The following is a 56,709-nucleotide window of genomic DNA, read 5'->3' as shown; positions in this document are numbered from 1 at the left end:
CAGCGGGTCGAAATGGCTCTCGTTCGAGGCCAGGGCGGCCACGTCGGCACTGGCCGAGCGGCGGCCGGGGACGTAACCGGGCAGACCGCTGACGGCGGCGCGCAGCAGGGGGCGGGTCACTGCGCACCCCCACCGTTGCGTTCAGCCAGTTCCTTCAGCAGGGGCGGGGAGTCGAACATGTCCAGAACCACCTCCAGCAGCACCATCTCGTCGGTGGGCGCCTCGGCCAGGGCGACCTCGAGCTCACCGTTGGTCCATACCGTGCGCGTGCTCACCAGGCCATCGCCCAGCGCGAGCGCCAGCGCCGTCCAGTCCCAGGCGGCGATGTCGTTGTAGGCGGCTTTCGGGCTCTGCAGGGCCCGCTCGATCGTGTAGCCGTCGTTGTTGATCAGCACCACCACCGGGTTCAGACCGGCCCGGGCGATCGTGCTCAGCTCCTGCACGGTCATCTGGGCCGCGCCGTCGCCGACGAACAGCACCGGGCGGCGGCCCGGTTCGGCCAGACCCTGGCCGAGGGTGGCGGGCAGGGCGTACCCGATGGAGTTCCAGACCGGCTGGCCGACGTACACGGTGTCGTCGGGCAGGTTCATCCGGACCGAGCCGAAGTACGCGGTGCCGGTGTCGGCGAGCACGGCCGTGCCGGAGGGGAGCCAGGCCTCGATCGTCTGCCAGAGCGATTCCTGGGTGAGGGCGTCGTCCGGGTCGACCGCCACCGGGGTCCGGACCGGCCGGGCCGGGTACGGGCGGTCGGGGAACCGCACCGTGGCGCAGACCTCGGCCAGGACGCGCACGGCGTCGGTGAACAGGACCTCGTGCCCACCCGCGCGGGTGGCCGAGAAGTGGATGTCCCGAACGTCTTCCGCCCGGTGGGTGAAGAAGCCGGTGAGCACGTCACTGGCCACCGTACCCAGCTCGACGACCAGGTCCGCCTCCGCGACCAGAGCCGCCGTCGATGCGTCCACCATCGTGCCCGCGTAGTGGCCCCGGTGCAGCGGCTGCGAGGCATCGATCGCGCCCTTGGCGGCGAGCGAGGTGACCAGGGGGATGTTGGCGGCGCGGGCGGCCTCGAGCACGGCTGCGGAAAGATCGAAACGGGGGACGAGGTGACCGACGACGAACACGGGTTTCGTTGCGGCGGCGAGCCTTCGGGTCAGATCGGCGGTCAGGGCGCGCAGCGCGGCCGGGTCACTGGCGCTGCGCAGCGGGGTGTTCAGACGCTGAGCGTCGAGCGGGAGCGTGGCCAGGTCCATCGGGATGCTCAGGTAGGTGGGGCGCCGGTGCGTGGTCGCGGCGAGCAGTACCGCGTCGATCTGCTCGGCGGCGCGGTCGGCGGTCACCGTCTCCTGGTGCACCACCACCTGGGCGAACGCGGTGGAGAAGCGGTCGAAGACGCCGTCCGCCAGCGTGTGGTGGACCTTGCGGCCCTGGGCGACGGTCGCGGTGGAGGGGCTGCCGACGATGTGCACCACCGGCACGTCCTCGGCCGCGCTGCCGGCCACCGCGTTGAAGGCGCTGAGTTCGCCCACCCCGTAGGTGGTCACGAGCGCGGCCAGGCCGCGGGAGCGGGCGTAGGCGTCGGCCGCGTACCCGGCGTTGAGCTCGTTGGGTGAACCGGTCCACTGCAGGTCGGGCACCTTCGTCAGGTGGTCGAGCAGGGTCAGGTTGAAGTCGCCGGGCACACCGAAGAGGTGCCCGACGCCGGCCTGCCGCAGTCGGTGACCCAGGTACTCCGCCAGAGTGATCTGCTCCGTCATCCCAACAACATGAAGGCTGTGCCTCAGAATGCGCAATATGCTGGTTTGAGGTTGAGCATTCTGCTTCATTGGCCGTCGTCGAAAGGATTGGCATTGAGCAAGCTGACACCTGTGGATGCCACCGACGCGCGCATCCTGCTGGCCCTGGACCGCGACCCCCAGGCCACGGTCGTCGCGCTCGCGAACGATCTGCAGCTGGCCCGCAACACCGTGCAGGCCCGGTTGCGGCGGATGAGCGAGAACGGCGCCCTGAGCCGGATCAGCTGCCGGGTCGAGCCCGAGGCCGTGGGGTACCCGCTGCTGGCACTGGTGACGGTGTCGATCAGCCAGCGCATGCGGGGGGAAGCCACCCAGGCCCTGGACTCGCTGCCCGAGGTGGTCGAGCTGCTCGCCACCACCGGCGACGGCGACCTGCTGGCGCGGGTGGTGGCGAAGGACACCGGCGACCTCAACCGGATCACCGAGATGCTCGTCGACATGCCTGGTATCGAGCGCACCAGCACGGCGATCGTGCTGCGGCGGGTGCGGTCGCTGCGGATGGCCCCGCTGCTGGAGCGGCTGACCGGTTCTGCTGGTTCTGCTGGTTCTAGGGAGTGATCCGGGTCCGGTCCAGCGCCGAACCCAGGTCGCGCAGCAGGTCTTCGGTGTCTTCCAGGCCGACCGACAGGCGCAGGTGGCCGTAGCGCAGGAACGGCGGCGGGTAGTTCTCGCTGCCGCCCCGCGCGTCCGGCCCGACGTGCACGATCAGCGACTCGTCGTGGCCCAGGGAGACGGCCGACGTGATCACTCCCAGCTGTGCCACGAACCGGTTCTGGGTAGCGGAGTCACCGGCCAGCGCGAAGGCCATCATGCCCCCGAAACCCCGGCCGCCGAACTGTTCCCGCGCCAGGTCGTGCTGCGGGTGCGACGGCAGGCCGGGATAGGCGACGAACGCGATGCGGGGGTCGTCCGCGAGGAACCCGGCGATCCGTTCGGCCGAGGCCAGATGCTGTTTCAGCCGCAGCGGCAGGGTCACCGAGCCGCGCATGATCATCCACGCGTTGAACGGCGAGATCACGCCGCCCACATCGACCAGGGCGTCGTGGCGGAGGCGGCCGATGGTCTCCGCGTCACCGATCACCGCACCGCCCATGGCGTCGCCGTGGCCGTTGATGTACTTCGTCAGCGAGTGGACGACCAGGTCGGCGCCGTCGGTCAGCGCGCGGTAGAGCGGTGGTGGGGTGAAGGTGGCGTCCACGGTCAGCCGGGCGCCGGCGCTGTGGGCGATCTGCGCCAGCTGCCGGATGCCGGCCACCTTGGTGGTCGGGTTGGCGATGGTCTCGACATGGACGATGCGGGTGTTCGGGCGGATCGCGGCGCGCACGGCGTCCAGGTCGGCGACGTCGACGAAGGTCGCCTCGATGCCGTAGCGATCGGGCAGCAGCTGGGCGAACAGGCGCCACACGGCCTCGTAGGTCACGTCCGAGACCACCACGTGGTCACCGCTCTTCAGCAGTGTGAAGAACACCCCGTGCAGCGCGGCGACCCCGGTGGCGAACACTGCCGCCGCCTCACCACCCTCCATCGCCGCGAGCTTGCGCTCCAGACCGGCCTGGTTGGTGTTGCCGTTGCGCGTGTATAGCGGCCGGTCGGTGGCCGACCAGTTCATCGCCGCCGGGTCGTCGGGCAGCCGGTAGGAGTTCGCCATCACCAGGGGCGTGCGGATCGCCCCACTGCCCCCGTCCACACCGTTGCCGCCGTGCACCGCCCAGGTGCTGTCACCCACACTGGCCGGATCGTGCTTGTCGGGCCGACGTTCGTCGAGATTCTCCATCACCGCACCCTAATGATCACCCTGATGATCAGCGCATCACGTACCGCCGGGCCACCCGGTAGCCGCCCTGCCAGGGCACCGACGCGTCCCTGATCTGGAGTGCGTGGTGATAGTCCCAGCGGGTCGACCCGTCCCAGTGCGCGTCGGTGAGCTCGACGTTGAAGGCGGACGCACCGCTGAGGTCGGCCCCGCGCAGATCGGCGCCGGTCAGGCTCACCGACGAGAGCCGGGCGTCACGCAGGTCGGCGCCGGCCAGGTCGGCGCCCTCCAGGTTCACCGGGTCCTGCCGCGACGACAGGCCCATGGTGATGCCGCGCAGGCGGGCACCCTGCAGCCCGGCGCCGGACAGGTCGGCCCCCGCCAGCGTGGCGCCGCTCAGGTCGGCCTCGCCGAACCGGGCCGCGGTCATCCGGGTCTCGGTCAGGTGCGCGCCGTCCAGGTGGGCGTGCGCCAGGTCGGCGGTGGAGGCCTCGGCCTGTTTCAGATCGGCTCCCGACAGGCGGGCCCAGGTGAGCCGGGCTCCGCGCAGGTCGGTACCGCGCACGGCAGCGTCACCCAGATCGGCGTGGTCGAGGTCGGCATCGTGCAGGTCGGCGTTGCACAGGTCGGCCCCGTGCAGGTGCCCGTCGCGCAGATCGGCGGAGCCGAGCTGGGCGCCCTTGAGATTGGCCCAGGTCAGCACGGTGTGTTCCAGCCGGGCCCCGTGCAGGTCGACCCCGGCCAGGTTCGCTCCCTCGAGGTTCGCGCCGGTCAGGTTCGCACCGTGCAGGTCGGTGCCCCGCAGATCGGTACCCCGCAGGATGCACCGGCTCAGGTCGGCGCCGTCGAGCCGGTAGTCCCGCAGCCGGGTGTGGCGCAGGTCCCGCCCGGCCAGATGATCTTCGGCGTCGCTGTTAGCAACCATGCCAACAGGTTCTGCCTGTCCTGGGGGAGCGGCGACCCGATCAAGGGTGGACGCGCACGGCCCCTGTGCGGGGGCCCGACGGGTCCCTCGGAACGAACCGGGGCGAGCCGGACCACCCGCTCGGCGCAGCTACTCGGACCGGCCCGAGACCACCGGGGACGTGGGACGTGGGATATGGCGACCCCTCACCCCTTGTTCGTGATCATGCAAAACCTCCCCGGCGTTCTAGAACTCTGTGGTCGACAGTTCTAGAGGTCTGGGGAGATTTTGCATGATCACGAAGATAGGAAAGAGCAGGGGCGCCGGCCGTCAGAGGCGCTCGGCCAGCAGGGCCCTCACGACCTTCGGCAGCGGGCGCAGCATCCACCGGGCGAAACGCCACGCCATCTGGGTGAACAGGGTGCCCGCGGTGCCGACGACCAGCCCGGACACGAAGGTCTGCATGGCCACGCGTTCCATCGTGAAGCCGGGCTGCACGTCGGGCCACGACACGATGGTGACGTCGGTGATGAGCACCCGGGGGTAGGCGTCGCTGGACGAGCCGGTCACCAGCCGGGCGGTCAGCAGGTGGTCGCCGGCGCTGCCGTCGGCCAGCGCGATGTAGCGGCCGGAGGCGGGCACCGGGTAGCGCGTGAGGCTGATGAAGACCGGCACGGCGTCGAGCTCGATCAGGATCTGCTCGGTGCCGTCACCACCGTTCACCTCGATGTCGAAGGTGATCAGCCCGTCACCCGGCAGCAGACGCAACACCTTGGCAGACGCGGGAAACCGCCGGTTCAGGTGCAGCTCGACGTCGGTCACCCGGCTGTCGCGGTGCGGGACGGGCAGGGGCCGCTGGGCGCCCATCAGTTGTTGCAGGCCGGCCCGGCGCCCGAGCACCAGCGGCTTCTTGCGGCCCCGGGAATGGTAGTAGGAGGAGAGGTGGCTGACATCGGCGTCGTGCAGGGGCGACCAGCCGTACCCGACACCGCGCGCCGCCTCGCGCACCGAGAGCGCGTACCAGTCCACGGCGTACAGGTGCGCTTCGGAAACTGCCTCGAAGAACGTGGGTTTCAGGGCGAGACCGGCGTACAGGGAGACGTCGACGACGGCCGACATCCCGCCCTTGCGGTGGTAGGGACGCCCGAACACCGACGCGTACGAGTCCACGAACGGGCCCTTGTCGTCGCGGGTGGGGCGGATACGCGGCAGCACCACGTCGATCAGGTCGGCGGCGCCACTGAGCCGGCTGAGCCGGTTCTCCGGGGCGTCGAGCAGCGTCACCTGGCGCGGGGCGCGGCCCAGGGCGGCCGCGGCGTGCACGGCGACGGCGCTGCCGTGACTGTGACCGATGAGGTGGAGCTGGGCCTCGTCCTGATCGGGGTTCTTCAGCGACTGCTGCAGGGCCGCGGCCAGACGCCGGCCGTTGACCTGGGTGGCCTGGCGCGAGCGGTGGGCCATCATCAGGCCCACGTCGGTCGCGGACTCGTCGATCCACGAGTAGTGCAGCACGCAGTGGTCGGGGCCCAGCGCTTCCAGGGCCCCCAGCAGCTCCACGTGGTACGAGCTGAGGGTGCGCCCGACCGGATCGACCAGGCGCGGGTCCCAGGCCGGCAGGGCGGGCACCAGGTCGGTGATGGCGTGCAGCCGCTCCTGCAGCCGGAAGCCGGGCTGCCAGCCGTGCACGAACACGTGGACGTAGCGCTCGGTGATGCTCGACTCCTCGACAGGATGGAACATCACCCCGTCGAAACGGCTCAGCCGACGTAACGGAGTGTCCCACCCTGCTCGCGCAGCGGCACCGAATCCCAAGCGCACGGTCCTACTTTGGCAGTAGTCACGGGTGCCCCGGGGAGGCGGGGGAGCGGCGGCGGTTCACCCGGGCGACGATCTGGGTCACCACCAGCGCGATCACCAGCGCGGCGACCACTCCTTGCCAGGGCTCGGGGAAGATGCTGCCGCCCACGGTGCCCATCGCCCCGTAGACGATCGACCACAGCGCGCAGGCGGGCGCGTTCGCGACCAGGAAGGTGCGCCAGTCGAGCCCGAGGAACGCCGCCGCCAGCAGCACCGGGATGCGCCCGCCCGGTAGCAGTCGTGACACCAGCAGGGTCTGCAGGGGGTTGGCGTTCAGCCGGTCCTCCACCGCGCCCAGGTGCTCCTCGTCGCGCAGCCAGCGCAGCCGGCGGGCCATCGCCCGACCGCCCAGCCGGCAGATCGCGTAGGTGGCCAGGTCGCCCAGGTAGGCCCCGGCCGCCCCCAGCGCCAGCACGACGACCAGCACCCAGGGCTCGTTGTGCCAGGCGAACGCCGCCGAAGCGCTCACGGCGGCCCCGGTCGGCACCACCGGCACGATCGCGCCCAGCGTCACGGTCAGGAACAGGCCGGCCAGGGCGGCCGCGCCCAGACCCGAGGACAGGTCCACGGCATCGGCCGGAGTGACTGCGTGCACGCCCGTGAGGCTCCTGTCCATCCATCTGCATCTGTGCTCAGTTCGGGCCCGTCACCTCGACGTGCCGGGCGGGTCGGCCCAGGAGCATGCTGGCACGGTGTTGGACGAAATGGTTCCCCCGGCGGACGCGGACAGCCCTCTGATCTCCTGGCTGGGTCATTCGACCGTGGTGCTGGAGGCCGGGGGCGCCCGGATCCTGACCGACCCACTCCTGCTCAGACACAACGGGCCGCTGCGCCGTCGAGGCTCCCGACCGTCCTCAATTCTGTGGGAAGAACCCGACGCCGTGCTGCTCAGCCACCTGCACCACGACCACGCCGAACTGCGCTCGCTGCGGCTGGTGGCCCCGGCCCCGGTGCTGACGGCACCGGCGAACGCGGTCTGGCTGCGGGCCAGGGGACTGAACGGGACCGGTCTGGAACCGGAGCAGGCGCACGACGTGCCGGGCACCAAGGCCCAGGTGCGCCTGGTGCGCGCCGAGCACGGGCACCGGCCGATGCCGCACCGTCCCAACGCCGTGAACGGTCATCTGGTCACGGCGCCGGGCCTGTCGGTGTGGCTGGCGGGCGACACCAGCCTGTACGACGGGATGGAGCGTCTGCCCGAGCTGGCCGGCGGCCGGATCGACCTGGCCGTCGTGCCGATCGGGGGCTGGGGGCCGCGGCTGTCGGGCGGTCACATGGACCCCGAACAGGCGGCGCAGGCGTGTGCCCGGGTGGGTGCCCGGGCGGCGGTCCCGGTGCATTGGGGAACGCTGCGCGCACCGGTCGTGGGTCGGTTCCCGCGCGGGTGGATGGACGCGGGTGGGCCCGACTTCGTGCGGGCCCTGGAACGGGTGGCCCCGGACTGCCGCCCGATGGTGCTGGGGCTGGGCGAGCAGGCCGGGATTCCCGTGCTCTAGGGGCCTTGAAATCTCAGCCGGCGGCGCGGTAGGCCTTGCCGGCCTTCGTGGCGGTGCCGTTCGGACGGTACAGGCCGGTCTCGTCCTTGCCGTTGGTCGAGGTCGGGAAGGCGAACCAGGAGTAGTGCTCCACGTAGGAGAGCTTCTGGAGCATGGCCGTGGACTGCTTCACGAACGTCGCCTGGTTGGCGGCCGTCGGGAACTTGCTGCCCGCGCCGAAGTTGATCAGCGAGTACTCGGTGATCCAGATCTTCTTCTTCGGGTACTTCTTGTGCACCCCCTGGATGTACGACTTCAGCTGCTGCGTGGCGTTCTTGCTGTTGAAGTCGGAGCCGTACCAGTGCAGCGTGATGAAATCGACGCGGTAGCCGCGCTTCTTGGCGCCCTTCATGAACTTGTCGAGCCACTGGCCGTTCTGGTCGGCGCCCCAGGCCACGGCCGGGCTGCCCAGACGCATGTTCGTCTTCTCCAGCTTCGGCCACAGGTTCAGGGCCTTGGTCACGCTCATGTTCGACTGCTCGGCCAGGTCCGGCTCGTTGAAGCCCAGGAGGGTGTCGCCGTTCTTCTTCGCCGTGGCCAGATTGGCCGTGGTCACCGAGTCGGCGCCCCAGATCATCGGGACGAAGTCCACGCCCTTCGGTGCCTTCACCCCGTTCGGGGTGGGCGACCAGTTGTAGAACCAGGAGACACCCGAGTTCTTCAGGGACTTGGTGATGCCCTTCTGTTTCCAGAGGGCGGCGCCCTTCTTGACGCTGCCGATGGTGTCCTTCTTCGCTGCAGAGGCTTCGGTCACAGCGGTACCAGAGGACGAGGTGGTCACCTTCGCGGTGTCACCGGAGGACTTGTTCACGGCGGTGGCCGCGGTGGCGGACGCAGTCAGGGCCACGGCCGCGGTGGCCACGAGAGCGGTGGTGCGCTTGGTCAGGGACGGCATGGTGGTCGAGCCTAGGACCCCGCGGAGCCGACCGGAGTAGGACCAAGGTCCTGGTGCCGGTCGTGTGCGGAGATTTCACGCAGGCTTGGACTGGTCTTGAATGTCGGCGTCCGGAAACACTTCCTGGGAGGGTGCCCGGCGCGCACCGCAGCGTTCCAGCCAGCGGACGAGCTGCTGGTGCACGACGTCGGCGCCGTAGAGCAGTTCCTCCCCCTCGACCGAGCGGTCGAGCAGGTCCTCGTCGACGAACCAGCCGGCCGGGTGCACCAGCGCCGCCTGGTTCTGCCAGCCGCCCAGCCCGCCGTGGGAGCCGACGAGTTCCTCGAAGGCGTGCACCTCACCGGTGCGCGGGTGGATCGAGGAGTGCACGTACAGGTCGGGGCAGTTCTTCATGGTGGCCACCCGCAGCAGGTCCTTGACGGCGCGGGGCCCGAACGGGGCCAGGGGGTCCTCTCCCTCCACGTCGTTCTCGAGCAGCAGGCGCACCCCCTTCGGCCCGATCACCAGGGGCCCGCGCACACTGTCGGCCAGCACGAAGCCCACCCCGGGCTCGGTGACCAGACCGGGGATGAGCCCGGGGTGAATCTCGGTGAAGGTCTCCACGGTCACCCGCCCGGGCCGGCGCGGGAACCAGACCAGGCCGAGGTTGCCGGAACCGACGACGACCAGTTCCGGGCGTTCCTCCTCCTCGTCCTCACTGCGCTGGGGTCCGACGAGCACACCGGCCGGGCTGCGGCGGCCGGCCCACCGGGCCTTCGGGCGGGACGCGAGCACGTCACCGAGCAGGGCGTTGACCGGGCCCCAGCCCTCCACGTCACCGGTCTCCTCGACGCTGCGGCCCTGCGGGGCGCCGCAGTACGAGCGCACGGCGGCCTCCAGGGTGCGCCCGGTGAGCTGCCGGAACGTCGAGCCCTGGCTCTGGCCGTGGTCGGAGAGCACCACGAACCGGTAGTCGCGCGGGGCGGCGGCGGCGACCCGCTCCAGCGTGTGCAGCACCAGGTCCAGACCGGTCAGCGCGTCCATCGCCTCACTGCGGGAGACCCCGGCGTGGTGGGCGATCTCGTCGTAGTCGACGAAGTCCACGAAGATCGACGGGGCCCCGGCCATCATGTGCTCGGCGACCAGCGCGACGTTCAGGTCGCGCAGCACCACGTTGGTCAGCCCGCGCAGCGCGACGTACGAGCCCCGGCGGCGGATCCGTGGCTCGATGCCGCGCACCCGCTGCTGGCGGCCCTGGTAGAGCTCCTTGACGATCTCGGCGACCGTCAGCACCAGGGCCCGGGCGAGGACGAACGGGCTGAAGAAGAAGCGGATGTACGCGCTGCCGGGGCCCAGGTCTCCCCGGCGGGCGGCACGGCTCATCACCATCAGGGCGGTCGGGGCGTCACCGCTGAACATGTTGCTGACGCTGACCCCACCGTCGGCCAGCAGACCGCGCCCGTCGGAGAGCCGGGCCTCGATCAGCGCGGCGTCGGCCGGGCGGTTGGCCACGATCAGCCGCCCGGATTCCTTCTCGTACCAGCGGAAGGCCGGGATGCCGTCGTTGCTGCCGTGCAGCAGCGCGGCCTGGCTGGCCGGGGTGGTCGAGGGCACCCGGGCCCACCACGGCATCATCTCGTGACTGCCCGAACGCACCCAGCGCGACAGCGTGGGCAGCACGCCGGAGACGATGCCGTTCTGCAGCAGGGGATAGGGCAGGCCGTCGATCTGCACGATGACGACCCCGGCCGGGTCGTCGTAGCGGTGCTGCCGCCCGGCGCGGCGCCGACGGGACTCCCCGCGCCGGATCAGGTCGGCGACCAGGTAGGAACTGTCGTTGACCCCGACCAGCCACCGGGTGCACGCGGCCAGCAGGGCGGCCAGCAGCAGGGTCTGCGCGACCGCGTCGATCCCGGTGAACACCACCCCCGGCACCACCAGCAGCGCGGTCATGATCAGGACGAGCTGGGCGCTCAGGCCCAGGGCCAGGGCGGTGAAGGCCCCGGCCAGCCCGGCCACCAGGCGCAGGGCCGGTCGCACGAGCGCGTCGAACGCGGCGGTCACCGCGGCCACGGCGAACGCCCACCACCAGTGGTCGATCTCCAGGTCGGCGAGGATCCACGACGACACCAGGAGAGCGGCGGCGTTCGGCACGAGGCCGATCAGGGCGTCGCGCAGGTCCCGGCTGCTGATGTTCAGCCCTTGCGGCATCCGGGCAGGTTACGGGGTTCCCGCCGGGTGTCCGGCGTCACAGGAGGTCGATGAAATATTTGAACCTTCAACTACCTTGATGCTGGTGTGGCTGCCGAACGGGCGGCCCCCGGATCGCAAGGAGCACGACATGACGCACGTCAGCATCATCGGTAACGGCAACATGGGCCCCGTCATCGCCGACCTCGTCACCCGGGGTGACAACACGGTGGAGATCCTGGGCCGCGACGACCGGCCCCGGAGCTCTCCAGCACCCCCACCAGCTAGATTCCTCCCGTCAGACCTGGACGTTGGAGGAAGAAACCCGTGAGCATCCCCCTGGTGATCGACACCGATACCGCGCAGGACGACTGCGTCGCGATCCTGGCCGGCCTTCTCACCGAGGGAGCCGACCTGCGGGCGATCACCATGGTGGCCGGCAACGTCGGCTTCGACCGGCAGGTGCGCAACGCGTACCTGACCCTGAACGCCAGCGACCGACTCGGTGCCGTACCCATCTACCTGGGCTCGCGTCGTCCTCTGGTACGCCCCTGGGTCTCCGCCGAGAACGTGCACGGTGACGGCGCCGGCGGCCTCGACATGGACTTCACCGGTCTGGAGCCCGAGACCGAGCACGCCGTCGACGCTCTGCTGCGCCTGGCCGACGAGGCCGCCGGTGAACTCAGCATCGTGGCCATCGGGCCGCTGACCAACATCGCGCTCGCGGTCGTCAAGCGGCCCGAGTTTGCCCAGCAGGTCAAGCATCTCGTGGTGATGGGCGGCTCGAACAACGCCCGCGGCAACATCACCGCCGCGGCCGAGTTCAATTTCTACGTCGACCCCGAGGCCGCGAAGATCGTGTTCGACGCCGGGTTCCACGTCACCGTCGTGCCCTGGGCGCCTCTCACGTTGCAGCAGGCCGTCTTCGGACGCCCGGTGCTCGACCGCATCGCCGCGATCGGTACCCCGCTGTCGGAGTTCTTCACCCGGGTCTGCTCGTCCACCCTGGCGTTCGACGAGAGCGTCGGCATTCCCGGTACCACGCACCCGGACTCGCTGTCGGTGGCCGTGCTGCTGCGCCCGGACCTGGTGACGAGGTCGGCGCAGTACCACGTCGACATCGAGACCGGCTCCGAGCTGACCCGCGGCTACGCGGCCATGTCGTGGGGCGTGCACGGCCTGACCCCCAACGCCACGGTGGTCGAGGAGATCGACGCGCCCGGCTTCGAGAAGTTCCTCCTGGACATGCTGGCCACGCCGACCACCCCGCCGAGGCCCTTCACCGCCTAGACCCCCCGGATCACGAACGAAGAGCGTGCTTCAGCGCACCAGGGCCGAGCGCACCCCGGGCAGCTCGCGCAACCTCGTCGACAGTTGTGACCGGCTGCCCGGGTGCACGACCTCGTAGGTCTGGTGCCCGGCGCCGTCCTCACCGATGTACGAGGACGACGACTCGATGTCGCAGCCCAGGTCGGCCAGGGCCAGCACCACCCGGGCGACCATGCCCGGGGTGTTCTCGCAGACCAGGTCGATCATCGACATCTGCGAGCCGGCCCGGACCCAGGCCAGCCGGGCGTTGCGGGCCGGGTCCTTGGCCAGGTGGGCCAGGGCCTGGGGGCAGTCGGCGGCGTGCACCACGACGCCGCGCGTGCGCGAGAGCACACCCAGAAGACCCCGCCCGGGCACCGCGTGGCAGCAGCCCGGCCAGGTCAGGCTCACGCCGGTGAGGCCCGGGGCGGTGACGTGCAGGAGCGGCACGCCCGCCGGGGTGGGAGCCGGGCCGGGCGGCAGGTCGTCCTCGAACCCGGATGACCCGGAGGATCCGGCCGGCCGGGCCGGGGCCGGGAGCGTGGGCGGGCCCGGGGCGTGCGGGGTGGAGGTGGCGGCCGCGGTGAGGACCTGCGAGAGGGTCTCCATCTCGATCCGCCCGGCGCCGACCTCTTCGGCCAGGAGGTCGAGGGAGTTCAGGCCGGTGGCCCGCAGCAGCGCGGTCTCGGCCTGGGCCCGGGGCAGTCGCCGGCGCGACAGCAACTGCACCAGGGCGGCCTCACCCGTGGCGCGTTCACTGTCGCGGCGGTGGCGGGTGTGCCAGGCCCGCACGCGCTGGCGGGCGCGGGCGGTGACGGTCCACTCCAGCCAGTCCAGCGACGGGCCGGTGGTGCGGCGGGTGATGATCTCGACCGTGTTGCCACTGATCAGGCGGGTGCTCAGCGGTACCAGGGCGCCGTTGACACGGGCCCCGGAGGTGCGGTCACCGATCTCGGAGTGCACGGCGTAGGCGAAGTCGACGACGGAGGCGCCGGCCGGCAGCGAGATCACGTCACCGCGCGGGGTGAGCACCCAGATCTCCTCGGACGTCAGCTCCCCGGCGACGGCGGAGAGGTATTCGCTGTCGTCGACGTCGTGCCAGTCCAGCACCCGCGACAGCCACTGCGGCTCGACGCCGGTCTCGTGCTTGTAGGCGTGGTGCGCGGCGCTGCCGTGCTCGGCGGCGGTGTGCATCTCGTGTGTGCGCACCTGGACCTCGACCATGCGCCCGTTCAGCAGCACGGTGGTGTGCAGCGAGCGGTAGGCGTTGAACTTCGGGCGGGCGATGTAGTCCTTGAACCGGTCGGGCACGGGTTCCCAGAGCGCGTGCACCAGACCCAGCACCCGGTAGCAGTCCTCCACGTCGTCCACCACGACCCGCACGCCGATCAGGTCGTGCAGGCTCTCCAGGTCCCGGCCGCTGGTGTGCGTCTTGCGGTAGATGCTCCACAGATGCTTGATCCGGCCGGTGATCTCGTGCCGGCCGGAGCTGTTGCCCGAGCCGTTGCCTGAGCTGTTGCCCGAGCCGTCGGCCGCGTCGAGATGTGCTTCCAGGGCGCTCATCGCCTCGTGGAGCGTCTCCTCCAGGTGCGGGCGGTTGATCAGCTCGGCCCGCAGTTCCAGGTACTCGTCCGGGTAGGCGACTGCGAACGCGCGGTCCTCGAGTTCGGCCTTCAGCAGGGCGAAACCCAGCCGGTGGGCGAGCGGCCCGTGGATGGCCAGCGACTCCCGGCCGATCCTCGCCGCCTTCGCCGAGGGCAGGGAGCCGATCGTGCGCAGATTGTGCAGCCGGTCGGCCAGCTTGATGGTGACCACCCGGGGATCGGCGGCCAGGGCCACGAACAGCTTGCGCAGGCGCGCCGCCTCGGTGGTGTCCGGGTCGTCGCCGCGCACCGCGGCCACCTTCGTGGCGCCGTCCACGAGCACGGCCACCTGCGGGCCGAAGGTGGTGCGCACGTCGTCCAGCGTCACCTCGGTGTCCTCGACGGTGTCGTGCAGCACCGCGCCGATCACCGTGGCCGGCTGGGCCCCGAGCCCGGCCACGATCGTGGCGACCGCGAGCGGGTGCGTGATGTACGGCTCGCCGCTGCGGCGGAACTGCCCGTCGTGGGCCCGGATGCCGTAGTCGACGGCCTTCCTCAGGTCGTCCCGGGCGGCCGGGTCCCAGTCCGCGACCGCTCCCTCCAGGCTCACCACGGCCGCGGCGATGTAACGGTCGTCGGTCGCGGGATCGGCAGGCACCCGGGTGCGATCGGCAGGAGACGCGGTGGGGTGAAGCTTTCGCTCCCGCCCTTCGTTCCCCGTGTGACGCACGAGAATCGACAATAGGCGGTAAAGCGGATGCCCGCGCGTCCGGTCGGCGGATGGCGCTCAGGACGGGTGCGCTGTGGGCGCCGGTGCGGCCACTACGGTCTCACCTGCGGATTTGCCGATCAGGACCGCCGCGACGAGCAGGTACCGTCGTCCGGTGGGCAGGCGCATGATCTGACGTCGGGCCGGGCGGGGGCGCGGTTCAGCCGGGTCCGGGGCGCATCATCCAGGCGATGCGGTCCGCTCACTCGGAGCGACGGAACCGGGCCAGTTCGTCGGCCAGCAGGGCCACGTGCAGCGAGACCCGGATGTCGGGGTCGTCGAGGTCCAGGCCCAGCAGCTTCTCCAGGCGGGCCAGCCGGTCGTAGAAGGCGGCCCGGGACAGGTGCAGGGCCGCCGCGGCGCCGGACTTGCTCGCCGGGTGGTCGAGCAGGGCCCGCAGCACCGGGAGCAACGGGGCGGTCCGGCCCCCGGGAGCGGCGTCGTGCTCACGCAGCGGGCCCAGTTCCCGGTCGGTGAACAGGCGCAGGCGGTCGTCGTCGCCCAGCAGCGTGAGCAGGCCGCGCAGGTGCACGTCCTCGAGCCGGTGGACGCCGGTACGCGCCGGGGCGGGGCTCCCGGACGTGCGCACGGGGAGGGAGTCGGCGACCTGGCGGGCCTCCAGCAGGGTGCGGTCGATCGTGGCGGGATCGGGGGAGACCCGCCCGGCGCAGATCAGCACGGCGTGCCGCTGGGCCACCTGACCGGCGATCCGGTCGACGGCCCCCTCGACGTCGGCGCCGCGTGGGATCGAGACGAGAACCTTGATCTCCCGGTCAATCTCGCAGACCAGGGCCGGCGTGCGGGTGGCGTGGGAGGCGCCCACCACCGAGGCGATGATGTCGTCCAGGTCCTGCCGGCCCGCACCCACCAGGGCGGGGCGGAACACCAGCCCGACGAACCGGCGGCGGTCCACCGGCAGTCCGGCCAGTTCGCAGCGTTGCAGCACGTCGTCGGACGGGGGCCCGGTCTGCAGGGTCACCAGCAGCTCGTGGTGACGGCGCCGGGTCAGGTTGTCCCGGTCCCGGTCGTGGAGCCGGTGCAGGGCCAGCGACGCGGCGGCCCGCTCCGCGACGGCGACGAGCCGTTGCGACGGTGGGGCGGGGGAGCCGATCACCAGGCGCCCCCACGAGCGGTCCCGGGTGCCCAGGCGGGTCACCAGCCAGCCGTTGTCCTCGTGCCAGCCGGTGCGCCCGGTGATCGTGACCCGGGACGAGCGGGCCTGCCAGCCCTCCAGGAAGGTGTGGGAACCGTCGGGACCGGGCAGGAAGTCCAGAGGCCGGTGCTGCTCGTTCTCCAGCACGACCGGTGCGGTGGCCAGCGTGCGCACGGCCTCCAGCACCTCCAGGTGCCCGGCCTCGCCGAAGCTCAGCTCGGTGAACGTCTCGTGCACCCGTTCGGCGTCGCGCAGCTCGGCGACCTGCCGGTCCACCACCAGCTCGCCGACGGTCTGGATCACGGCCGCGAAGCGGGTCTCGTGGGTGAGCGCCACCAGCGGCAGGCCCAGGTCCTCGCACGCACCGACCAGGGCGGCCGGCAGCCGGTCCTGCCAGCGTCGTCCGTACTCGACCATGATCCCCGCGCACTCGGCCTCGGCCAGACTGCGGGCGAACCGGCGCAGCGCCGCCTCGTCGATGTCGTCCGGCAGCCCGACCCCGGTGGTCAGCACCAGGTCACCCGGCCGCAGGAGCGGGGCGATGTCGGCCAGTTCGGTGGCGTGCACCCAGCGCAGAGGCCGGTCCAGCCCGTCGCGGCCGGCCAGCACCACTGGGCCGCCCTGGCGGACGATGGGCAGGCGCAGCACGTCGGCGACGGTCAGGAGCGCCGTCGGGCCGGCCGGGGGACGAGGGTGGAGCACACCTGACAGTCTGCCTGAGCCGGGTCCCGTCGACCGTCGGTGTGTCGTGCCGGGCCTCACGGTGGGTAATGCCCCGCCGCCGGAGTCTGCACCGAACGGGTCGGGGTGCCGTCGGGACGTGAGGTATGCGCCGGGCCGGTCGAAGATGGATCATGACCACGCGGGCAGGGCTGAGCAGCGGGACGACGGGTCTGGCCGCAGCCGTGTGCCTCACGCTGATCGTGGCCCTGGCCTTCATCGATCCGGCGACCGGGGCGGCCATGGTGGTCTACGCCGGCGCCGTGGCCTGCTCGGCCGCCTTTCTGGTCCTGGCCGTACGGGGCATGCCCGCCCGTCTCCGGCGTCCCTGGTACTTCCTGCTGACCATGCAGGTTCTCGCCCTGGCGGGGGAGATCTATTCGGCCGTCCTGACGTTCCGGGGCCTGGAGGTCTGGTCGCTGCCGGTGGATGTGCTCTACACCAGCTCGTACGTAATGACGGCCTGCGGGGTGATCGCCCTGGACCGGCAGCGCAACCACCGGCCCCCGTTCGGCGGGATGCTCGACGCCGCCGTGGTCACGGCCGCGGCAGCAGTGCTTTCACTGGTATTCGTCGTGCTGCCGTTGCTCACCGACACCTCTCAGGGCATCGCCTCCCGGGTCAGCGGCAGCGTCTACCCGCTGATCGACGTGCTGCTGGTGTTCCTGGTGGCCCGGCTGCTGATCGCCAGTCCGAACCGCTCGGCCGTGGCCTACTGGGTGGTGGCAGGGATCGTCTGCTCGCTGACGGCCGACGTCGCCCTGAACGTCAGGGTGCTGAGCGGCGACTACGCGTTCCCCGGCTGGATGAGCATGGCCTGGGCCGGCTTCTTCCTGCTGGTGGCGTGCGGGGCCGTGAGTGCCGGTCGCGAGGGTGAGGTGTCCCGGGCCCCGGTCGTGCAGGGCGTGGGGCTGACGATGACCCGGCTGGCGGTGCTGGCGTTCTCGGCGAGCCTGCCCCTGGCCGTGCTCATCGTGAGGGCCTCGGTCGGTGAGTACGAGGGGGCCGTGCTGCTCGGGATCGGCTCACTGGTGTTGCTGGCCATGGTGGTGGTGCGGATCTGGACGTTGCTGCAGCAACTGCGTCACCAGTCCGACGAGATGTCCCGGATGGCCCGCACCGACCCGCTCACCGGGGTGGCCAACCGCCGCTCGTGGGACTTCGAGCTGGCCCGGGCCATGGCGCTGGCGCGCAGCTCGGGAGCGGTGCTGCTGGTGGCGCTGCTCGACCTCGACCACTTCAAGAAGTACAACGACGCGTTCGGGCACCAGGCGGGCGACGACCTGCTGCGCGAGGCGGCCCGGGCCTGGAGCCTCGGGGTCGGGCCACAGGGGCGGATCGCCCGGTGGGGTGGTGAGGAGTTCGCCGTCGCCCTGCGCTGCCCCGGGGTCGAGGCCGGGCTGCACACGCTCGACGAGTTGCGTCGCCTGGTGCCGTTCGGTCAGACCTGCTCCATCGGGGTGGCCCGCTGGAACGGTACCCAGGACCCGGCCGGGCTGCTGCGCACCGTGGACGTGGCGCTCTACGAGGCCAAGGACTCGGGGCGAAACCGCACCGTACTGGCCCCGGACGACGTTGTGTCCAGGAATTAACACGACCGCCGACGGATTGTCGGCGGCGATCAAGGGCCCGGCGTTGCAGCATGCTGAACCATGAGCGCAAACATCACGCACTGGGTCGACGGGGCCGAGTTCGCCGGGACCTCACAGCTGTGGGCCGACGTCACCAACCCCGCCACCGGCAAGGTCAGTGGACGCGTGGCCCTGGCGAGCGAACGGGACGCCCAGTTCGTGATCGCCGCCGCGGCCCGGGCGCAGGAGGCCTGGGGCGACACCTCCCTGGCCCGGCGCACGCAGGTGCTGTTCGCCTTCCGGGAACTGCTGAACGCCCGCAAGAGCGAACTGGCCGCCATCATCACCGCCGAGCACGGCAAGGTCCTCTCCGACGCGATGGGTGAGATCGCCCGGGGTCTGGAGGTGGTCGAGTTCGCCTGCGGCATCAACCATCTGCTCAAGGGCGGCCACACCGAGAACGCCTCCACCGGTGTCGACGTGCACTCCAAGCGCGCGCCCCTGGGTGTCGTGGGCGTGATCAGCCCGTTCAACTTCCCGGCCATGGTGCCCATGTGGTTCTTCCCGGTGGCCATCGCCGCCGGCAACGCCGTCGTCCTCAAACCCAGTGAGAAAGACCCCAGCGCCTCGATCTGGCTGGCTCAGCTGTGGAAGGAGGCCGGTCTGCCCGACGGCGTGTTCAACGTGCTGCAGGGGGACAAGGTCGCCGTCGACGCGCTGCTGACCTCGCCGGACATCCAGGCGATCAGCTTCGTCGGCTCCACCCCGATCGCCTCGTACGTCTACGAGACGGCCTCGCGGCACGGCAAGCGGGTGCAGGCCCTGGGCGGTGCCAAGAACCACATGGTGGTACTGCCCGACGCCGACCTCGATCTGGCTGCCGACGCCGCCGTCAGCGCCGGCTACGGCAGCGCCGGCGAGCGCTGCATGGCCATCAGCGTGCTCGTGGCCGTGGAGTCGATTGCGGACGACCTGGTCGCCCGGGTCGCGGAGCGGACCCGCACGCTGCTGATCGGTGACGGGGGCCGCGAGGCGACCGCGGGCCACGACCGGGAGGCCGACATGGGCCCGATCGTCACCCGCGCCGGCCGCGACCGGATCGCCGGTCTCATCGCCTCCGGCGAGAGCTCCGGGGCCAAGCTGGTCATCGACGGCCGTGAGGTGCAGGCGCGCGGCGGCGCCGACGGATTCTGGCTCGGGCCCACGCTCTTCGACAATGTGAAGCCCGACATGGAGATCTACACCGAGGAGATCTTCGGCCCGGTCCTGTCCGTGGTGCGGGTGGCGTCCTACGCCGAGGCGGTAGAGTTGATCAACGACAACGCCTACGGCAACGGCACCGCGATCTTCACCAACGACGGTGGCGCGGCCCGCCGTTTCGAGAAGGACGTGAACGTCGGGATGATCGGCGTCAACGTGCCGGTTCCGGTTCCGGTGGCGTACTACTCGTTCGGCGGCTGGAAGCGCTCGTTGTTCGGCGACACCCACGCGCACGGCACCGAGGGTGTGCACTTCTTCACCCGTGGCAAAGTCGTCACCACCCGCTGGATCGACCCGGCCAACCGGCCCTCCGGTGGTCTCCAGCTCGGCTTCCCGCAGAACGACTGAGGAGTTCCCCGACGATGTCAGATCTTGACGGTACCCAGGACCCGCAGCGGGCCTACGATCTCGACCGCGCCCACGTCTTCCACTCCTGGTCGGCGCAGGGCTCGCTGAACCCCATGGTCATCACCAAGGCCGAGGGCCCCTACATCTGGGACGGCGAAGGAAAGCGTCTGCTGGACTTCACCTCCCAGCTGGTCTACACCAACCTCGGCCACCAGCACCCGCGGATCGTGGCCGCGATCCAGGAACAGGCCGCGACGCTGTGTACGGTCGCGCCCGCCTACGTCAACGGTGCCCGCTCGGAGGCCGCGCGGCTGATCACCTCGCACACCCCGGGTGACCTGAACCACGTGTTCTTCACCAACGGCGGCGCCGACGCCAACGAGCACGCGATCCGGATGGCCCGGCTGCACACCGGCAAGCACAAGGTGCTTTCCACCTACCGCTCCTACCACGGTGGCACGCACCTGGCCGTGAACGTGACCGGTGACCCGCGGCGCTGGGCGAGCGACAACGGATCGTCCGGCACGGTGCACTTCTTCGGCCCGTTCCTGTACCGCAGTGTCTTCTCGGCGACCACGCCGGAGGAGGAGTCGCAGCGCGCGCTCGCCCACCTGGAGCAGGTGATCACTCTGGAGGGTGCCTCCACGATCGCCGCGATCGTGCTGGAGTCGATCCCCGGCACCGCCGGCATCATGGTCCCGCCGCCCGGCTACCTGGCCGGCGTGCGGGAGCTCTGCGACCGGTACGGCATCGTGTTCATCGCCGACGAGGTGATGTCCGGTTTCGGCCGCTCCGGGAAGTGGTTCGCGATCGACCACGCCGGTGTCGTGCCCGATCTGCTGACCTTCGCCAAGGGGGTCAACTCCGGGTACGTGCCGCTGGGCGGCGTCGCCATCAGTGACGCGATCTACGCGACCTTCTCCGAGCGCGTCTACCCCGGCGGGCTGACCTACTCGGGTCACCCGCTCGCCTGCGCGGCGGCGGTGGCGACGATCCGCACGATGGAGGACGAGGCGACCGTCGCCGCCGCGGCCCGGCTGGGCGAGGACGTGATCGGGCCCGCGCTGCGGGAACTCGCCGCCACCCACGACTGGATCGGCGAGGTCCGCGGCACCGGGGCCTTCTGGGCCCTGGAACTGGTGGCCGACCGCGAGACCCGGGAACCCCTGGCCCCGTACGGGGGCAGCAGTCCGGCGATGGCGGCGGTGCTGGCGGCGTGCCGGGAGCAGGGTCTGCTGCCGTTCGCCAACTACAACCGTATCCACGTGGTGCCGCCGCTGAACATCACGGACGACCAGGCCCGGGAGGGTCTGGCCGCCCTCGACGCAGCCCTGACCCAGGCCCGCGCCGCACTCTGATCGCACGTCGGCCCGGTCCGGACCTGCACGTCCGGACCGGGCCGAGGTGTTCCTCCGAACCCCCTTCGAACGGATATCCACCCGATGCCCGACCGCGCTGCTGATCTTGTCTTCGTCAACGGGCCCACCGAGCTGGCCGTGACCAGGGGTCGCATCAGTGCGGTCGGCGCCGGCGCGGCCGGGACGGCCGGTCCCGGGACCGAGGTGGTCGACCTGGCCGGGCGCCGGCTGTTGCCCGGGTTTCAGGACGCGCACGTGCACGCGGTCTTCGGCGGGCTCGAGCTGGGCCAGTGCGACCTGTCCGGCACCACCGACCTGGGGGAGTACCGCCGCCGGATCGGGGAGTATGCCGCCGCTCACCCCGAGCGCGAGTGGATCCTGGGGGGCGGCTGGTCGATGGAGAGTTTCCCGGGCGGGGTGCCCACCGCGAGGATGCTGGACGACGTGGTGGCGGACCGGCCGGTGTTCCTCTACAACCGCGACCACCACGGTGCCTGGGTGAACTCGCAGGCCCTGGGCCGGGCCGGTATCACCCGCGAGAGCGTCGATCCGGCGGACGGGGTGATCAACCGGGACGCGGACGGTCATCCGGTCGGGTGCCTGCAGGAGGGGGCGGTCGCGCTCGTCGCCGACCTCGCCCCGAAGGCGTCGGCCCAGGACCGGCTGGACGCCCTGCTGCGCGCCCAGAAGCTGTTCCACTCCCTGGGGATCACGGCCTGGCAGGACGCGATGCTCTGCGCCACGAACGGCTACCCCGACGTCTCCGACGCCTACCGGACCGCCGCGCTCGACGGCTCGCTGACGTCGTCCGTGGTCGGCGCTCTGTGGTGGGACCGTGACCGTGGCGCCGAGCAGATCCCCGAACTCGTGGCCAAGCGCGACCATTTCAGCGTGGGCCGGCTGACGACGTCCACCGTCAAGATCATGCAGGACGGGGTGGCCGAGAACTTCACCGCCGGAATGACCGTCCCCTACCGCGACTCCTGCGGCTGCGCGACCGGCAACAGCGGGCTGAGCTTCGTCGACCCGGCGGCCCTGCGCGAATACGTCACCGCGCTGGACGCTCTCGACTTCCAGGTGCACGTGCACGCCCTCGGTGACCGGGCCGTGCGGGAGGCCCTCGACGCGATCGAGACCGCCCGCCAGGCCCACGGATTCCGTGACACCCGGCCCCATCTCGCGCACCTGCAGGTCGTGCACCCGGACGACGTGAAGCGTTTCGCCCAGCTGGGGGTCACGGCCAACCTCCAGCCGCTGTGGGCCGCCCACGAGCCGCAGATGGACGAGCTCACCATCCCCTTCCTGGGTGGCGACCTGGCCGACCACCAGTACCCTTTCGGCGACCTGCACCGGTCCGGCGTGCGACTGGCGGCGGGCAGCGACTGGCCGGTCAGCAGCCCCGACCCGCTGGCCGGAATCCACACCGCCGTCAACCGGCAGGTCCACGGCCACCCCTCACCGCCGTTCCGGCCGTCCCAGAGCCTCGACCTGGTCACCGCCGTCGAGGCGTACACCGCGGGCAGCGCCTACGTGAACCACCTCGACGACACCGGCGCCCTGACGGTGGGCCACCGCGCCGACCTGGTGGTGCTCGACCGTGACCCGTTCGCCGGCCCGCCGCAGGAGATCGGTGCGGCGGCGGTGGATCTCACCTTCGTCGACGGTGCCGAGGTGTACCGGTCCGGATCTGCTTCCTGACGGCCGGTCGGCCTCAGATCACCTCGGGTGCCGGGCTTTCCGAGGTCCGGGCGGCCCTGGCGTACTCGTAGAGGTCGTCCAGGGAGGACAGTCCCGCGGCCTCGAGCACCAGCTGGTGCACGTCCGGGCACTGTTCGCGGGTGCGGGTGTCGAACTGGGCGTCGGCGAAGCTGCCGGCCTCGCCGACGCCGGTGGCCGCGATCGGCCGGGCCCAGAAGATGCCGAGGTTGCGGGCCGTCTGCTCCGGTGTGTAGCTGTGCGGGATGCTGATCATCTGCACCGGCAGCACCTCGCAGGCCACGTGCCCGATCCCGGCGACGCCGACGGTCGTGGCCATGTCGTACAGCACGTCGTTGGTGCGGTCGATCAGGTCGGCGTAGGCGGTCAGGGCCACCGGGCGGTCGTCCTCCACCGCCGGCCAGATCTTCGTCATCGTGGTCTCGATGTCGTCGAGCTCGGCCGTCCACGCGGCGTCCTGGTCGGGGTCCACGTCCCAGGTGCTGCTGACCGTGGGCACGGGGCCGCTGCCGAACGCCGAATGGGGTTCCGAGGTCACCGGGGCGCTCGTGCACGCGGCCAGCAGGAGCCCGGCCAGCGGCACGGCCGCCGTCGTTCCCAGCACCGAGAGCCTCATTGTTCCTTTCGGTCGCCCGGCGTGACGTGACCCGGGCCGCGCAGTCGACGTGGTGAAGGTTGTCCAGGCTACCGAGACCGATGGCCGTCGGCATGTCCCACCGGTCAGGGCTCCGGTGCCCGGCCGGACGCGCTGCGTCTCGGTCGCTCCCTGGCGCGGTGACCGGGAAGGTCGGCCACCTTCTTGTTCGTGATCAGGCAAAGTTTCCCCGGGGTGACTTTGCCTGATCACGAACGAAGGAACGCGAGGGCGACCGGCGAACGTCGGTGATCACCGCACCGGGCCCCAGATGTGACTGGACATCACCGCGATCGCCGGGGACGGACGTCCTCAATCGGTCAGTGGTCATTGACGTGACCGAATTGTCGGGTAAAGCTGACACCGCACCATCTGAAACGATTCAGCACGTGTCGGAGGAGACCCAAGGATGAGTCCCCGCACCAAACGCCTGCTCCAGGTCGCTCTGGCCGCCTCCTGTACCGCCGGGCTGATGCTCGGCGGCCCGGCGGCCGGCGCGACGACCACGAAGAACACCACGACCACGAAGAACACCACGACCACCACGACCACCACCCGGACCTCGGACCGGGAAGTCGCCGCCCAGCTCGAGAAGCTCGATCGGGGCCTGACCGCGGCCACGACCAGCGAGGGGGTTTTCCTCAGCTGGCGCCTCCTGAAGGCCGAGGCCACCGGATCGAGCGGGACCGGCCTGACCGGAACCGACTTCAACGTCTACCGGGGCGGGAAGAAACTCGCGACGGTGACCGGCAGCACGAACTACCTGGACAAGGCCGGTGACCCGAAGGCCACGTACCGGGTGGTGCCGGTGCGCAAGGGCCAGGAGTTCGGTAGCTCTGCCCGGGTGAAGCCCTGGGCGGGTAGCCACTACGACCTGCCGCTGCGTAAGCCCGCCGACGGCGTCACCCCGGCCGGCGAGGCGTACACCTACTCGGCGAACGACATGAGTGTCGGCGACGTGGACGGTGACGGGCAGTACGAGTACGTGGTGAAGTGGGATCCGTCCAACTCCAAAGACGTCTCCCAGGTGGGGTACACGGGCAACGTGTACATCGACACCTACGAGCTCGACGGCACCCTTCGGCACCGCATCGACCTGGGTGTGAACATCCGCGCGGGGGCGCACTACACACAGTTCCTGGTCTACGACTTCGACGGTGACGGCCGCTCGGAGCTGATGTTCAAGACCGCCCCCGGCACGAAGATCACCCGGTATGACAAGGCCGGGAAAGTCCTCTCGCAGAAATACGTCACGCTGCCCCAGGCCGATGTGAAGGCCGGTTACGCCAACACCGACGACTACCGGCTCAGTGCCGCGGGGTACTACGACCACATGGTGGCGATGTTCCGGGGCTGGAGTGACCGGAAGGAGGTGAAGAGCGGGCAGTGGCCGGCCACCCTCGAAGAGGCCTTCGGCATCGAGCAGCAGTACGACTACCCGCTGAGTCAGGCCGATGCCCAGAAGCTCACCGACTACTTCATGGACGTCTACGCACCCGCGCGTAGCACGCGTAACAACCTGCGGGCCTTCGCCGGGTTCATCGTCGACGGGCCGGAGTACCTGACCGTGTTCGACGGAGCCACGGGCCAGGAGCTCGAGACCACGCACTACAAGCCCGGGCGTACGGACGACGGACTCCTGTGGGGCGACTACGCGATGGCCCGCATCGAGCCGGGTAACCGGGTGGACCGATTCCTCGGCGGGGTGGCCTATCTCGACGGGAAGACCCCCTCGGCGGTCTTCGCCCGGGGCTATTACACCCGCACGACGCTGGTCGCCTACGGCTGGAACGGCCGGAAGCTCACCGAGAACTGGTACGTCGACAGCGGGTGGACCCCGATGACGAACCCGTTCAACGACTCACCGCACGGGCGCGACGGCACCAGCCCGGAGTACGGGAAGATCACCACGCAGGGCTTCCACTCGCTGAGCGCGGCCGACGTGGACGGTGACGGCAAGCAGGAGATCGTCTACGGCAGTGCGACGATCGACGACGACGGCAGCGTGCTCCACTCGTCCTTCGACACCCTGCCGGCCGGAAGTTCCGCCCCGGGCACGAGCGCCCGGCTCGGGCACGGCGACGCCATGCACGTCACCGACATCGACCCGTCCCGTCCCGGCCTGGAGATCTTCACCGTGCACGAGGGCGCCACGTCGGCGCCCTACGGGATGGCGATGAGGGACGCGGCGAGCGGCGAGGTGCTCTTCGGCACCTATTCGGGGGCGGACACCGGTCGCGGCATGATCGGCGACGTGCTGCCCGATCACCCGGGTCTGGAGAACTGGGCCAGCATGCCCGGCGGATCCGGTGCCCTGGGCCTGCACTCGGCGCAGGGCGATCTGCTCACCGGCACCAGCCCGGGCACGAACCAGAGCATCCGCTGGTCGGGCGACCTGACCACGCAGATCCTGAGCGGTTCCGGCGACGTCACCCCGACGATCGGCGACTGGTCGCGCGGCACGCTACTGACCGCCGAGGGCACGCGGGCCAACAACGGCACCAAGGGCACGGCGAGCCTGGTCGCGGACGTGTTCGGCGACTGGCGGGAGGAACTACTGGTCCGCACGGCCGACAGTTCCGCGATCCGGGTGTACCTGAGCACCGAGCTGACGAACCACAAGCTCTACACCCTGATGCAAGACCCGCAGTACCGCGTCGAGGTGGCCCGGCAGCAGACCACCTACAACCAGCCCTCGTACCCGAGCTTCTACCTGGCCTCGGACACGGACTGGTCCACGGTGCCCCGCTAACCCCCCCCAAACCACCACCCCTTGTTGTGATCATGCAAAACCTCCCCGGAGTTCTAGAACTGTGAGAGCTAGAGTTCTAGAACGCTGGGGAGGTTTTGCATGATCACGGAAGAATGGGTGGGTGGTGCTTCGCAGCGCCCCAGCCTCAGCCCTAGACGCCTTCGCCGAGCTTGCGCTCGCGCTCCTTCAGGCTCTCCTCCCACTTGCGCAGGGCCTCTTCGTGCTCGCGGTCGACGCGTTCGGTGTCGCGGCGTAGTTGCTCGTCGATGGCGGCCGCATCGTGCCGGTCAGCACCCGGGCGCTCGTACTCGGGGAAACCGGCCGTGGCCGTCGAACGCCACGGCACCGGGTTGCCCGCCTGCGACGGCCAGGTGCGGCCCGCCACCAGCCAGGCGATCGAGCCGATCAGCGGCAGGAACACGATGAGCAGGATCCACAGCGGTTTGGGCAGGTTCCGCACCAGGGTCGAGTCGGTCTGGATGCAGTCGATGAGGCAGAAGATGAGCAGCCCCAGCTCGATGAGCACCGGCAGGAACCGCACCATCAGAATCTCCTAGGTCAAGGCACGAAGTGTCACCAGCTGCCGGATCGTAGCGCCCTCACCGCCGCCGGGCATTGACTTTTTGATCACCTTTGAACCCTTAGGATTCGAGCATGCCTGGGCAAGCGCTTTCCCACCCGCCCCAACTCGTCGACGGTGCGCGCCCGGTGCGGTCGCTGCTGCGTCTCCTGGCCCGCAGACCCGGACGAATGGCCCTGGCGCTGGGCGCTTTCACGGTCAAGGAGATCCCGATGTGGATGCTGCCGGTGATCACCGCCGGGATCATCGACACGGTCTCGCAACACGGGGAGATCAGCACGGTGGTGGGCTGGCTGGTACTGGCCTGCGTGCTGCTGGCGCAGAACTACCCCCACCACCTCGTCTACACGCACAACTTCATGATGGTCGTGCGGGACACCGGCGCGCAGCTGCGCAATGTGCTCGCCGCCCGGTTGCAGGTGCTCTCGATCGGCTTTCATGCCCGCTCCACCAGTGCCGTCGTGCAGAACAAGGTGGTGCGCGACGTGGAGAACATCGAGCTGATGCTGCAGCAGGTGGCTCACCCGCTGCTGTCGGCCGTGATGGTCGTGACCGGTGCCACCGTGATGACCGCGGTCGTGGTGCCGCAGTTCCTGCCGGTCTACCTGCTGACCGTGCCGATGGCCCTGCTCGTGCGGCACACGGCGGCCCGCCGCTCGCGGGTCCGCAACGAGCAGTTCCGCCTCGAGATGGAGGGCCTGGCCGCCCGGGTGGGGGAGATGGCCTCGCTGATCCCGGTGACCCGGGCACACGGCCTGGAGCAGACCGCGACCGACCGGGTCGCGACCGGTGTGGACCGGGTGCGCACCCAGGCGCTGAAGCTGGACATGCTGAACGGGCACACCGCGTCGATGTCCTGGGTGGCCATGCAGTTCCTCGGGGTGGGCTGCCTGGCCCTCGCCGCCCTGGCCGCCCTGACCGGCACCCTTCCCGTCGGCCCGGGCGACGTCGTCCTTCTGTCCACGTACTTCACCCTGCTCACCCAAGGGCTGATCCAGCTGCTGGGCCTGCTGCCGGTCGCGGCCCGGGGCGTGGAGTCGGTGCGCTCGATCGCCGAGGTGCTGGCCGAGTCCGACCTGGAACTGAACGAGGGGAAACGGCCGGTGACGGCGGTGACCGGAGCCTTGCAACTGCACCACGTGACGCACCGCCATCCGGACGCGAAGGCCGACTCCCTGCACGGCATCGACCTGGTGGTCCGGCCGGGCGAGACCGTGGCGTTCGTCGGGCCCTCGGGCGCCGGCAAGTCGACCGTGCTGAACCTGGTGCTCGGCTTCATCCGGCCCACCCGCGGGCAGATCCTGCTCGACGGGGTCGACATGCAGGAGCTCGACCTACGCGCGGTGCGGCGTTTCGTGTCGGTCGTGCCGCAGGAGCCGGTGCTGTTCGAGGGCAGCATCCGCGACAACGTCACCTACGGGCTCGGCGACGTGCCCGACGAGCGGGTGCACGCGGCATTACGCGACGCCCAGGCCCTCGACATCGTCGAGTCGTCGCCGCAGGGCTGGGACACCGTGGTGGGCGAGCGGGGAGCCCGGCTGTCCGGCGGGCAGCGCCAGCGCATCGCCATTGCCCGGGCGCTGATCCGTGAGCCCCGCATCCTGCTGCTCGACGAGGCGACCAGTGCGCTCGACCCGGAGTCCGAGGTCAAGGTGAAACAGGCCCTGTCGCGGCTGATGGGCGGCTGCACCACGCTGGTCGTGGCGCACCGCCTGTCCACCATCCGCCAGGCCGATCGCATCGTGGTGCTGGAACACGGTGCCATGGCCGAGATCGGCGGTCACGACGAGCTTCTCGCTCGCGGCGGCCGGTACGCGGCCCTGCATCACGCCCAGGCCGGCTAATCGCGCCGGGCCGGGGTGACCAGCCCTGCCTCGTAGGCGAACACCACCAGCTGGGCCCGGTCCCGCGCCCCGGTCTTCATCATCGCCCGGTTCACATGGGTCTTCGCGGTGGCCGGGCTGATGAACAGGCGCATCGCGATGTCCTGGTTGGAGAGACCGGCCCCGACCAGGGTGGTGATCTCCTTCTCCCGCTCGGTCAGGGCGACCAGGGCCTGGGTACTGACCTCGGTGGTGATCTGCGGCTGCTCCAGGAACCGGCCGATCAGCGCGGTGGTCGCCGATGGGGAGAGCAGCGACTCACCGGCCGCGACGGTGCGCACGGCGGCGATGAGTTCCTCCGGGGAAGCGCCCTTCCCGAGGAATCCGCTGGCCCCGGCCTGCAGGGCGCGCACCACCAGGTCGTCGGTCTCGAAGGTGGTGAGCACGAGAATACGTACCCCGGCCAGGTTCTCGTCGGCGGTGATGTGCCGGGTGGCCTCGATGCCGTCCATGTCCGGCATCCGGATGTCCATGACCACCACGTCGGCGCGCGTGCTCCGGGCGAGTTCGACCGCCTCGCGCCCGGTTCCGCCCTCCCCGACGAGGTCGATGTCCGGCGTGGCGCGGAACAGCAGGCCCAGGGTGGAGCGCAGCAGCGCCTGGTCGTCGACGAGAAGGACGCGGATGCTCATGCCGGGGGCTCCTGCGGGGTATGGAGGGGAATGGCAGCGCGCACGTCGAATCCTCCGGACGGGGTGGGACCGGCGGACAGCGATCCGCCGGCGGTGACGGCCCGCTCGCGCATGCCGATGAGGCCGTGGCGGGTGCCCGGCCCCTGGAAACCCGGGGTGTGGCCCACCGGATTCGTGATGATCAGGGCCAGGTTGCGCCGCTGCCAGTGCAGGCCGATGTCGACCGGGGCGCCGGGGGCGTGCTTGGTGGCGTTGGTGACCGCTTCCTGAATGATCCGGTACACGGCGAGGTCCTGGCCCGCGGGCAGCTTCACCGGTTCACCGGTGGTCAGCAGCGAGACCGCAGTGCCCGCGGACCGGAAACCGTCGAGCAGCTCGCTGAGCTGATCCGTGCCGGGGGTGGGCCGGAGGGCATCCCCGTCGGAGGAGTCCCGCAGCATCCCCACCGTCGCCCGCAGCTCGTCCAGCGCCTGCCGGGTGTTGCCCGCGATGTCCTGCAGCGCGTCGGAGGCGGCCGCCGGATCGGTGCGCAGCAGGTAGTCGGCCACCCCGGCCTGGGCGTTCACCAGGGTCAGATGATGGGCCAGCACGTCGTGCAGGTCCTGGGCGATCCGGATGCGCTCGGCGATCACCTCCCCGCGGATCTGCGCCAGCCGGTCGTGCTCGTCACGGGCCAGGCGCTCGCGGCGGTTGCTGAGCAGCACGCCGGCGCCGACGGCCATCAGCACCAGGTCGAACGCCACGAAGCTGGTGGCCAGCAGCACCCGGCCGTGCACGGTGACGCCGACGGCGAGCAGCGCGACCGCCGACACCACCGCGGGGGCCCAGCCCCGGCGTCCCGGGACCCGGACCGCCAGGGTGAAGGCGGCCGCCATCGTGGCCAGAGGCACCGGCTGGAACGCACCCATCGCCACATTGGCGGTCGGGTCGGGCGGCACCGAGACCCCGATCGCGATGTGCAGGACCTCCACGACCGCCACGACCGCCAGCACCGCCCGGGGGTGGCGCCGGCGCAGGAGTAGGGGCAGCCACGACACGATGACGAACGCGGTCAGCTCCGGACCCGGATAGTCCCGACCGCTCTCGCGCACCGTCGCGGTCACGAACATGCCCAGCAGGTAGAGCACGTCGAACGCGGGCCAGGCCCCGGAGAACGTTCTCTCCCGGGCCTGGCCACCGGCCGTCACGGCCTCTCCCACGTCATCTCGTTCCCGTCGTCGTACCGGAGTTTCCGCTGTAGCTGTATACCGGCTCCGGCTCGCTCGCGGGAGCCGGAGGCTCGGCGTTCTCCAGCGCCAGCCGCGGCGTGATCGCGTCCAGCGGCTTCGGGTAGTACCAGGTGGCCCGCCCGATCAGCGTCATCAGCGCCGGCATCAGCGTCAGCCGGATCACGAACGCGTCGACCACCACCGAGATCGCCATGCCCAGCCCGATCGCCGACACGATGCGCTGGCCGCTGAACGCGAACGACGCGAACACCGCCAGCATGATCGTGGCCGCGGCGACGATCACGCCCGCGCTCTCGGCCAGACCCTCGCGCACCGCGCTGCGGTTGTCGCCGCTGCGGTGGAAGTGCTCGTGCATCGAGCTGACCAGGAACACCTGGTAGTCCATCGAGAGGCCGAAGATCACGCCGGCGATCAGCACCGGCACCAGGTAGAGGATCGGAGCGCCCTCGCCGACCCCGAGAAGTTCACTGCCCCAGCCGAACTGGAACACGGCTGTGATCACGCCGAGGCCCACGCAGATCGTGGCCAGGTTGGTGACGGCACCCAGGAACGGCACCAGCAGACTGCGGAAGGCCAGCACCAGCAACAAGAACCCGAGCAGGGCGACGAGCACCAGGTAGAGCGGCAGCTTGTCCATGATCGCGTCGGACAGGTCGATGTTCGTGGCGGTGGTACCGCCGACATACACGCTGACCCCGCTGTCCGGGATCACGCTGTCGCGCAGCGTGTGCACCAGGTCGGAGGTCTCCTGCGTCTGGGCGCTGTCGGTCGGGGTGAGGGCCGCGACCGAGACGCCGCCGGCCTGCGAGGTGAGCACGGCCGAGGCGACGTGCGGCACCGTCGGCAGGGTCTCGACCATGTCCGCGAAGGCCGTGACCGAGGAGGCGTCGGGGGTCTTGCCGACCAGGAGCAGCGTGGCGTCGGCGCCCTCGCCGAAACCCTCCGACATCAGCTCGAAGTAGGCGCGCGAGGCCGAACCGGCCGGGTCGCTACTGGCGTCGGCGTTGCCCAGTCGCAGGCTCAGGGCGGGAACGGCCAGGGCCGCCACGACGACCAGCGAGGCCAGGGCGGCCAGGACCGGGTGGCGCTGCACGCCGTCCGCCCAGCGGGCGGCCAGTTTCGGCTGGTCTGATGGGGGACGCGTGTCCGCGCGGGCTTCGGCGCGCTGCCGGCGGGACAGGACCTTCAGCCGGAGCACCCGCAGCAGCGCGGGCAGCAGGGTGTTGGCCGCGATCACGGTGGCCAGCACGGTGAAGGCGGCGGCGAAGGCCATGCCGGTGAGGATGCCCACGCCGATCACGTACATCCCGACCAGGGCGGCGATCACGGTCAGGCCGGCGAACACCACGGCCCGCCCGGAGGTGTTGAGGGCCTGGGCGATCGCGCCCGGCACGTCGGTACCGGCCAGCAGGGCCTTGCGGTGCCGGTTCACGATGAACAGCGCGTAGTCGATACCGACCCCGAGCCCGATCAGCGCGCCCATCGTCAGCGAGTTCGCGGACAGGTCGACCACGTGCGACACCGCCATCACGCCGAGCAGACAGACCCCGACTCCGGCGACCCCGGTGACGATCGGCAGCACCGCCGCCGCGAACGACCGGAAGAACAGGAGCAGCAGCACCAGCGCCACGATCAGCCCGATCGCCTCGGTGCCGCCGCTGGCCCCCGGCTGCTCCGTGAACGCCTGCCCACCTGCCTCGATCGCGAGCCCACCGGACCGCGCGCTGTCGACAACGTCCACCATCGGCTCGATGTCGGCATCGGCAGCGACCGTGACCGTCGCAAACGCGGTGTTCGCCTCCCGGTTGATCTGGCTCGCGCCGGCTTTCGTGTAAGGGCTGACCACCTGGAGCACACCCTCGGTGTTCTTCAGATCGTCGATCAGGGTGGTGATCTCGGCGCGCGTCGCCCGGCCGGTCACCGAGGTGCCGTCTGCGGTCTGCCAGACGATCCGGCCGGTTTCCGCGTCCGCGCTCGCTGAGCTACCGAGAAGGCTGTAGGCAGTGGCGGACTCGCTGTCGGGCAGCTCGGTCGCGTCGGTGAAGGCGGTGCCGTTCGCCACGACGAGCCCGGCGAGGGCGATCAGCGCGACCAGCCAGCCCCCGATGACGAGGTACCACCTACGGGTGCACCAGTTTGCCAGTCTGACCACGGGATGTTCCTTCGGCTCAGGGGTGATGGGGGACGACGACGTTCTCGCCGTCGTACCCACCACTTTTCCTTCGCCGGGCCCCGGGGGCGTCAGCCCCGCGGGGCGTCGGACGTACCGCGAGTGCGGTATTCCTCAGCCGACCGTGGTCTCGAGGGTGACCGGGACGTTGCCGCGGGTGGCGTTGGAGTAGGGGCACACACCGTGGGCGGCCTCGACCAGCTCGTCGGCCGTGGCCTGGTCGATCTGGCCGATCTCGACGCGCAGGGTGACCTCGAGGGCGAAACCGGTGTTGTCGGCGGTCGGGCCGATGCCGACCTCGGCGGTCACGGACGAGTCGGTGAGCTCGATCTTGCGCCCCCGGGCCACCATTTTCAGGGCGCTGTGGAAGCAGGCCGCGTAGCCGGCGGCGAAGAGCTGCTCGGGGTTGGTCGCGCCGCCGGCGCCACCCATCTCCTTCGGGGTGGCCAGCTCGAGATCGAGGATGCCGTCGGAGGAGAGGGCGTGGCCGTTACGGCCGTCGCCGGAGGCGGTGGCGACGGCGGTGTAGATGCTGGGCACAGGAGTTCTCCCTGGAGATAAACATAGAACGTTCTGTCTCATTAAGACAATCACCAGATGGTGGACGCGTCAATCGCGGCTAGTGTGATGTGCGTGAGTGGAGCTGTGCGGAGGTCACCGGCTCGGGAGCGCCTGCTGCTGGCGGCCAGCGAGGTCTTCTACCGCGAAGGGCTGCGCGCGGTCGGGGTCGACCGGGTCATCGAGCGCGCCGGCATCACCCGGGCTACGTTCTACCGCCACTTCCCGTCGAAGGAGTCGCTGGTCGTGGCGTATCTGCGGGGCCTGGACACGGCGGTGCGCGAGGCCGTCGGACCGGTGCCGGACGATGCCGAGGGCGCTCGCCAGTGGGTCCGGCAATTCACTCGCGGCATTGGAAGAGAGCTGTGCGGCCCGGGTTTTCGCGGCTGCCCGTTCATCAACGCAGCCGCCGAGTACCCGGCCGCGGACCATCCGGTGCGGCTCGCGGTGGCCGAGCACCGCACCTGGCTGGAAGCGAGCGTGACCACGGCCCTGCGCCGGGCCGGTCACCCCGACCCGGTGCAGGGTGCCCGCCGCTGGCTGGCCCAGCGCGACGGGGCGATGGTGGCGGGCTACCTGTCCGGGGGAGAGGCCGCCGCCGCGACCTTGAATTCAGCAGTGGACGATCTGGTCGTCAGCCGCTGATCCTGCAGCCGTACCTCGCAGAAAGAGAAAGAAAGTTTGTTCGTGATCATGCAAAACCTCCCCAGAGTTCTAGAACTCCTGCTCGAACAGTTCTAGAACGCCGGGGAGGTTTTGCATGATCACGGAAGGTTTGGTGCTGCGGTCAGCTGCGGCGGATGGGGCCCAGGCGCTCCAGCTGGGTGACGTGTTGCGGGGTGAGTTCTTCCAGGGAGTGGGCGCCCAGCAGTTTCATGGTGCGGACGATCTGGTCGGAGAGGATCTCGACGGTCTTGTCCACACCCTGGCGCCCGCCGGCCATCAGGCCGTAGAGGTAGGCGCGGCCGATCAGGGTGAACTTCGCGCCCAGGGCGATCGAGGCGACGATGTCGGCGCCGTTCATGATGCCGGTGTCGACCACCACCTCGACGTCCTGGCCCACCTCGCGCACCACCTCCGGAAGCAGGTGGAAGGGGATGGGGGCGCGGTCGAGCTGGCGGCCGCCGTGGTTGGACAGCACGATCCCGTCGACACCGAGGGAGGCGAGCTTGCGTGAGTCCTCGAGGTTCTGCACGCCCTTGATCGCGATCTTGCCGGGCCACATCTCGCGGATTATGCGCAGGTCCTCGTAGCTGATGGTGGGGTCCATCGCGAAGTCCAGCAGTTCACCGACCGTGCCGCCGGTGGCGGACAGCGAGGCGAACTCCAGCTTGGGCGTGGTCAGGAAGTCGTACCACCACCAGGGCCGCGGGATCGCGTTGAGGATCGTGCCCGCGCTGATCTGCGGCGGGATGGAGAAGCCGTTGCGCTTGTCGCGCAGCCGGGCTCCGGCCACAGGGGTGTCGACGGTGAAGAACAGCGTGTCGAAGCCGCTGGCGGCGGCGCGTTCCACCAGGGCGTAGGAGATCTCGCGCTGCTTCATCACGTAGAGCTGGAACCAGTTGCGGCCGGCCGGGTTCGTGGCCTTCACGTCTTCGATCGACGTGGTGCCCAGCGTGGACAGGCAGAACGGGATGCCGGCGGCCGCCGCGGCCCCGGCCCCGGCGATCTCGCCCTCGGTCTGCATCAGCCGGGTGAAACCGGTCGGGGCGATGCCGAAGGGCAGGGCCGAGGTGCCGCCGAAGACCGTGGTGGAGGTGTCGACCTGGGCGACGTCGCGCAGCACCGAGGGGTGGAACTCGACGTCTTCGAAGGCCTGCCGGGCGCGCTGGAGCGAGAGCTCACCCTCGGCGGCGCCGTCGGTGTAGTCGAACGCCGCGCGCGGAGTGCGGCGCTTGGCGATGTCGCGCAGGTCGTAGATCGTCAGCGCCTTGTCCAGCCGGCGCTTGCGGCCGTTGAACTCGGGCTTCTTGAACTGCAGGAGCTCGAAGACCTCGGCGGGCTTGGGGAACTGGCGTTGCACCACGGCGTGCTACTCCTTGTGGTGAGAAGGTCAGGGGCGGGGCGTGTAGCGGACCGGCGTGAAGGCCCGGGCGACCAGGTCGCGCATCTGGGCGAGATCACCCTCGACCAGGCCCGCGGTGCGCCCCTGCACGAGGATGTTACCGACGGCGGTGGCCTCGACCGGCCCGGCCAGCACGGGCAGCCCGCTGCGGTCGGCGGTGGCCTGGCACAGCAACCGGTTCTGGGCGCCCCCACCGACGATGTGGATCACGTCGACCGGGTGACCGGCGATCTTCACGGCGGCCAGCACGGTGTCGGCGAAGGCCTGGGCCAGGCTCTCGATGATCGCCCGGGTGAACTCGGCCGGGGTCCGGGGCGCGGGCAGGTCGTGTTCGGTGTACCAGGCCGCGATCCGGGCCGGGATGTCGCCCGGCGCCATGAAGCGGGGGTCGTCCACGGCGAAGACCTCGGCCGGCGAAGGCACCGAAGTGGCCTCGGCGAGCAACTGCTCCAGGGTGCTGGAGCGCTGGCTGCTGTTGGCGGCCCGGTCCCACGAGCGCACCGACTCCGACAGCAGCCACAGACCCATCACGTTGTGCAGGAAACGGATCCGGCCGTCGACACCGCCCTCGTTGGTGAAGTTGGCCTCCCGGGCGGCGTCGCCGAACACCGGCCCGTCGAGCTCCAGCCCGACCAGACCCCAGGTGCCGCAGGAGATGTAGGCGAAGTCGCGCCCGGTGTTGGGCACGGCCACCACCGCCGAGGCGGTGTCGTGCGAGCCGACGGTGACCACCGGAAGGGCCCGCCCGACCACGCCCGCCGCCTCGGTGCCGAGGGAACCGACGCCTGTTCCCGCGTCCACCAGCCGGGGGAACAAGGACGACGAAAAGCCCAGGTCGGCGGCCAGAGCCAGGTCCCACCGACCCGTGCGCGGGTCGAGGAGGCCGGTGGTGGAGGCATTGGTGCGCTCGGCCACCTGCGTGCCGGTCAGCCAGTAGGTCAGCAGGTCGGGGATCAGCAGCACGGTCTCGGCCACGTCCAGGAAACCCTCGCAGGCCAGCTGGAACACGGTGTTGAACGGAAGGTGCTGGAGCCCGTTGCGGCGGTACAGCTCCGCGGCGTCGAACTGCTCGTGCACCGAGGCCACCCCGGCCGCCGTGCGGGCGTCCCGGTAGTGGAACGGGACGCCGAGCAGCTCGCCGCCCCGCAGCAGGCCGTAGTCCACGGCCCAGGAATCGATACCGACGCTGACGATCTCCCCGGGGGCCTGACGTTCGGCGGTGCCCAGTCCGGACAGGACCTGCCGGTACAGCTCCACCACGTTCCAGTGCAGGCCGCCACCGAAACTCACCGGGTCGTTGGGGAAACGGGCGACATGGCGCATCTGCAGGCCGCCGTCGGCGAACGATCCGAGGATCACCCGGCCGCTGGTGGCGCCCAGGTCGACGGCGGCCACGGTGGCCGGGCTCTGCGCGAGAGCCCGGCCGGGCGAGTTGTTCGTCATCGCAGGAAGGCCGCCGCGACACCGCTGTCGACGGGTACGTGCAGCCCGGTGGTGCGGCTGAGCTCGTCACCGGTCAGCACGAACACCGCGTCGGCGACGTGCTCGGGCAGGACCTCGCGCTTGAGGATCGTGCGGTTGGCGTAGAACTGGCCGAGATCCTCTTCCTTGACCCCGTACGTGGCGGCGCGGTTGGCGCCCCAGCCGGAGGCGAAGATGCCCGAACCCCGCACCACCCCGTCGGGGTTCACGCCGTTCACCCGCACCCCGTAGGCGCCGAGCTCTACCGCGAGCAGCCGCACCTGGTGGGCCTGGTCAGCCTTGGTGGCGGAGTAGGCGATGTTGTTCGGGCCGGCGAAAACACTGTTCTTGGAGGAGATGTAGATGATGTCGCCGCCCAGGCCCTGCTCGATGAGCGCCTTGGCCGCGGCCTTGGAGACCAGGAAGGAGCCCTTGGCCATCACGTCGTGCTGCAGGTCCCAGTCGGCCTCGGTGGTCTCCAGCAGCGGCTTGCTGAGCGACAGCCCGGCGTTGTTGACCACCAGGTCGAGACCGCCGAACGCGAGCAGCGCCTCGTCCACCGCCTTCTGGACGGCCGCACCGTCGGCCACGTTCGCCGCGACCCCGATCGCCACGTCACTGGTGCCGATCTCGGCCGCCGCGGCCCGGGCCTTCTCCAGATCCAGGTCGGCCACCACGACACAGGCACCCTCGGCGGCCAGGCGCTGGGCGATCGCCTTGCCGATGCCCGAGGCCGCTCCGGTGACGAACGCGATGCGCCCGGCGTGCGGCTTCGGCTTCGGCATGCGCTGGAGCTTGGCCTCTTCCAGGGCCCAGTACTCGATGCGGAACTTCTCCGCGTCCGAGATGGGGGAGTACGTGGAGAGCGACTGCGCGCCCCGCATCACGTTGATCGCGTTGATGTAGAACTCACCGGCGACGCGCGCGGTCTGCTTGTTCGCGCCGTAGCTGAACATGCCCACACCCGGGATCAGCACGATCAGCGGGTCGGCGCCGCGGATGGCCGGGCTGTCGGCGGTGGCGTGCTTCTCGTAGTAGGCGGTGTAGTCCGCCCGGTACTCCTCGTGCAGTTCCTTGAGCCGGGCGATGCTCTCCTCGACACTCGCCGTGGCCGGCAGGTCGAGGATCAGCGGCTTGACCTTGGTGCGCAGGAAGTGGTCGGGGCAGCTGGTGCCCAGAGCGGCCAGTTCGGGCGCGCTTTCGCTGGCCAGGAAATCGAGCACCACGTCGGCGTCGGTGAAGTGGCCGACCATCCGCTTGTCCCGGCTGGCCAGCCCCCGCACGGTGGCGGCCAATCGAGCGGCCTTGGCCCGGCGCCTTTCGGCGGGCAGGGCCTCGTAGCCGGCGCGCACCTCGCCGAAAGGCTTTTCCGAACCGTTGGCCGCGATGTAGGCGGCCGCGGTCTCGATGATCCACAGCGAGTTCTTCTCGGACTCCTCGCTGGTGTCACCCCACGCCGTGATGCCGTGGCCGCCCAGGATGGTGCCGATGGCCTGCGGGTTGGCCTTCTTGATCTCGGCGATGTCCAGGCCGAGCTGGAAACCCGGACGGCGCCAGGGGACCCACACCACCTTGTCGCCGAAGACCTGCTTGGTCAGCGCCTCACCGTCGGCGGCGGTCGCGATCGCGATGCCGCTGTCGGGGTGCAGGTGGTCGACGTGGGCGGCGTCGACCAGCCCGTGCATGGCGGTGTCGATGCTCGGCGCCGCGCCCCCCTTGCCGTGCAGGCAGTAGTCGAACGCGGCGACCATCTCGTCCTCCCGCTCGATGCCCGGGTAGACGTTCACCAGGGCGAGCATGCGGTCCAGGCGAAGGGCGGCCAGGCCCTTCTCGGTCAGGGTGCCCAGGTCGCCACCCGAGCCCTTGACCCAGACCAGCTCCACGGGCCGGCCGGTGACCGGGTCGATCTCGGTGCCCTTCGCCGAGGTGTTGCCCCCGGCGTAGTTGGTGTTCTTCGGGTCGGCGCCGAGGCGGTTGCTACGGGCGATCAGCGCGGCGACGGTCTCGTTCGTCATGCGTGCTTCCTCGTCTTGTCTTCTGCGTGGTCGAATGAAAATGAGGGACGTGCGGGGAGACTCAGGCGCCCCAGCTCGCCTGCGAGCCGCCCACCCGGTCGGTCTCGATCTGCTGCTGGTAGCCCGATGCGGCGTAGGCCTTCATCGGGTCGGCGGGCAGACCCCGCTCCTCGCGCCAGGCGGCCAGACCGGGGCGCACATCGGTGTAGAAGGCGTCCATGAAGATCGCGTTGGCGCCGAGCACGTCACCGGCCTCCTGCGCGACCTTCAGTGCCTCGGTGTCCACCAGCAGGGCCCGGGCCGTCATCTCCTGCACGTTGAGCACGGAGCGCATCTGACCGGGGATCTTCTGCTCGATGTTGTGGCACTGGTCGAGCATGAACGCCACGTCCGGGTTGGCGTAGCCGCCGCCACGCACCACCTCGAAGATGATGCGGAACAGCTGGAACGGGTCGGCCGCGCCCACGATCAGGTCGTCGTCGGCGTAGAAGCGTGAGTTGAAGTCGAACGAGCCGAGCTTCCCCAGCCGCAGCAGCTGCATGACGATGAACTCGATGTTCGTGCCCGGCGCGTGGTGGCCGGTGTCGAGGCAGACCACGGCGCGCTCACCCAGGGCGCTGACCTGGGCGTAGGAGGTGCCCCAGTCCGGCACGTCGGTGTGGTAGAACGCCGGCTCGAAGAACTTGTATTCGAGCACCAGGCGCTGGTTCTCACCGATGCGCTGGTAGATCGTGGCCAGTGACTCGGCGAGCCGGTCCTGGCGCCCGCGCAGGTCGCCCTGGCCCGGGTAGTTGGTGCCCTCGGCCAGCCAGATCTTCAGGTCCCGGCTGCCGGTCTCATCCATCACGTCGATGCACTCGAGGTGGTGATCGATCGCCTTGCGGCGGATCGCGGCGTCGGTGTGGGTGAGGGCGCCGAGCTTGTAGTCGTCGTCCTGGAAGGTGTTGGAGTTGATCGTGCCCAGCTGCACACCGAGGTCTTCGGCGTGTTTGCGCAGGGCGTCGAACGACTCGACCCGGTCCCAGGGGATGTGGAGGGCGACGGAGGGGGCCAGCCCGGTGTAGCGATGCACCTGCGCGGCATCGGCGATCTTCTCGAAGGGATCGCGCGCGGTGCCGGGCGAGCCGAAGACCTTGAAGCGCGTACCCGAGTTACCGAAGGCCCAGGAGGGAAGCTCGATCGCCTGCTGCGCCAGCTGAGGGGCGACATCGATGAGTCGAGTCATGACGGCGTTGTCCGTTCGTCGCTGAAACGTTTCAAGTGAACGTAGCACGGGCGAGGCGGAGGCATCCAGTACACGTCGGCCGGAGATTGTGGCCGTCGGTGGGCGGTCACCCGGGTGGGCGCCGAGAGGTTCGCGGGGCGACGCGAAATGGTGGACGAGAACCCGCTCGCGAGAGCTCGTCGAGGTACTGGCCCGACCTGGTGAAACGTCTCAGCGAGGAAGTGCGTTCCTCGGTCGCAAACAAGCGGATCGGGGAAGGTTCGTGCGGTACGGCCGCACGAACCTTCCCCGATCCCCGGATCAGGCGCGGGTCTTCTCCAGCAGGCTGTTCAGGGTGCCCTGGACGTCGGGCTCACCGGTGAACGAGAGCATGGCCGTCATCGGAATACTGGCCAGGAGCTTGCGGCTCTCCGGGTCGCGGAACATGGCGGCGCCCTCGCCCTGGCCCGCCAGGAACTCCTCGAGCACCTTCGAGCCCTGGGGGTGGGCCTCGAACTCCTCGAAGGTCGAATCGGTGTCGAGCTCGGGGGTGGGCAGGTCGATGTCGAGGGTGATCCACGCACGGTGGCGGATGTCGCGGGACGAGGCGCCGATCTCGACGACGAACTCGCCCGGCTCGACCAGCCAGCCGGTCTTCGACCAGTAGGCGAAGGCCCGCTCGTCCAGGTCCAGCGTGACCTGCCGCGACTCGCCCGCGGCCAGGTGCACCTTGGCGAAGGCCCGCAGCTCGTGGGCCGGACGGTCGACGCCAGCCACCGGGTCGGCGACGTAGACCTGCACCACCTCGGCGCCGGCCCGGTCGCCGGTGTTGGTCACGGTCACCTCGACCGTGGCGGCGGCCACGGTGGGGTCGGGGACGGTCACGGACGCGTCGGTGAACGAGAAGGTGGTGTAGCCCAGGCCATGGCCGAAGGGGAAGGCGACGTCGCGGTCGATCGTGTCATACCAGCGGTAGCCCACGTAGACGCGCTCGCCGTAGACGACCTCGCGGTCGCTGCCCGGCCAGTTCAGGTAGGCCGGGGTGTCCTGCAGCCGCACCGGGACGGTCTCGGCCAGCCGGCCCTGTGGCTCGGCCGTGCCGAAGAGGATGTCGGCCGCCGCGGTGCCGCTCGCCTGGCCGCCGAGCCACATCTCCAGCACCGCCCGGGCGTGCTCCCTCACCCCGTCGAGCGCGACCACGGAGCCGTTGCTCAGCACCACGACGATCTTCTGGCTGACCGCGGAAAGGGCCTCCAGCAGCCCGGTCTGGACCGGCGGCAGGTTGATGTGCGTGCGGTCGAAGCCCTCCGACTCCTGCGCGTCGGGCAGCCCCAGGAAGACGACCACCACGTCCGCCGCCCGGGCCGCCCCGACCGCGGCTTCCTGCAGCTCCGGCGAGAACTCGCCGTCGAGCGTGAATCCGGGCTCGTAGGCGACGGCGCGGCTCGTGGCCGCGCGGATCGCGTCGAGCGCGCTGTCCAGGCGGGTGGGGTTGATGTGCGAGCTGCCGGCGCCCTGGTAGCGCGGGGTGCGGGCGAACTCACCGATCACGGCGATGCGACCACCCTCGGAGGCCGAGAGAGGCAGCAGGCCGCCCTCGTTCGTCAGCAGCACCGAGCCGGCGGCCGCCGCGCGGCGGGCCAGCTGGTGGTGCTGCTCCGTGGTGTTCTCCACCGACGAGGCCGGGGTGCGGGTCGCCCGCAGCCGGTCGTGCGTCGTCAGCACCCGCGAGACCGCCAGGTCGAGCAGCGACTCCTCGAGAGATCCGTCGTGAACCGCGTCCACGATGGCCGAAGGACCCCGCTCGCCCGAGGAGGGCATCTCCAGGTCGAGACCGGCCGCGAGCGCGGCCACCGGGTCGACGACCGCACCCCAGTCGGACACCACGTAGCCCTCGAAGCCCCAGTCACCGCGCAGGACGTCGGTGAGCAGCCAGTGGTTCTGCGAGGCAAACACGCCGTTCACCCGGTTGTACGAGCACATCACGGTGGCCGGCTGCGAGGAGGTGACGGTCTTCTCGAAGGCCGGGAAGTAGATCTCGCGCAGCGAGCGCTCGTCGACCTGGGCGCTGACGCGCATCCGGTCGGTCTCCTGGTTGTTCGCCGCGTAGTGCTTGAGCGAGGCGCCCACCCCGCGGGACTGCACGCCCTTCACCCAGGCGGAGCCGAGGGCGCCGGCCACCAGAGGGTCTTCGGAGAAGTACTCGAAGTTGCGGCCGCACAACGGGGAACGCTTGATGTTGACGCCCGGGCCGAGCAGCACGTCGACGTCCAGGGACCGCGACTCCTCGCCCAGTGCCCGGCCGATCTCCTCCACCAGCGCGGGGTCCCAGGACGAGCCCAGGGACGCGGCGGTCGGGAACGCGGTGGCGGGGTGGGCAGCGTTGAGGCCGAGGTGGTCGGCGTTGCCGGTCTGCATGCGCACGCCGTGGGGGCCGTCGGTCAGGGTGGCGCCCTGGATGCCGACCCGTTCGATGTCACGGGTTGTCCAGAACGAGGCCCCCGACACCAGCGAGGCCTTCTCCTCGAGCGTCAGTTGCGCGATCAGCGGGTGAGTCATGAGTGGTCTCCTCGTCGAGGGTGGTGACCTGACCATAACTGAAATTCGACCATGTGGTCGAGGATGGTTCCGCATGTCACCCGTCAGCGGCTAATCTCGCGGAATGTCCAGCCCAACGGCCCGCCGGCGGGGACCGTACGCGGGTACCGCCCAGCGGCAGCGCGCGATCCTCGAGTCCGCGTTCGAGGTGTTCTCGCAGGTCGGTTACCGCAGTGGCTCGATGCGTGACATCGCCCAGCGCATCGGCATCGCCCACACCACACTGCTGCACCATTTCCCCACCAAGAGCGATCTGCTGGCGGGCGTGCTGGAGCTGCGCGACGAGCAGACCAGCCCGGCCCTGCTCGGTGGCTCGGGCGCGGACTTCCTGCGGGGGATGGTCGAGGTGGTGCGCCGCAACCAGGGCACGCCCGGCCTGACCGAGCTCTACTGCATCCTCTCGGCCGAGGCGACCAACCCCGAGCACCCGGCGCACGAGTACTTCCTGCGGCGGTATGCGGCCACCCGGGAGCGGGTGCGGCAGGGTCTGGAGGAGATGGCGGCACGCCAGGAACTACGCGAGGGCGTGGACCCGGGCCGGGAGTCGCAGCGCATCATCGCGATGATGGACGGTCTTCAGGTGCAGTGGCTGCTCGACCGGGATTCGATGGACATGGCCGAGCAGGCCCGTGAGTACTTCCAGAGCCTGAGCACGGCCCAGATCTAGCGCTGATCTAGCGCTGATCTAGGGCTGGTCCACAGGAGGGGCCAGCCGCGGGTCGCTGCCGGTGTCGGGGGTGTGCTGGCGGAAGGCCAGCGCCCAGCCGGTGATCCAGGTGTACACGCTGGAGACCCGGGCGTTGTAGAGATGGCCGTCGACCTGGCGGGCACTGACCCGGTAGGACAGCACGGCGGTCTCTCCGTTGATCAGGACGTCACGGCGCTCGCTCAGCGTGTATTCGGCCCAGGCGGCCCGGCTCTGCCACTGGTGGATCAGGTCGTCACGGGTCAGCACGCGATCGGGAACCACGACGAACGCGTCCGTCGCCAGGACCCGTGCGTAGTGTTCGGCCGCCCGCCCCTCGATGCCGGCCTGCCAGAAATCTTCCTCGTACTGCCACGCCTGATCCATAGCTGCCCTTGTCCGTAGTCATTGCTCCGGACGTTGGTGTAGCAGTACGGCGCCTGGATCGCCACTAATGGTGGGCGTCGGCCAGGTCGAGGTCACCCGGTACCCACCACCAGACCACGGCGGCGGTGAGCACGACGGCCACCGCACCGGCCAGTCCGACCATGGCGAAGGCGTCGACGAAGGACGCGGTGGCCGCCTTCTCGGTGGCGGTGCCCAGGGCGCCGGCCACCGATTCGGAGACCGCGTCGTCCACCCCGTCGGGCAGGCCGCCGCGGTAGACGATCCCGGCCAGACTGCCCAGCACCGAGACCCCGAGCACCGCGCCGACCTCGAACGACATCTCCTCGATGGCGGCGGCCGAGCCGGCCTGGTGGGCCGGGGCGCTGCCCATCATCAGGGCCGACCCGACGCCCAGGGCGGCACCGCCGAGGCCGTTGCACAGCAGGGCGAAGGCGATACCCGGGTAGGGCATCGGATGGGGCAGTACGGCGATGACGGCGAGCCCGGTCGCGGTGGTCAGCAGCCCGGTGACCAGGACGGTGCGCACGCCGATCCGGGCCGCCACGGCCGGGGCGAAGGGTGAGCCGATCATCCCGCCCAGGGCCATCGGCAGCAGCGCCGCACCGGCCTTGAGCGGCGACCAGCCCTGCACGAGCTGCAGCCATTGCGAGCCGACCAGCAGCAGGGCCATGGTGACGCCGCTGTGCGCGACCGCCGTGATCACGCCCGAGCGGAACACCCGGTTCTGGAACAGGTCGACGGCGAGCATGGGCTCGGGCTGGGTGAGGCAGCGGTAGGCGAAGGCGGCCAGGGCGGCCAGGCCGGCCGCGAGGATGCCCAGGGTCAGCACCTCGACCCCGTCCTTGCCGAGTTGCTTGATGGCGTAGACGATGGCGACCATTCCACCGACCGACAGGGCCACGCCGAGGGCGTCGAGCCGGCCGGGCCGGGCCGAGCGGCTCTCCGGCAGCAGGACGAGGCCCGCGATCACGGCCACCACCATCAGCGGCACGTTCACCAGGAAGGCCGAGTGCCAGCTGAACATCTCCAGCAGCGCGCCGCCCAGGATCGGGCCGAGGGCACTGCCGAGCGAGGCCGTGGCGGCCCAGATGCCCAGCGCGGTGGCCCGTTCGACCGGATCGGGGAACAGCGTGCGGATCAGCGAGAGGGTGGTCGGCATGATCATGGCGCCGCCCACCCCGAGCGCGGCGCGCAGGGCGATGACCTGAGCCGGGGAGTCGGCCAGCAGCACCAGCGACGACGCGACCCCGAACACGGTGAAACCCGAGAGCAGCATGCGCCGCCGGCCCCACCGGTCGGCCAGGGAGGAGACCGGCACGAGCAGGCCGGCCAGCACCACGGGATAGGCGTCGACGATCCACAACTGCGACACGGCGCCGGGTTTCAGGTCGGCGATGAGATCGGGCAGGGCGACGTTCAGCACCGTCATGTCCATCACCACCACCAGCAGGCTGGCGGCGAGCACGGCGAGGCCGGCCCAGCGTCGGGGGCTCGGTGCCGTGGCGGTGATGGGTGCGGTGGTCTCGGTGGTCATTTCGCTCTCGTGCCGTCGAAGAAGGTGGAGATGACGTACTCGTCGAGCTCCGCGCGGGCGACCCGGCCGGTGGCAGATGCCTCGCGGGCGGCCACGAGCAGTCCGTACAGTGTGGTCGACAGCCACCGGGCCGGCAGGTCGGCGCGCAGGACACCGGCCTTCTGCCCGGCGGCGAGCAGTTCGGTCTCGCGCTCGGCCAGGATCTCGGTGCGCTCGACGAGTTCGGGGGCGGTGCAGAGGTAGGGATCGGTGAGGGCGAGCCCGAACTCCTCGTAGTCGGTGATGTACCGGTGGAAGAGGTCGCGGATGCAGGCCTCGATCCGGGCCGCCTCGCCCGAGGCGATGGCGCCCGGCGCGTCAGCCTGCTCGATGCTCTGCTCCCACCGGTCGAGCGAGCGGATACCGAGCACGTGCAGCAGTTCTTCACGGGTGGAGAAGTGCCGGTGCAGGGTGGCGCGGCCCACGCCCGCCGAGGTGGCGAGCTCGGCCATCGAGGCCCGCGGGTCGACGTTGAGGCGCCGCTGGGAGGCGGCCAGGATCGCGTCCCGGGAGTTCACGTGGATCAGTCCTCTGCTCGGCTTGAGACTCGACTGTCTCACATGAGACAGAAATGTCTCAACCGCTGTCCCCCGGGCGGTGGGCTCAGTAGGCTGCCGGGATGCAGATCCGGCTGGACTTCAGTAACGCGATGGACAGGCCCGAGGGATCGGACGCGCGCGGTCAGCTCCTGGTCGACTGGCCGGCGGTTCCGCGGGTCGGCGAAGACGTCGAGGCGGGCCCCGAGTCGTACGCCGTCCACGCGGTGATCTGGAACCTCGACCAGGAGGGCGTGCCCACGGTCGTCGTGCGCTGAGGGGGCTAGCCGGCCTTCCGGGTCGCGCGGTAGTCGCGGACGTCGGTGTAGAGGCAGTAGGCGATACAGAGCAGGGCGAGGACCCAGAGGGCCTGGGCCCAGATGGGGCGGTCGAGGCTCAGCTGCAGGATGACCAGCAGGCCGACGAACAGATGGAACACCACCTGTTTCGGGGTGGGTGCCACCACGCGGGGCGGTCGGGTCGCGGTCGGGTCGTCGCTGAGGTGCCGGGGCTCCGTAGCGCTCATACCGGACATCTTGTCACTATCAGGTCAGAGCAGGATGAGGGCCAGCGCGCTCACGGCGCTCGCGGCCAGCACGGCCCGGTCGAACAGTTGCTGCCGGAGCCGGTTCACCACGGTGACGCCGAGCAGTGCGCCCAGGAGCACCGCGGGGGCGAGGATCAGGGTGCGCAGGAGCATCTGCGCGTCGAAAAGGCCCAACCCGGCGGCGAACGGCACCTTGCAGAGATTCACGCCGGCGAAGAACCAGGCTGAGGTCCCGAGGAACCGGCGTTTGTCCAGACCCCGGGCGAGCAGGTAAAGCGTCATCACCGGCCCGGCCGCGTTGGCCATCATCGTGCACGCCCCGGCGCCCAGTCCGGCCACGGTCGCGGTGGCGCGGTTCGCGCTCGGCGTGTGGGGCAGCGGCAGCAGTTGTAGCGCCACCATGAACAGCAGCACGCCGCCGATGCTGCGGCGCAGCACCGTGTCGGGCAGCACGGCGAGCAGGACGCTGCCGATCAGTAGCCCGGGCAGCACCGCCGGTACGACCTGGCGGATCAGCTTCCAGTCGGCGTGCCGGTGATAGCGGGCCACCGCGCAGGCGTCGGCGATGATCAGCAACAGGAGCACGGCGGCGGTGGACTCGGCCGCGGGCATCACCGTGGCGGCCAGGACGACGCTGATCAGTCCGATGCCGCCGACCGCCGTCTTGGCGAAACCGGCGCACAGGGCGGCGAGAACGAGGACGAGCCAGGTGATGGCGGTGGGGGCGGAGGCGAGGATCATGAGCGCGCCAGTCTGGCAGATCCGGAGATTCTTGAGCGATCGCTCAACTTTTGCTACCTTCACTGTTGAGCGACTGCTCAACAGTGGGGAGCCTGAGGTGAAGATCGTGATTCCCGGCGGTACCGGCCAGGTCGGCGGGCTGCTGCGCAGGGCTCTGATGGCCCGGGGTGACGAGGTCACGGTGCTGAGCCGGCGACCGGAGCAGCTCGAGCACGGAGTTCGCCACCAGGTGTGGGACGGTCGCACGCTCGGTGCGTGGGCCGACGAGGTGGACGGTGCCGACGCCGTGATCAATCTGGCCGGGCGCACGGTCAGCTGCCGCTACACCGACGAGAACCTGCGCCAGATGATGCACTCACGCGTCGACTCGACCCGCGTGGTCGGTGAGGCGATCGCGAAGGCAGCCGTGCCGCCGCGGGTCTGGCTCCAGATGAGCACGGCCACGATCTACGCGGACGCGCGCAGCCGTCACGACGGTCTTCCCCAGGACGAGACCACCGGGACCATCGGCGGGAGCGAGCCCGACGTCCCCTTGTACTGGGAGTACAGCGTGCGGATCGCCCGGCGCTGGGAACAGGAACAGGCCGCCGCGGACACGCCGCGAACCCGCCGGGTGGCCCTGCGCACCGCGATGGTCATGACCCCCGACCGGGGTGGGGTCTTCGACTACCTCTCGTGGATGACGCGGATGCGGCTGGGCGGCCCGGTCGCCGGTGGGCAGCAGTACGTCTCCTGGATCCACGGTGACGATTTCGTCCGGGCCGTAGAGCTTCTGCTGGAACGGGACGACATCACTGGTCCGGTCAACCTGGCGTCGCCCGGCCCGGTGTCGCAACGCGACCTGATGCACTCGCTGCGGAAGGCCTGGGGCGTGCGCCTCGGTCTGCCGGCCACCCGGGGGATGGCCGAGCTCGGGGCGCTGGTGCTGCGCACCGACACCGAACTGCTGCTGAAGAGCCGCCGGGTGGTGCCGGGCCGGCTGCTGGAGGCCGGTTTCGAGTTCCGGCACCCGGTCTGGCCGGAGGCCGCCGGGGAACTTGCCGGGGCCCAGGGGCGACGGCGGGCCCGTGGGTAGTCTGCGCGGGTGCTTGAGGACGAGGAACACGAGTCGTCAAGGTTCCGTCATGTCGGGCGGTGGGGGACTGTCAAGGGTGGGGCCGCGTCTGGACCGGTCCGAACCTCTGCCCGGCCGGCTGCCGACCTGCTGCTGACCGGCCCTGTCCGTTCGACCGTTTCTGGCGGGCCGAGGCCAGCCGCAGCCGCGACTACGGCGGCTCGGGGCTGGGTCTGGCCATCGTGCAGGCCATCGTGAAGGCGCACGGCGGGCGGGTGGAGGTCAGCTCGGAGGTGGGGCGCGGGACGTCGGTGATCCTGTACCTGCCGAGCGGGGTTCAGAGCACGCAGAACTCGTTACCCTCGGGGTCCAGCATGACCACGTGATCCGGCAGGCCGTGGGGTCCTTCGACGATCTGCTGGGTGCGGGCCCCCGCCTCGGTCAGGCGCTGCACCATCGCCTCGACCCGGGGCCAGCGCACCGCGTGCTCGACCGCCCGGCCGCCGCCGATCTGCACGTCCAGGTGGATGCGGTTCTTGACGGTCTTCGTCTCCGGCACCGCGAGGAAGGAGATCCGGGGCCGGCGGCCCTCCGGATCGACAATGGCCGCCACACCGGCCTTCTCGTCGTCCGTGAGGTTGAATCGCTCGTACCATTCCTCCCACGAACCAAAGCCCGCCGGGGGCGGGGAGGGCACGTAGCCCAGGGCGATCTGCCAGAACGCGGCCAGGGTGGGCGCGTGCCGGGCGTCCATGGTGATCGTCCATTCATTCGTCATCGTCTTTCCCTTCAGGAGAGGCGACCACGCTACTCAGGACGGATGCACAAGCGGGAAATGTCCCCTTCGAGCATCATGGCGGGCATGGAGCACTACACCGTGACGGTGGCCGGCGTGGAGCTGGAGGTGGAACGGCCCGCGACGCAGGCGGCGCGGATCCTGCGGGACGGGCAGGAGATACCGCGGGATCCGCACGGCACCTGGCGTTTCACCGGTGCCGACGGTCAGGCGCACCGGCTGCAGATGGGAACCAGCATCTGGCGTTCGACGCCGATGATGCATGTGGACGACCGGCGTGAGGACATCGTCTACTTCCGGCCGCGCTCGCCCCTGTGGCTGATCTGCGTGTACCTGTTCTGGTTGCCCGGCAATTTATTGGCCTTCCGGGCGGGCCTGTGGAGCCTCCTGCTGCTCGCGCCCACGTACCTTCTCCTCGTCGTGCTCCTGTGGAGCTCGATGCGCCGCGGGCACTACTGGCGGCATGGTCTCGCGGCCTTGCTGGTGTTCGCAGTGTCGTCCGGGCTCTATATCTGGCTCTTCGTGGATCACTGAACGTGCGAGGTATGCCCGGTTCGATCAGGATGACGGTCATGGAGCGCTACCCCGTCTCGCTGGCCGGTGTCGACCTGGAGGTGGAGGGGATCTACTCCAAACATCCGAAGTTCCTGCGCGACGGTGAGCCGTTGCCCAAGGATCGTTGGGGGAGCTGGGTTCTCGTGGATGGGCAGAGCAAGTCCCATCATCCGGGATTCGGGTACAGCCCGTTTCACTGGAGTCTGACCGTGACGCTGGACGAGCGCGACCAGGTGGTGCTCTGGCCACTGTCCCGGGTCGCGCGCATCGCTCTGGCGGTTGCCTGGCTCGGCGCGGTGGTCGGCGGGGGCATCGTCGGTGTGTTGCTCGTCGGGGCCGGCACCTGGGCCACCCTGCGCGTTCATCGGCAGCCGAACCGAAAGGCCCTTCACAGCTGGATGATCGCGGGCGTCTGGCTGGCTGTAGCGGCCTTCTACCTCTTGTACTCGGTGATGATTCACGGCCTGCGCACCTGAAAAGCCTTACACCTGCTTGAGGACGTCGGTGAGCCCCGCGATCCCGTCTCCGGTCACGTCGGTGGTCGCGTGAATGCTGATCCGGATCCGGTCGGGTTCGTGGGCGGTCACCGTGATGCCCCGCGCGGCCAGCCGGTCCCGGACCGCCGCCGCTGGCTCGCCCGTCCTGACCACGACAATGCCGGCCCTCCGGGCCGGTTCACGCGGTGAGAGGATCTGGATCCCGGCGGCGTCGAGCCGGTCGAGCAGGGCACCCACCTTCGGCTCGATCAGCCCGGCGACATCCACGGACTCGAGCAGTTCCAGCGCCGTCCCCAGTGCTGCCGACGTGAACGGCGAGAGGTTGGTGACGGACAGCTGCTGCGCCCCTTCCCGCTCCGCATGCGGTTCGCCGTCGTAGTGCGTGGGCTCCTCGACCCCGGTCCAGCTGCCGAGCGTGGGACGGATCCGGTCCAGGGCCCGCGGCGACAGGGTCAGGAAACCGGTGCCCCAGCCCGCCCGTAACCATTTCTGCCCACCGACCACGAGCGCGTCCGCGGCGGTCCAGTCCTGCTCGGCCGCCCCGAACCCCTGGATGCCGTCGACGATCAGCAGCCGGTCGTCGATCACCTCGCGGATCCCCGCCAGGTCGGCCCGGTAGCCGGTGCGGAAGTCCACGGCGCTGATCGCGACGGCGGTGGTGGCCGGGGTGAGAGCCGCGGCGATCGTTGCGGGCGTCATCCACCGGGGGACGCCGTCCACCTCCCGTTTCACAGTCCGGACCCGCATCAGCCCGGCCTCCTGCGCCCGCCACCACGGGTAGAGATTGGACGGGAACTCGTCGCGGCTCAGGAGCACCTCGCCGCCGAGGCCGAAGGCGACCTGCTGGAGCCCGGCCGAGGTACTGGTGGTGAGCAGACAGCCCTCGCGGGCGAAGCCGGTCAGCCGGGAGACCGCGGCCAGCGCCCGCTCGTCCTCGGCATGCAGATGTGCGGCCGGCTCCCCGAGCGCGGCGGCCCGGGCGGTGGCGGCGATGGCCTCGACCACCCGGCCGGACGGAGGGCCGTAGGCCGCGAAGTTCAGATAGCCGGACGGCTCCTGGAAGTCCGCCCGATACGCGTCCTCACCCCGGAGCCCGCCACTCAGTTCCTGTCCCAGCCCGTCCATGGCCGCCGATCATGCCACCGCCCGCAGTTCCCCGGCCGCGAGCGTCCCTCATTCTCTTCGTGATCATGCAAAACCTCCCCGTTGATCATGGAGCAGACCGCCCGGTCCTCGGTCCAGCACCGCTTGTGCTTCCGCGCGTGTGGACGGCCTCCGGGTCGCCCACCCACCGCCAACGGTGCAATGTCACTGGCCCCATTCGGCTGCATCGCCCCTGCCGTCGCGAGGGGCTGCCAAGTGCCGCAATATTTGCTACGGCCGTGTTAACGGTTGCCTGACGTGCCTATTCAGGCGCATCCGACACGGCCGCAGCTCTTCCGTCCCCGAGAACGCTGTGCAATATTACTGCCGTGGCTGAGCGAGGGCGTGTCGTCGTGATCGGGGCCGGCATCGTCGGTGCCGCGATCGCCCGTTCCCTCGGGCGCGGCGGGCACGAGGTGATCGTGCTCGACCGGGGGCCCACCGCGGGTGGTACGTCGGCGAGTGGGGAAGGCAATCTCCTCGTGTCCGACAAGGGTCCCGGCGCCGAGCTGGAGCTCATGCAGCGGTCGCTGGAGCTCTGGCGGGAGCTCGACGGGCAGCTGCGCGACGAACTGCCCGCCGGGTTCCCCTCCCTGGAACTCGATCACAAGGGTGGTCTGGTGGTGGCCACCACAGCCTCGGGTGCCATGGCACTGCGAGAGTTCGCGACCCGGCAGCGCCCGGCGGGAGTCGTGGCGCAGGAGGTCGACGAGCAGCAGGTACGTGAGCTCGAACCCGACCTCACCCGTGACTACACGGCGGCGGTCTTCTACCCCGGCGATGCCCAGGTGCAGCCCGTGGTGGCGACCGAGTCGCTGCTGGCGTCGGCGCGTCTGCACGGCGCCCAGGTGCGTCAGGGGGTCGAGGTGACCGGGCCGATCATGAGCGCCGGCCGGCTGGTAGGTGTGCAGACCTCCGGTGGGCCGGTGTACGGCGACGCCGTGGTGCTCGCGGCCGGGCCGTGGTCGGGCGGTTTGTCCGCCGGGCTCGGCGCACCGTTGCCCGTGCGCCCGCGCCGCGGCACCGTACTGGTGACAACCCGCATGCCGCAACGTATTCGCCGCAAGGTCTACGATGCCGACTATGTCGGGGCGGTCGGGTCCGGCGCGGCTGACCTGCAGGTGTCCAGCGTCGTCGAGTCCACCGCCGCGGGTACTGTTCTGATTGGATCGTCCCGCGAGCGCAAGGGCTTCGACGACCGGATCGAGGCTCGTGTGGTTGCCGCGATGGCCGCGAAAGCCCTCTTGCTGTTCCCTTTCCTGAAGGATGTCCCGGTGATGCGGGCCTATGGTGGTTTCCGGCCGTTCGTGCCCGATCATCTCCCGGTGATCGGCCCGGACCCGCGTCTGGCGGGTCTCTGGCACGCGACCGGTCACGAGGGCGCGGGCATCGGGCTGAGCCTGGCCACGGCCGAGATCCTCACGGCCCTGATGGATGGAACCAGCAACGGGGAGAATCCCTTTCGCGTTGACCGCGATACCCTCGCGCCCTATCTGGAAGAGGTCGTCTGATGGGCCCGCAGCGTCTTCCCGCCACCCAGGACCCGGTGGCCCCCCGCGACTCCGGCCCGCTGACGATCACCGTCGACGGCGCCGAGGTCACCGGTCAGGTGGGCCAGACCGTCGCCGGCCTGCTGTTGGGCGCCGGGCGCGTGTCCTGGAGAACCAGCCGAACCGGTCGCCCGCGTGGGGTTTTCTGTGGAATCGGCGTGTGCTTCGACTGCCTGGTGACGATCAACGACATCCCGGACGTGCGGGCCTGCCAGCGCCGCGCCACCGAGGGCGACGTGGTGAGCACCGAGCCGCCGGTCCGGGAGGCCTCGGCATGAGTGCGAACCGGATGGTGGACGTGCGCGGTGGGGTTTCGGGGACACTTTGCATGATCACGGACGGGGTTGGCGGGGGTCGGGGGCACCGGGAAGGTTGGCATGATCTCGGGGGTGCGCGTGTTTGAGGCTGCTGGGGGTGTTCTTGTTGTTGGTGGGGGGCCGGCGGGGATGGCTGCTGCGGCTGCTGCCTTACGGCACGGCGCGCGCGTGACCTTGCTGGAGGCTGGGTACGACCTCGGGGGGCAGTACTGGCGGCATCTGGCGGACGAGCGCCGGGGCGCACACGAGCACCGGTTGCATCACGGCTGGAGCACCTTTCAGCGGTTGCACGAGGAGATCACTGGTCATCCGCGCTGTGACGTGGTGCTCGGGGGGAGCGTCTGGGCCATCGACCGGCACGACGACGCCCCGCCGGTCGTGCACGTCATGGTCGGTGCCCCGGACGGCACGGACCGCGAACCCCGCAGCTACACCCCCGACCGGCTGATTCTGGCCACCGGCGGTCAGGAACGCACGTTGCCGTTCCCCGGCTGGGACCTGCCGGGCGTCTTCACTGCCGGCGCCGCCCAGGCCCTGGCGAAGGGGGAACGGGTCGCGGTCGGGCAGCGGGTGCTCGTCGCGGGGGCCGGGCCCTTCCTGCTTCCCGTGGTCAGCAGCCTGATCCGGACCGGGGCCACGGTCGTCGGGGTCGCCGAGGCCTCCGGCCGCAGGCGTCTGGCCCGCGGCTGGCTGACCCGGCCCTGGGAACTGGCGAGCACCTCGTCCAAGGCGGGCGAGCTGGGCGGTTACCTGAAAGATCTGGTGCGCCATCGCGTCCCCTATTGGACCGGCCGGACCGTCGTGGCCGCCCACGGCACCGACCGGGTGCACTCGGTCACCCTGGCCGACCTTCACCCCGACTGGACCCGCGTCGAGGGTTCCGAGCGGGTCGTGGAGGTCGACGCGGTGTGTGTGAGCCACGGATTCGTCCCCCGTACCGAACTCGCCGTCGCGGCCGGATGCCAGCTCGACGAGCAGGGTTTCGTCATCACGGCGGCCGGTCAGCAGACGTCCGTGCCGAACGTCTACAGTGCCGGTGAACTCACCGGGATCGGCGGGGCCGATCTGGCCCTCGCCGAGGGAGAGGTGGCCGGGACCACGGCGGCCGGGGGCGTGCCTCGTCCATCATTGATCGGCCAGCGAAAAAACCTACAGAACTTCGCCATCCGGCTGGAATCCGCGCACGGCATCCGGCCCGGATGGCAGACCTGGCCCGACCCGCAGACGATGCTCTGCCGGTGCGAAGACGTCACCGTCGGCGAACTGCGCGACATCGCCGCCAAGACGCAGTCCCGCGGGCTGCGTTCCCTGAAACTGACCACCCGCGCCGGGCTCGGCGTGTGCCAGGGCCGCACCTGCGGCCGTAACGTGGAAGACCTCCTCAGCGAAAGCCTCTTGCCGGCCGGCCGTACCTCCTATCGACCCATTGCGACACCGGTCCGGCTCGGGGAACTTGCCGCGACCATCACCCCAGAACGAGAGGACCCTCTTCCGTGAGCACGCATCAACCGGGCCAGCCCGTCAACTTCCAGGGCGTCATCGTCGCCACCGCGCTGCCCTACAAGGAGAACCCTGACGCACCGGCCGGTCTCGAGGTCGACTACGACAAGTTCGCCGAGCACTGCGACTGGCTGATCAGCAACGGCTGCCGGGGCGTGGGCCCGAACGGCTCGCTGGGCGAGTACTCCTCGCTGACCGACGCCGAGCGCCGCAAGGTGATCCAGGTCGCGGTCGAGGCCGTCGACGGTCGGGGACTGGTCGTGGCCGGCGTGCACGGCCCGGGCTGGCACCAGGCCCAGCACTGGACCCGTCTGGCCGCCGAAGACGGCGCCGACGGCGTGCTCTCACTGCCGCCCACGATGTACCGGGCCTCCGACGAGCAGGTGATCGAGCACTTCTCGAAGATCGCCGAGGTCGGCCTGCCGGTGATGATCTACAACAACCCGATCGACACCAAGGTCGACCTGGTGCCCTCGCTGGTCGCGCAGATCGCCCAGATCCCGAACATCTCGGCGATCAAGGAGTTCAGCGGCGATGTGCGCCGCAAGTTCGAGATCTCCGAGCTGTGCGACATCGACGTGGTCGCGGGGGCCGACGACGTGCTGTTCGAGCTGATGATCGACGGCGCGGTGGGCTGGTTCGCGGGCTTCCCCAATGCCTTCCCGGCCGAGTCGGTGGAGATCTACGAGCACATGCGGGCCGGCCGGGTCGAGCAGGCCCGCGCCCTGTACGAGCGTCTGGTGGCGGTGTTCCGCTGGGACTCACGCGTCGAGTTCGTGCAGGCCATCAAGCTCAGCATGGAGATGGTCGGCCGGTACGGCGGCCCGTGCCGTCCGCCGCGGGGTCCGCTGACGCCCGAGCACACCGCCCGGGTGCGCGCCGACATGGAGCGCGCGATCGCGGGCATCGAGTCGCTGCGCGCAGGAGTCTGATGAGGTCGAAAAGGCTCTTCTCCGCGGTCGACTCGCATACCGAGGGAATGCCGACGCGGGTCGTGACCGGTGGCGTCGGGGTGATCCCGGGTGCCACCATGAACGAGCGGCGGCTGCACTTCATCGCTGAGATGGATCACCTGCGCAAGCTCTTGGTGAACGAACCCCGCGGGCACGCCGCCATGAGTGGCGCCATCCTGCAGCCGCCCACCCGGCCCGACGCCGACTTCGGCGTGCTGTACATCGAGGTCTCCGGCTGCCTGCCGATGTGTGGGCACGGAACCATCGGGGTGGCGACCGTTCTCGTGGAGACGGGCATGGTCGAGGTGGTCGAGCCGGTGACGACGATCCGGCTGGACACCCCGGCCGGTCTCGTTGTCGCGAAGGTGGCCGTGAGCGACGGCCACGCCGACTCGGTGACCCTGGAGAACGTGCCCTCGTACTGCGAGCGCCTCGACGAGAAGATCGAGGTGCCGGGCCTGGGCGCCGTGCCCTACAGCCTGGCCTTCGGTGGGAACTTCTACGCCATGGTCGATCTCGACGCGGTGAAGCTTCCGTTCGAGCGCGCCCGGCAGCAGGAGATCCTCAGTGCGGGTCTGGCCATCATGAACCAGATCAACCTCCAGGCCCCGCCCCGGCATCCGGAGATCGACGGCGTGAACCATTGCCATCACGTTGAATTCATCGCCCCCGGATCGGACGCGACGCTGTCCCGGCACGCGATGGCCATCCACCCGGGCTGGTTCGACCGCTCACCCTGCGGCACCGGCACGTCCGCGCGGATGGCCGAGCTGCACGCCCGCGGTGAGTTGCCGCTGCACCAGGATTTCGTCAACGAGTCGTTCATCGGCAGCCGGTTCGTCGGACGTCTGATCGGCGAGACCACGGTCGGCGGGCGCCCGGCGGTTCTGCCGACCATCACCGGACGGGCGTGGGTGACCGGCATCGGGCAGTACATGCTGGACCCGAGCGATCCGTACCCGGAAGGTTTCGAGTTCTGAGATGAGCAACGACGAGATGACGACCAACGACCTGGACCAGATCCTCGCGGCCGCCGCGGCCGTGCCCCTGACCGGCCCGGCCGCCGCCTCGCCGACGCAGCGGGCCGGCTGGCTGGAGGCGGTCGCCGACGTGCTGGACGGCGCCGCCGACGAGCTGATCCCGCTGGCGCAGGCGGAGTCCCACCTGCCGGCGGCACGGTTGACGGGTGAGCTGAAGCGCACGACGTTCCAGGCCCGCCAGTTCGCGGACGCGTTGCGCGCCGGCACCCTGACGCCCACCCAGGTGGACGGGCCCGACGCCGGCTGGGGCAGCGGCCCCCGGCCGGACCTGCGGCGCACCGTGGTGCCACTGGGCCCGGTGCTGGTGTTCGCCGCGAGCAACTTCCCGTTCGCGTTCAGCG

51 protein-coding genes (2 of these 51 cut by a window edge) are annotated in these 56,709 nt (G+C 70.3%); 23 read left to right on the top strand and 28 right to left on the bottom strand.

Annotation, left to right across the window (positions count from 1 at the left end):
* Positions 1 to 120 carry the 5' portion of a histidinol-phosphate transaminase gene (locus tag QSK05_RS29770; protein ID WP_285600698.1) on the bottom strand. 948 nt of this gene lie to the left of the window's left edge, so the window shows 120 of its 1,068 coding nt (coding positions 1–120); it begins with the start codon at positions 118 to 120; its stop codon lies beyond the left edge, outside the window.
* Positions 117 to 1,754, bottom strand: coding sequence for an alpha-keto acid decarboxylase family protein (locus QSK05_RS29765; RefSeq protein ID WP_285600697.1), 1,638 nt, complete (start codon positions 1,752 to 1,754; stop codon positions 117 to 119). Before QSK05_RS29765 ends, QSK05_RS29770 begins: the two co-directional genes overlap by 4 nt.
* 93 nt (positions 1,755 to 1,847) lie before the next feature.
* Here QSK05_RS29765 and QSK05_RS29760 point away from each other — a divergent pair, with 93 nt between their 5' ends.
* Positions 1,848 to 2,351, top strand: coding sequence for an Lrp/AsnC family transcriptional regulator (locus QSK05_RS29760; RefSeq protein WP_285600696.1), 504 nt, complete (start codon positions 1,848 to 1,850; stop codon positions 2,349 to 2,351).
* Here the strand turns inward: QSK05_RS29760 and QSK05_RS29755 are convergent.
* The 4 genes from QSK05_RS29755 to QSK05_RS29740 all read right to left on the bottom strand — a co-directional run bounded on the left by QSK05_RS29755 (position 2,341) and on the right by QSK05_RS29740 (position 6,902).
* Positions 2,341 to 3,567 (bottom strand): trans-sulfuration enzyme family protein, encoded by a 1,227-nt coding sequence (locus tag QSK05_RS29755; RefSeq protein WP_285600695.1) that lies wholly within the window; start codon positions 3,565 to 3,567, stop codon positions 2,341 to 2,343. The genes QSK05_RS29760 and QSK05_RS29755 overlap by 11 nt on opposite strands.
* A 28-nt stretch (positions 3,568 to 3,595) precedes the next feature.
* Positions 3,596 to 4,471 (bottom strand): pentapeptide repeat-containing protein, encoded by an 876-nt coding sequence (locus QSK05_RS29750; protein ID WP_285600694.1) that lies wholly within the window; start codon positions 4,469 to 4,471, stop codon positions 3,596 to 3,598.
* A gap of 309 nt (positions 4,472 to 4,780) precedes the next feature.
* A complete protein-coding gene (locus tag QSK05_RS29745; protein WP_285600693.1) occupies positions 4,781 to 6,268 on the bottom strand; it encodes a hypothetical protein in 1,488 nt (495 codons plus the stop codon).
* A 19-nt stretch (positions 6,269 to 6,287) separates the two neighbouring features.
* Positions 6,288 to 6,902 carry a DedA family protein gene (locus tag QSK05_RS29740; RefSeq protein WP_285600692.1) on the bottom strand — a complete coding sequence of 205 codons (615 nt, stop codon included), beginning with the start codon at positions 6,900 to 6,902 and terminating at the stop codon, positions 6,288 to 6,290.
* 97 nt (positions 6,903 to 6,999) lie between these two features.
* Here QSK05_RS29740 and QSK05_RS29735 point away from each other — a divergent pair, with 97 nt between their 5' ends.
* On the top strand, positions 7,000 to 7,803 hold the full coding sequence (locus QSK05_RS29735; protein ID WP_285600691.1) for an MBL fold metallo-hydrolase: 804 nt from the start codon (positions 7,000 to 7,002) through the stop codon (positions 7,801 to 7,803).
* A gap of 13 nt (positions 7,804 to 7,816) precedes the next feature.
* On the opposite strand, the gene QSK05_RS29730 is transcribed toward QSK05_RS29735, so the two are convergent.
* Both QSK05_RS29730 and QSK05_RS29725 read right to left on the bottom strand, forming a co-directional pair.
* Positions 7,817 to 8,737, bottom strand: coding sequence for a glycoside hydrolase family protein (locus QSK05_RS29730; RefSeq protein WP_285600690.1), 921 nt, complete (start codon positions 8,735 to 8,737; stop codon positions 7,817 to 7,819).
* Positions 8,738 to 8,812: 75 nt separating this feature from the next.
* A complete protein-coding gene (locus QSK05_RS29725; protein ID WP_285600689.1) occupies positions 8,813 to 10,927 on the bottom strand; it encodes an alkaline phosphatase family protein in 2,115 nt (704 codons plus the stop codon).
* Between the two features lie 130 nt (positions 10,928 to 11,057).
* On the opposite strand from QSK05_RS29725, the gene QSK05_RS29720 reads away from it, so the two are divergent.
* Both QSK05_RS29720 and QSK05_RS29715 read left to right on the top strand, forming a co-directional pair.
* Positions 11,058 to 11,237 (top strand): hypothetical protein, encoded by a 180-nt coding sequence (locus tag QSK05_RS29720; protein ID WP_285600688.1) that lies wholly within the window; start codon positions 11,058 to 11,060, stop codon positions 11,235 to 11,237.
* Positions 11,234 to 12,196, top strand: a complete 963-nt coding sequence (locus tag QSK05_RS29715) for a nucleoside hydrolase (protein ID WP_285600687.1) — start codon at positions 11,234 to 11,236, stop codon at positions 12,194 to 12,196. Before QSK05_RS29720 ends, QSK05_RS29715 begins: the two co-directional genes overlap by 4 nt.
* Before the next feature lie 30 nt (positions 12,197 to 12,226).
* Here the strand turns inward: QSK05_RS29715 and QSK05_RS29710 are convergent, their stop codons facing one another.
* Positions 12,227 to 14,455, bottom strand: a complete 2,229-nt coding sequence (locus QSK05_RS29710) for a RelA/SpoT family protein (RefSeq protein ID WP_285600686.1) — start codon at positions 14,453 to 14,455, stop codon at positions 12,227 to 12,229.
* A 313-nt stretch (positions 14,456 to 14,768) separates the two neighbouring features.
* Complete coding sequence (locus QSK05_RS29705) at positions 14,769 to 16,421, bottom strand: PucR family transcriptional regulator (RefSeq protein WP_285600685.1); 1,653 nt, start codon at positions 16,419 to 16,421, stop codon at positions 14,769 to 14,771.
* A 152-nt stretch (positions 16,422 to 16,573) separates the two neighbouring features.
* Here QSK05_RS29705 and QSK05_RS29700 point away from each other — a divergent pair, with 152 nt between their 5' ends.
* The 4 genes from QSK05_RS29700 to QSK05_RS29685 all read left to right on the top strand — a co-directional run bounded on the left by QSK05_RS29700 (position 16,574) and on the right by QSK05_RS29685 (position 22,674).
* A complete protein-coding gene (locus QSK05_RS29700; RefSeq protein ID WP_285600684.1) occupies positions 16,574 to 18,031 on the top strand; it encodes a GGDEF domain-containing protein in 1,458 nt (485 codons plus the stop codon).
* A 60-nt stretch (positions 18,032 to 18,091) separates the two neighbouring features.
* Positions 18,092 to 19,618 carry a CoA-acylating methylmalonate-semialdehyde dehydrogenase gene (locus QSK05_RS29695; RefSeq protein ID WP_285600683.1) on the top strand — a complete coding sequence of 509 codons (1,527 nt, stop codon included), beginning with the start codon at positions 18,092 to 18,094 and terminating at the stop codon, positions 19,616 to 19,618.
* 14 nt (positions 19,619 to 19,632) lie between these two features.
* Positions 19,633 to 20,976: an aspartate aminotransferase family protein gene (locus QSK05_RS29690; RefSeq protein ID WP_285600682.1), complete on the top strand. Its 1,344-nt coding sequence runs from the start codon at positions 19,633 to 19,635 to the stop codon at positions 20,974 to 20,976.
* Between the two features lie 84 nt (positions 20,977 to 21,060).
* Positions 21,061 to 22,674, top strand: a complete 1,614-nt coding sequence (locus QSK05_RS29685; protein WP_285600681.1) for an amidohydrolase — start codon at positions 21,061 to 21,063, stop codon at positions 22,672 to 22,674.
* Positions 22,675 to 22,687: 13 nt separating this feature from the next.
* Here the strand turns inward: QSK05_RS29685 and QSK05_RS29680 are convergent, their stop codons facing one another.
* Positions 22,688 to 23,296 carry a hypothetical protein gene (locus tag QSK05_RS29680; protein ID WP_285600680.1) on the bottom strand — a complete coding sequence of 203 codons (609 nt, stop codon included), beginning with the start codon at positions 23,294 to 23,296 and terminating at the stop codon, positions 22,688 to 22,690.
* A 439-nt stretch (positions 23,297 to 23,735) separates the two neighbouring features.
* Here QSK05_RS29680 and QSK05_RS29675 point away from each other — a divergent pair, with 439 nt between their 5' ends.
* Entirely contained in the window at positions 23,736 to 26,078 is a 2,343-nt protein-coding gene (locus QSK05_RS29675; protein WP_285600679.1) for a rhamnogalacturonan lyase, read from the top strand.
* 151 nt (positions 26,079 to 26,229) lie between these two features.
* Here QSK05_RS29675 and QSK05_RS29670 read toward each other — a convergent pair whose 3' ends face one another.
* Complete coding sequence (locus QSK05_RS29670; protein WP_285600678.1) at positions 26,230 to 26,622, bottom strand: PLD nuclease N-terminal domain-containing protein; 393 nt, start codon at positions 26,620 to 26,622, stop codon at positions 26,230 to 26,232.
* A gap of 110 nt (positions 26,623 to 26,732) precedes the next feature.
* Here QSK05_RS29670 and QSK05_RS29665 point away from each other — a divergent pair, with 110 nt between their 5' ends.
* Positions 26,733 to 28,502: an ABC transporter ATP-binding protein gene (locus QSK05_RS29665; protein WP_285600677.1), complete on the top strand. Its 1,770-nt coding sequence runs from the start codon at positions 26,733 to 26,735 to the stop codon at positions 28,500 to 28,502.
* Here QSK05_RS29665 and QSK05_RS29660 read toward each other — a convergent pair.
* The 4 genes from QSK05_RS29660 to QSK05_RS29645 all read right to left on the bottom strand — a co-directional run bounded on the left by QSK05_RS29660 (position 28,499) and on the right by QSK05_RS29645 (position 33,112).
* Entirely contained in the window at positions 28,499 to 29,173 is a 675-nt protein-coding gene (locus QSK05_RS29660; protein WP_285600676.1) for a response regulator transcription factor, read from the bottom strand. The two genes, QSK05_RS29665 and QSK05_RS29660, sit on opposite strands and share 4 nt — an antisense overlap.
* On the bottom strand, positions 29,170 to 30,372 hold the full coding sequence (locus QSK05_RS29655) for a sensor histidine kinase (protein ID WP_285600675.1): 1,203 nt from the start codon (positions 30,370 to 30,372) through the stop codon (positions 29,170 to 29,172). Before QSK05_RS29655 ends, QSK05_RS29660 begins: the two co-directional genes overlap by 4 nt.
* Position 30,373: 1 nt before the next feature.
* Entirely contained in the window at positions 30,374 to 32,554 is a 2,181-nt protein-coding gene (locus tag QSK05_RS29650; RefSeq protein ID WP_285600674.1) for an MMPL family transporter, read from the bottom strand.
* 132 nt (positions 32,555 to 32,686) lie between these two features.
* Positions 32,687 to 33,112, bottom strand: coding sequence for an organic hydroperoxide resistance protein (locus QSK05_RS29645; protein WP_285600673.1), 426 nt, complete (start codon positions 33,110 to 33,112; stop codon positions 32,687 to 32,689).
* 93 nt (positions 33,113 to 33,205) lie between these two features.
* Between QSK05_RS29645 and QSK05_RS29640 the strand changes: the two genes are divergently transcribed.
* Positions 33,206 to 33,775 (top strand): TetR/AcrR family transcriptional regulator, encoded by a 570-nt coding sequence (locus QSK05_RS29640; RefSeq protein ID WP_285600672.1) that lies wholly within the window; start codon positions 33,206 to 33,208, stop codon positions 33,773 to 33,775.
* 142 nt (positions 33,776 to 33,917) lie between these two features.
* Here the strand turns inward: QSK05_RS29640 and QSK05_RS29635 are convergent, their stop codons facing one another.
* The 5 genes from QSK05_RS29635 to QSK05_RS29615 form a co-directional block, all read right to left on the bottom strand.
* Complete coding sequence (locus QSK05_RS29635) at positions 33,918 to 35,156, bottom strand: alpha-hydroxy acid oxidase (RefSeq protein WP_285600671.1); 1,239 nt, start codon at positions 35,154 to 35,156, stop codon at positions 33,918 to 33,920.
* Positions 35,157 to 35,183: 27 nt separating this feature from the next.
* Positions 35,184 to 36,638, bottom strand: a complete 1,455-nt coding sequence (locus tag QSK05_RS29630; RefSeq protein WP_285600670.1) for a rhamnulokinase — start codon at positions 36,636 to 36,638, stop codon at positions 35,184 to 35,186.
* The gene (locus QSK05_RS29625) at positions 36,635 to 38,671 is read right to left on the bottom strand and encodes a bifunctional aldolase/short-chain dehydrogenase (RefSeq protein WP_285600669.1); all 2,037 of its coding nucleotides are present in this window, start codon (positions 38,669 to 38,671) and stop codon (positions 36,635 to 36,637) included. Before QSK05_RS29625 ends, QSK05_RS29630 begins: the two co-directional genes overlap by 4 nt.
* A gap of 61 nt (positions 38,672 to 38,732) precedes the next feature.
* Positions 38,733 to 39,896, bottom strand: a complete 1,164-nt coding sequence (rhaI, locus tag QSK05_RS29620; RefSeq protein WP_285600668.1) for an L-rhamnose isomerase — start codon at positions 39,894 to 39,896, stop codon at positions 38,733 to 38,735.
* A 300-nt stretch (positions 39,897 to 40,196) separates the two neighbouring features.
* Positions 40,197 to 42,434, bottom strand: a complete 2,238-nt coding sequence (locus QSK05_RS29615) for a glycoside hydrolase family 3 C-terminal domain-containing protein (RefSeq protein ID WP_285600667.1) — start codon at positions 42,432 to 42,434, stop codon at positions 40,197 to 40,199.
* Positions 42,435 to 42,537: 103 nt separating this feature from the next.
* Here QSK05_RS29615 and QSK05_RS29610 point away from each other — a divergent pair, with 103 nt between their 5' ends.
* Entirely contained in the window at positions 42,538 to 43,140 is a 603-nt protein-coding gene (locus QSK05_RS29610) for a TetR/AcrR family transcriptional regulator (RefSeq protein ID WP_285600666.1), read from the top strand.
* Positions 43,141 to 43,158: 18 nt separating this feature from the next.
* Here QSK05_RS29610 and QSK05_RS29605 read toward each other — a convergent pair whose 3' ends face one another.
* From QSK05_RS29605 to QSK05_RS29595, 3 genes are all read right to left on the bottom strand, one after another.
* Positions 43,159 to 43,545: a DUF4440 domain-containing protein gene (locus QSK05_RS29605; protein WP_285600665.1), complete on the bottom strand. Its 387-nt coding sequence runs from the start codon at positions 43,543 to 43,545 to the stop codon at positions 43,159 to 43,161.
* Positions 43,546 to 43,609: 64 nt separating this feature from the next.
* Positions 43,610 to 45,100, bottom strand: a complete 1,491-nt coding sequence (locus QSK05_RS29600; RefSeq protein ID WP_285600664.1) for an MFS transporter — start codon at positions 45,098 to 45,100, stop codon at positions 43,610 to 43,612.
* Positions 45,097 to 45,657, bottom strand: a complete 561-nt coding sequence (locus tag QSK05_RS29595; RefSeq protein ID WP_285600663.1) for a TetR/AcrR family transcriptional regulator — start codon at positions 45,655 to 45,657, stop codon at positions 45,097 to 45,099. The genes QSK05_RS29600 and QSK05_RS29595 overlap by 4 nt, the downstream gene beginning before the upstream one ends.
* 101 nt (positions 45,658 to 45,758) lie before the next feature.
* Between QSK05_RS29595 and QSK05_RS29590 the strand changes: the two genes are divergently transcribed.
* Entirely contained in the window at positions 45,759 to 45,953 is a 195-nt protein-coding gene (locus QSK05_RS29590) for a hypothetical protein (RefSeq protein ID WP_285600662.1), read from the top strand.
* 5 nt (positions 45,954 to 45,958) lie between these two features.
* Here the strand turns inward: QSK05_RS29590 and QSK05_RS29585 are convergent, their stop codons facing one another.
* Both QSK05_RS29585 and QSK05_RS29580 read right to left on the bottom strand, forming a co-directional pair.
* The gene (locus tag QSK05_RS29585; protein ID WP_285600661.1) at positions 45,959 to 46,201 is read right to left on the bottom strand and encodes a hypothetical protein; all 243 of its coding nucleotides are present in this window, start codon (positions 46,199 to 46,201) and stop codon (positions 45,959 to 45,961) included.
* A 24-nt stretch (positions 46,202 to 46,225) separates the two neighbouring features.
* Positions 46,226 to 46,963, bottom strand: a complete 738-nt coding sequence (locus QSK05_RS29580; RefSeq protein WP_285600660.1) for a sulfite exporter TauE/SafE family protein — start codon at positions 46,961 to 46,963, stop codon at positions 46,226 to 46,228.
* A 97-nt stretch (positions 46,964 to 47,060) separates the two neighbouring features.
* Between QSK05_RS29580 and QSK05_RS29575 the strand changes: the two genes are divergently transcribed.
* Positions 47,061 to 48,038, top strand: coding sequence for an epimerase (locus tag QSK05_RS29575; RefSeq protein WP_285600659.1), 978 nt, complete (start codon positions 47,061 to 47,063; stop codon positions 48,036 to 48,038).
* A gap of 59 nt (positions 48,039 to 48,097) precedes the next feature.
* The gene (locus QSK05_RS36520; protein ID WP_352303056.1) at positions 48,098 to 48,403 is read left to right on the top strand and encodes an ATP-binding protein; all 306 of its coding nucleotides are present in this window, start codon (positions 48,098 to 48,100) and stop codon (positions 48,401 to 48,403) included.
* On the opposite strand, the gene QSK05_RS29570 is transcribed toward QSK05_RS36520, so the two are convergent.
* A complete protein-coding gene (locus tag QSK05_RS29570; RefSeq protein ID WP_285600658.1) occupies positions 48,355 to 48,795 on the bottom strand; it encodes a VOC family protein in 441 nt (146 codons plus the stop codon). The two genes, QSK05_RS36520 and QSK05_RS29570, sit on opposite strands and share 49 nt — an antisense overlap.
* 84 nt (positions 48,796 to 48,879) lie before the next feature.
* Between QSK05_RS29570 and QSK05_RS29565 the strand changes: the two genes are divergently transcribed.
* Complete coding sequence (locus tag QSK05_RS29565) at positions 48,880 to 49,347, top strand: hypothetical protein (RefSeq protein WP_285600657.1); 468 nt, start codon at positions 48,880 to 48,882, stop codon at positions 49,345 to 49,347.
* Positions 49,348 to 49,385: 38 nt separating this feature from the next.
* A complete protein-coding gene (locus QSK05_RS29560; protein ID WP_285600656.1) occupies positions 49,386 to 49,844 on the top strand; it encodes a hypothetical protein in 459 nt (152 codons plus the stop codon).
* A gap of 6 nt (positions 49,845 to 49,850) precedes the next feature.
* Here QSK05_RS29560 and QSK05_RS29555 read toward each other — a convergent pair whose 3' ends face one another.
* Complete coding sequence (locus QSK05_RS29555; protein ID WP_285600655.1) at positions 49,851 to 50,990, bottom strand: aminotransferase class V-fold PLP-dependent enzyme; 1,140 nt, start codon at positions 50,988 to 50,990, stop codon at positions 49,851 to 49,853.
* Positions 50,991 to 51,337: 347 nt separating this feature from the next.
* Here QSK05_RS29555 and QSK05_RS29550 point away from each other — a divergent pair, with 347 nt between their 5' ends.
* The 6 genes from QSK05_RS29550 to QSK05_RS29525 all read left to right on the top strand — a co-directional run.
* Positions 51,338 to 52,519, top strand: a complete 1,182-nt coding sequence (locus QSK05_RS29550) for an NAD(P)/FAD-dependent oxidoreductase (RefSeq protein ID WP_285600654.1) — start codon at positions 51,338 to 51,340, stop codon at positions 52,517 to 52,519.
* Entirely contained in the window at positions 52,519 to 52,836 is a 318-nt protein-coding gene (locus tag QSK05_RS29545) for a (2Fe-2S)-binding protein (RefSeq protein ID WP_285600653.1), read from the top strand. Before QSK05_RS29550 ends, QSK05_RS29545 begins: the two co-directional genes overlap by 1 nt.
* A gap of 99 nt (positions 52,837 to 52,935) precedes the next feature.
* Positions 52,936 to 54,372 carry an FAD/NAD(P)-dependent oxidoreductase gene (locus QSK05_RS29540; RefSeq protein WP_285600652.1) on the top strand — a complete coding sequence of 479 codons (1,437 nt, stop codon included), beginning with the start codon at positions 52,936 to 52,938 and terminating at the stop codon, positions 54,370 to 54,372.
* Complete coding sequence (locus tag QSK05_RS29535; RefSeq protein ID WP_285600651.1) at positions 54,369 to 55,307, top strand: dihydrodipicolinate synthase family protein; 939 nt, start codon at positions 54,369 to 54,371, stop codon at positions 55,305 to 55,307. The genes QSK05_RS29540 and QSK05_RS29535 overlap by 4 nt, the downstream gene beginning before the upstream one ends.
* Positions 55,307 to 56,308, top strand: a complete 1,002-nt coding sequence (locus tag QSK05_RS29530; RefSeq protein WP_285600650.1) for a proline racemase family protein — start codon at positions 55,307 to 55,309, stop codon at positions 56,306 to 56,308. Before QSK05_RS29535 ends, QSK05_RS29530 begins: the two co-directional genes overlap by 1 nt.
* Position 56,309: 1 nt before the next feature.
* A protein-coding gene (locus tag QSK05_RS29525; RefSeq protein ID WP_285600649.1) for an aldehyde dehydrogenase (NADP(+)) crosses the window boundary here: on the top strand, positions 56,310 to 56,709 show its 5' portion. It continues 980 nt past the right edge of the window; 400 of the gene's 1,380 nt are visible here — the first part of the coding sequence; it begins with the start codon at positions 56,310 to 56,312; its stop codon lies beyond the right edge, outside the window.

This window comes from Kineosporia sp. NBRC 101731, assembly GCF_030269305.1.
In the GTDB taxonomy this organism is placed as follows: domain Bacteria; phylum Actinomycetota; class Actinomycetes; order Actinomycetales; family Kineosporiaceae; genus Kineosporia.
The sequence above is the reverse complement of the archived record's forward strand: the minus strand, read 5'-3'. Positions and strand labels throughout refer to the sequence as shown.

Excerpts from the sequence above, each read along its gene's own strand:
- QSK05_RS29545 (WP_285600653.1), top strand. The coding sequence starts at position 52,519 with ATGGGCCCGCAGCGTCTTCCCGCCACCCAGGACCCGGTGGCCCCCCGC.
- QSK05_RS29560 (WP_285600656.1), top strand. The coding sequence starts at position 49,386 with ATGGAGCGCTACCCCGTCTCGCTGGCCGGTGTCGACCTGGAGGTGGAG.
- QSK05_RS29755 (WP_285600695.1), bottom strand. The coding sequence starts at position 3,567 with ATGGAGAATCTCGACGAACGTCGGCCCGACAAGCACGATCCGGCCAGT.
- QSK05_RS29555 (WP_285600655.1), bottom strand. The coding sequence starts at position 50,990 with ATGGACGGGCTGGGACAGGAACTGAGTGGCGGGCTCCGGGGTGAGGAC.
- QSK05_RS29675 (WP_285600679.1), top strand. The coding sequence starts at position 23,736 with ATGAGTCCCCGCACCAAACGCCTGCTCCAGGTCGCTCTGGCCGCCTCC.
- QSK05_RS29690 (WP_285600682.1), top strand. The coding sequence starts at position 19,633 with ATGTCAGATCTTGACGGTACCCAGGACCCGCAGCGGGCCTACGATCTC.
- QSK05_RS29615 (WP_285600667.1), bottom strand. The coding sequence starts at position 42,434 with ATGACTCACCCGCTGATCGCGCAACTGACGCTCGAGGAGAAGGCCTCG.
- QSK05_RS29685 (WP_285600681.1), top strand. The coding sequence starts at position 21,061 with ATGCCCGACCGCGCTGCTGATCTTGTCTTCGTCAACGGGCCCACCGAG.
- QSK05_RS29660 (WP_285600676.1), bottom strand. The coding sequence starts at position 29,173 with ATGAGCATCCGCGTCCTTCTCGTCGACGACCAGGCGCTGCTGCGCTCC.
- QSK05_RS29610 (WP_285600666.1), top strand. The coding sequence starts at position 42,538 with ATGTCCAGCCCAACGGCCCGCCGGCGGGGACCGTACGCGGGTACCGCC.
- QSK05_RS29625 (WP_285600669.1), bottom strand. The coding sequence starts at position 38,671 with ATGACGAACGAGACCGTCGCCGCGCTGATCGCCCGTAGCAACCGCCTC.
- QSK05_RS29765 (WP_285600697.1), bottom strand. The coding sequence starts at position 1,754 with ATGACGGAGCAGATCACTCTGGCGGAGTACCTGGGTCACCGACTGCGG.
- QSK05_RS29585 (WP_285600661.1), bottom strand. The coding sequence starts at position 46,201 with ATGAGCGCTACGGAGCCCCGGCACCTCAGCGACGACCCGACCGCGACC.
- QSK05_RS29665 (WP_285600677.1), top strand. The coding sequence starts at position 26,733 with ATGCCTGGGCAAGCGCTTTCCCACCCGCCCCAACTCGTCGACGGTGCG.
- QSK05_RS29670 (WP_285600678.1), bottom strand. The coding sequence starts at position 26,622 with ATGGTGCGGTTCCTGCCGGTGCTCATCGAGCTGGGGCTGCTCATCTTC.
- rhaI (WP_285600668.1), bottom strand. The coding sequence starts at position 39,896 with ATGACTCGACTCATCGATGTCGCCCCTCAGCTGGCGCAGCAGGCGATC.
- QSK05_RS29590 (WP_285600662.1), top strand. The coding sequence starts at position 45,759 with ATGCAGATCCGGCTGGACTTCAGTAACGCGATGGACAGGCCCGAGGGA.
- QSK05_RS29540 (WP_285600652.1), top strand. The coding sequence starts at position 52,936 with ATGATCTCGGGGGTGCGCGTGTTTGAGGCTGCTGGGGGTGTTCTTGTT.
- QSK05_RS29725 (WP_285600689.1), bottom strand. The coding sequence starts at position 10,927 with ATGCCGCAAGGGCTGAACATCAGCAGCCGGGACCTGCGCGACGCCCTG.
- QSK05_RS29720 (WP_285600688.1), top strand. The coding sequence starts at position 11,058 with ATGACGCACGTCAGCATCATCGGTAACGGCAACATGGGCCCCGTCATC.
- QSK05_RS29695 (WP_285600683.1), top strand. The coding sequence starts at position 18,092 with ATGAGCGCAAACATCACGCACTGGGTCGACGGGGCCGAGTTCGCCGGG.
- QSK05_RS29605 (WP_285600665.1), bottom strand. The coding sequence starts at position 43,545 with ATGGATCAGGCGTGGCAGTACGAGGAAGATTTCTGGCAGGCCGGCATC.
- QSK05_RS29530 (WP_285600650.1), top strand. The coding sequence starts at position 55,307 with ATGAGGTCGAAAAGGCTCTTCTCCGCGGTCGACTCGCATACCGAGGGA.
- QSK05_RS29570 (WP_285600658.1), bottom strand. The coding sequence starts at position 48,795 with ATGACGAATGAATGGACGATCACCATGGACGCCCGGCACGCGCCCACC.
- QSK05_RS29600 (WP_285600664.1), bottom strand. The coding sequence starts at position 45,100 with ATGACCACCGAGACCACCGCACCCATCACCGCCACGGCACCGAGCCCC.
- QSK05_RS29700 (WP_285600684.1), top strand. The coding sequence starts at position 16,574 with ATGACCACGCGGGCAGGGCTGAGCAGCGGGACGACGGGTCTGGCCGCA.
- QSK05_RS29730 (WP_285600690.1), bottom strand. The coding sequence starts at position 8,737 with ATGCCGTCCCTGACCAAGCGCACCACCGCTCTCGTGGCCACCGCGGCC.
- QSK05_RS29630 (WP_285600670.1), bottom strand. The coding sequence starts at position 36,638 with ATGACGAACAACTCGCCCGGCCGGGCTCTCGCGCAGAGCCCGGCCACC.
- QSK05_RS29580 (WP_285600660.1), bottom strand. The coding sequence starts at position 46,963 with ATGATCCTCGCCTCCGCCCCCACCGCCATCACCTGGCTCGTCCTCGTT.
- QSK05_RS29750 (WP_285600694.1), bottom strand. The coding sequence starts at position 4,471 with ATGGTTGCTAACAGCGACGCCGAAGATCATCTGGCCGGGCGGGACCTG.
- QSK05_RS29565 (WP_285600657.1), top strand. The coding sequence starts at position 48,880 with ATGGAGCACTACACCGTGACGGTGGCCGGCGTGGAGCTGGAGGTGGAA.